Source organism: Azospirillum oryzae (assembly GCF_008364795.1).
GTDB classification, from domain to species: Bacteria; Pseudomonadota; Alphaproteobacteria; order Azospirillales; family Azospirillaceae; genus Azospirillum; species Azospirillum oryzae.
Genome location: NZ_VTTM01000002.1, coordinates 642,976 through 700,450 on the forward strand (window position 1 = coordinate 642,976; position 57,475 = coordinate 700,450).

At 68.5% G+C, this 57,475-nt stretch carries 47 protein-coding genes, 1 tRNA gene and 1 other RNA gene (2 of these 49 running past the window's edge); 9 read left to right on the forward strand and 40 right to left on the reverse strand.

Annotation, left to right across the window (positions count from 1 at the left end; all coding sequences use genetic code 11):
- From FZ938_RS09135 to FZ938_RS09170, 8 genes are all read right to left on the reverse strand, one after another.
- On the reverse strand, window positions 1-943 hold the start of the coding sequence (locus FZ938_RS09135; RefSeq protein WP_149198208.1) for a methyl-accepting chemotaxis protein. The gene continues 1,463 nt to the left of window position 1, outside the view; only the first 943 of its 2,406 coding nucleotides appear in the window; its start codon is at window positions 941-943; its stop codon lies off the left edge, out of view.
- A 120-nt stretch (window positions 944-1,063) separates the two neighbouring features.
- Window positions 1,064-2,191, reverse strand: a complete 1,128-nt coding sequence (locus tag FZ938_RS31465) for a GNAT family N-acetyltransferase (RefSeq protein WP_343075093.1) — start codon at window positions 2,189-2,191, stop codon at window positions 1,064-1,066.
- A gap of 64 nt (window positions 2,192-2,255) precedes the next feature.
- Window positions 2,256-2,540: a hypothetical protein gene (locus FZ938_RS09145; protein WP_149198209.1), complete on the reverse strand. Its 285-nt coding sequence runs from the start codon at window positions 2,538-2,540 to the stop codon at window positions 2,256-2,258.
- Window positions 2,541-2,624: 84 nt separating this feature from the next.
- Window positions 2,625-3,713: a tRNA epoxyqueuosine(34) reductase QueG gene (gene queG, locus FZ938_RS09150; RefSeq protein WP_149198210.1), complete on the reverse strand. Its 1,089-nt coding sequence runs from the start codon at window positions 3,711-3,713 to the stop codon at window positions 2,625-2,627.
- Complete coding sequence (queF, locus tag FZ938_RS09155) at window positions 3,700-4,164, reverse strand: preQ(1) synthase (RefSeq protein ID WP_149198211.1); 465 nt, start codon at window positions 4,162-4,164, stop codon at window positions 3,700-3,702. The genes queG and queF overlap by 14 nt, the downstream gene beginning before the upstream one ends.
- Window positions 4,157-5,398 carry a tRNA guanosine(34) transglycosylase Tgt gene (tgt, locus tag FZ938_RS09160; protein WP_149198212.1) on the reverse strand — a complete coding sequence of 414 codons (1,242 nt, stop codon included), beginning with the start codon at window positions 5,396-5,398 and terminating at the stop codon, window positions 4,157-4,159. The genes queF and tgt overlap by 8 nt, the downstream gene beginning before the upstream one ends.
- Window positions 5,395-6,423 carry a tRNA preQ1(34) S-adenosylmethionine ribosyltransferase-isomerase QueA gene (gene queA, locus FZ938_RS09165; protein ID WP_149198213.1) on the reverse strand — a complete coding sequence of 343 codons (1,029 nt, stop codon included), beginning with the start codon at window positions 6,421-6,423 and terminating at the stop codon, window positions 5,395-5,397. The genes tgt and queA overlap by 4 nt, the downstream gene beginning before the upstream one ends.
- Window positions 6,424-6,517: 94 nt before the next feature.
- Complete coding sequence (locus FZ938_RS09170; RefSeq protein ID WP_149198214.1) at window positions 6,518-7,864, reverse strand: ABC1 kinase family protein; 1,347 nt, start codon at window positions 7,862-7,864, stop codon at window positions 6,518-6,520.
- Between the two features lie 566 nt (window positions 7,865-8,430).
- Between FZ938_RS09170 and FZ938_RS09175 the strand changes: the two genes are divergently transcribed.
- From FZ938_RS09175 to guaB, 4 genes are all read left to right on the forward strand, one after another.
- Window positions 8,431-9,669, forward strand: a complete 1,239-nt coding sequence (locus FZ938_RS09175) for an ABC transporter substrate-binding protein (RefSeq protein WP_149198215.1) — start codon at window positions 8,431-8,433, stop codon at window positions 9,667-9,669.
- Between the two features lie 133 nt (window positions 9,670-9,802).
- Entirely contained in the window at window positions 9,803-10,825 is a 1,023-nt protein-coding gene (locus FZ938_RS09180) for a Ppx/GppA phosphatase family protein (RefSeq protein ID WP_149198216.1), read from the forward strand.
- 85 nt (window positions 10,826-10,910) lie between these two features.
- A complete protein-coding gene (locus tag FZ938_RS09185; protein ID WP_149198217.1) occupies window positions 10,911-11,618 on the forward strand; it encodes an RlmE family RNA methyltransferase in 708 nt (235 codons plus the stop codon).
- 107 nt (window positions 11,619-11,725) lie between these two features.
- The gene (guaB, locus tag FZ938_RS09190; RefSeq protein ID WP_149198218.1) at window positions 11,726-13,204 is read left to right on the forward strand and encodes an IMP dehydrogenase; all 1,479 of its coding nucleotides are present in this window, start codon (window positions 11,726-11,728) and stop codon (window positions 13,202-13,204) included.
- A gap of 30 nt (window positions 13,205-13,234) precedes the next feature.
- On the opposite strand, the gene FZ938_RS09195 is transcribed toward guaB, so the two are convergent.
- A complete protein-coding gene (locus tag FZ938_RS09195) occupies window positions 13,235-13,771 on the reverse strand; it encodes a hypothetical protein (RefSeq protein ID WP_149198219.1) in 537 nt (178 codons plus the stop codon).
- A 161-nt stretch (window positions 13,772-13,932) separates the two neighbouring features.
- On the opposite strand from FZ938_RS09195, the gene ligA reads away from it, so the two are divergent.
- Together ligA and FZ938_RS09205 are read left to right on the forward strand one after the other, a co-directional pair.
- Complete coding sequence (gene ligA / locus FZ938_RS09200) at window positions 13,933-16,299, forward strand: NAD-dependent DNA ligase LigA (RefSeq protein WP_149198220.1); 2,367 nt, start codon at window positions 13,933-13,935, stop codon at window positions 16,297-16,299.
- 217 nt (window positions 16,300-16,516) lie between these two features.
- Window positions 16,517-16,936: a bacteriohemerythrin gene (locus FZ938_RS09205; RefSeq protein WP_149198221.1), complete on the forward strand. Its 420-nt coding sequence runs from the start codon at window positions 16,517-16,519 to the stop codon at window positions 16,934-16,936.
- A gap of 256 nt (window positions 16,937-17,192) precedes the next feature.
- Here FZ938_RS09205 and lpxC read toward each other — a convergent pair whose 3' ends face one another.
- The 24 genes from lpxC to FZ938_RS09325 all read right to left on the reverse strand — a co-directional run bounded on the left by lpxC (window position 17,193) and on the right by FZ938_RS09325 (window position 45,230).
- Window positions 17,193-18,128 carry a UDP-3-O-acyl-N-acetylglucosamine deacetylase gene (lpxC, locus tag FZ938_RS09210; protein ID WP_149198222.1) on the reverse strand — a complete coding sequence of 312 codons (936 nt, stop codon included), beginning with the start codon at window positions 18,126-18,128 and terminating at the stop codon, window positions 17,193-17,195.
- Window positions 18,129-18,535: 407 nt separating this feature from the next.
- The gene (gene ftsZ, locus FZ938_RS09215; RefSeq protein WP_149198223.1) at window positions 18,536-20,467 is read right to left on the reverse strand and encodes a cell division protein FtsZ; all 1,932 of its coding nucleotides are present in this window, start codon (window positions 20,465-20,467) and stop codon (window positions 18,536-18,538) included.
- 125 nt (window positions 20,468-20,592) lie between these two features.
- Window positions 20,593-21,867, reverse strand: a complete 1,275-nt coding sequence (ftsA, locus tag FZ938_RS09220; RefSeq protein WP_109151242.1) for a cell division protein FtsA — start codon at window positions 21,865-21,867, stop codon at window positions 20,593-20,595.
- 85 nt (window positions 21,868-21,952) lie between these two features.
- A complete protein-coding gene (locus FZ938_RS09225) occupies window positions 21,953-22,915 on the reverse strand; it encodes a cell division protein FtsQ/DivIB (RefSeq protein ID WP_149198224.1) in 963 nt (320 codons plus the stop codon).
- Window positions 22,900-23,847: a D-alanine--D-alanine ligase gene (locus FZ938_RS09230; RefSeq protein WP_149198225.1), complete on the reverse strand. Its 948-nt coding sequence runs from the start codon at window positions 23,845-23,847 to the stop codon at window positions 22,900-22,902. The genes FZ938_RS09225 and FZ938_RS09230 overlap by 16 nt, the downstream gene beginning before the upstream one ends.
- Window positions 23,844-24,800, reverse strand: coding sequence for a UDP-N-acetylmuramate dehydrogenase (murB, locus tag FZ938_RS09235; RefSeq protein ID WP_246457778.1), 957 nt, complete (start codon window positions 24,798-24,800; stop codon window positions 23,844-23,846). Before murB ends, FZ938_RS09230 begins: the two co-directional genes overlap by 4 nt.
- A 14-nt stretch (window positions 24,801-24,814) precedes the next feature.
- Complete coding sequence (gene murC / locus FZ938_RS09240) at window positions 24,815-26,233, reverse strand: UDP-N-acetylmuramate--L-alanine ligase (protein WP_149198227.1); 1,419 nt, start codon at window positions 26,231-26,233, stop codon at window positions 24,815-24,817.
- Between the two features lie 7 nt (window positions 26,234-26,240).
- Entirely contained in the window at window positions 26,241-26,426 is a 186-nt protein-coding gene (locus FZ938_RS09245; RefSeq protein WP_246457781.1) for a hypothetical protein, read from the reverse strand.
- 59 nt (window positions 26,427-26,485) lie between these two features.
- Window positions 26,486-27,739 (reverse strand): undecaprenyldiphospho-muramoylpentapeptide beta-N-acetylglucosaminyltransferase, encoded by a 1,254-nt coding sequence (murG, locus tag FZ938_RS09250; protein ID WP_149198229.1) that lies wholly within the window; start codon window positions 27,737-27,739, stop codon window positions 26,486-26,488.
- Window positions 27,736-28,857 carry an FtsW/RodA/SpoVE family cell cycle protein gene (locus FZ938_RS09255; RefSeq protein ID WP_149198230.1) on the reverse strand — a complete coding sequence of 374 codons (1,122 nt, stop codon included), beginning with the start codon at window positions 28,855-28,857 and terminating at the stop codon, window positions 27,736-27,738. The genes murG and FZ938_RS09255 overlap by 4 nt, the downstream gene beginning before the upstream one ends.
- Window positions 28,854-30,275 carry a UDP-N-acetylmuramoyl-L-alanine--D-glutamate ligase gene (gene murD, locus FZ938_RS09260; RefSeq protein ID WP_149198231.1) on the reverse strand — a complete coding sequence of 474 codons (1,422 nt, stop codon included), beginning with the start codon at window positions 30,273-30,275 and terminating at the stop codon, window positions 28,854-28,856. Before murD ends, FZ938_RS09255 begins: the two co-directional genes overlap by 4 nt.
- Window positions 30,276-30,288: 13 nt before the next feature.
- Window positions 30,289-31,374 (reverse strand): phospho-N-acetylmuramoyl-pentapeptide-transferase, encoded by a 1,086-nt coding sequence (mraY, locus tag FZ938_RS09265; RefSeq protein WP_149198232.1) that lies wholly within the window; start codon window positions 31,372-31,374, stop codon window positions 30,289-30,291.
- A gap of 9 nt (window positions 31,375-31,383) precedes the next feature.
- Entirely contained in the window at window positions 31,384-32,880 is a 1,497-nt protein-coding gene (locus tag FZ938_RS09270) for a UDP-N-acetylmuramoylalanyl-D-glutamyl-2,6-diaminopimelate--D-alanyl-D-alanine ligase (RefSeq protein ID WP_149198613.1), read from the reverse strand.
- An 8-nt stretch (window positions 32,881-32,888) separates the two neighbouring features.
- Window positions 32,889-34,364 carry a UDP-N-acetylmuramoyl-L-alanyl-D-glutamate--2,6-diaminopimelate ligase gene (locus tag FZ938_RS09275; protein ID WP_149198233.1) on the reverse strand — a complete coding sequence of 492 codons (1,476 nt, stop codon included), beginning with the start codon at window positions 34,362-34,364 and terminating at the stop codon, window positions 32,889-32,891.
- Entirely contained in the window at window positions 34,330-36,201 is a 1,872-nt protein-coding gene (locus FZ938_RS09280; protein WP_149198234.1) for a peptidoglycan D,D-transpeptidase FtsI family protein, read from the reverse strand. Before FZ938_RS09280 ends, FZ938_RS09275 begins: the two co-directional genes overlap by 35 nt.
- Window positions 36,198-36,995, reverse strand: a complete 798-nt coding sequence (gene ftsL / locus FZ938_RS09285; RefSeq protein ID WP_149198235.1) for a cell division protein FtsL — start codon at window positions 36,993-36,995, stop codon at window positions 36,198-36,200. The genes FZ938_RS09280 and ftsL overlap by 4 nt, the downstream gene beginning before the upstream one ends.
- Window positions 36,992-37,966, reverse strand: coding sequence for a 16S rRNA (cytosine(1402)-N(4))-methyltransferase RsmH (gene rsmH, locus FZ938_RS09290; protein WP_149198614.1), 975 nt, complete (start codon window positions 37,964-37,966; stop codon window positions 36,992-36,994). The genes ftsL and rsmH overlap by 4 nt, the downstream gene beginning before the upstream one ends.
- On the reverse strand, window positions 37,966-38,412 hold the full coding sequence (locus FZ938_RS09295) for a division/cell wall cluster transcriptional repressor MraZ (protein ID WP_014248340.1): 447 nt from the start codon (window positions 38,410-38,412) through the stop codon (window positions 37,966-37,968). The genes rsmH and FZ938_RS09295 overlap by 1 nt, the downstream gene beginning before the upstream one ends.
- Window positions 38,413-39,193: 781 nt before the next feature.
- Window positions 39,194-39,595: RNase P RNA component class A (gene rnpB, locus FZ938_RS09300), an RNA gene on the reverse strand.
- Between the two features lie 86 nt (window positions 39,596-39,681).
- Window positions 39,682-40,374: an N-acetylmuramoyl-L-alanine amidase gene (locus FZ938_RS09305; protein ID WP_149198236.1), complete on the reverse strand. Its 693-nt coding sequence runs from the start codon at window positions 40,372-40,374 to the stop codon at window positions 39,682-39,684.
- On the reverse strand, window positions 40,371-41,249 hold the full coding sequence (locus tag FZ938_RS09310) for a DMT family transporter (RefSeq protein WP_149198237.1): 879 nt from the start codon (window positions 41,247-41,249) through the stop codon (window positions 40,371-40,373). The genes FZ938_RS09305 and FZ938_RS09310 overlap by 4 nt, the downstream gene beginning before the upstream one ends.
- Window positions 41,246-43,075, reverse strand: a complete 1,830-nt coding sequence (locus tag FZ938_RS09315; protein WP_149198238.1) for an ABC-F family ATP-binding cassette domain-containing protein — start codon at window positions 43,073-43,075, stop codon at window positions 41,246-41,248. Before FZ938_RS09315 ends, FZ938_RS09310 begins: the two co-directional genes overlap by 4 nt.
- A 117-nt stretch (window positions 43,076-43,192) precedes the next feature.
- Entirely contained in the window at window positions 43,193-44,317 is a 1,125-nt protein-coding gene (locus FZ938_RS09320) for a hypothetical protein (protein ID WP_246457786.1), read from the reverse strand.
- A 130-nt stretch (window positions 44,318-44,447) separates the two neighbouring features.
- Window positions 44,448-45,230, reverse strand: coding sequence for a TerB family tellurite resistance protein (locus FZ938_RS09325; RefSeq protein ID WP_149198240.1), 783 nt, complete (start codon window positions 45,228-45,230; stop codon window positions 44,448-44,450).
- 285 nt (window positions 45,231-45,515) lie between these two features.
- On the opposite strand from FZ938_RS09325, the gene FZ938_RS09330 reads away from it, so the two are divergent.
- Together FZ938_RS09330 and FZ938_RS09335 are read left to right on the forward strand one after the other, a co-directional pair.
- Window positions 45,516-46,097 (forward strand): GNAT family N-acetyltransferase, encoded by a 582-nt coding sequence (locus FZ938_RS09330; RefSeq protein ID WP_149198241.1) that lies wholly within the window; start codon window positions 45,516-45,518, stop codon window positions 46,095-46,097.
- A gap of 159 nt (window positions 46,098-46,256) precedes the next feature.
- On the forward strand, window positions 46,257-49,940 hold the full coding sequence (locus FZ938_RS09335) for a hydantoinase B/oxoprolinase family protein (RefSeq protein ID WP_149198242.1): 3,684 nt from the start codon (window positions 46,257-46,259) through the stop codon (window positions 49,938-49,940).
- A gap of 35 nt (window positions 49,941-49,975) precedes the next feature.
- Here the strand turns inward: FZ938_RS09335 and FZ938_RS09340 are convergent, their stop codons facing one another.
- Window positions 49,976-51,925: a sigma-54-dependent Fis family transcriptional regulator gene (locus tag FZ938_RS09340; protein ID WP_149198243.1), complete on the reverse strand. Its 1,950-nt coding sequence runs from the start codon at window positions 51,923-51,925 to the stop codon at window positions 49,976-49,978.
- 256 nt (window positions 51,926-52,181) lie between these two features.
- On the opposite strand from FZ938_RS09340, the gene FZ938_RS09345 reads away from it, so the two are divergent.
- Window positions 52,182-53,096, forward strand: a complete 915-nt coding sequence (locus FZ938_RS09345) for a GGDEF domain-containing protein (RefSeq protein ID WP_149198244.1) — start codon at window positions 52,182-52,184, stop codon at window positions 53,094-53,096.
- Between the two features lie 112 nt (window positions 53,097-53,208).
- On the opposite strand, the gene FZ938_RS09350 is transcribed toward FZ938_RS09345, so the two are convergent.
- The 6 genes from FZ938_RS09350 to FZ938_RS09375 all read right to left on the reverse strand — a co-directional run.
- Window positions 53,209-53,283 (reverse strand) — tRNA-Met (locus tag FZ938_RS09350).
- 169 nt (window positions 53,284-53,452) lie between these two features.
- Complete coding sequence (mnmA, locus tag FZ938_RS09355; RefSeq protein WP_149198245.1) at window positions 53,453-54,616, reverse strand: tRNA 2-thiouridine(34) synthase MnmA; 1,164 nt, start codon at window positions 54,614-54,616, stop codon at window positions 53,453-53,455.
- Window positions 54,617-54,758: 142 nt separating this feature from the next.
- Complete coding sequence (locus FZ938_RS09360) at window positions 54,759-55,088, reverse strand: ferredoxin family 2Fe-2S iron-sulfur cluster binding protein (protein WP_149198246.1); 330 nt, start codon at window positions 55,086-55,088, stop codon at window positions 54,759-54,761.
- A gap of 63 nt (window positions 55,089-55,151) precedes the next feature.
- On the reverse strand, window positions 55,152-55,841 hold the full coding sequence (locus FZ938_RS09365; RefSeq protein WP_149198247.1) for a molecular chaperone DnaJ: 690 nt from the start codon (window positions 55,839-55,841) through the stop codon (window positions 55,152-55,154).
- A 200-nt stretch (window positions 55,842-56,041) separates the two neighbouring features.
- Entirely contained in the window at window positions 56,042-57,181 is a 1,140-nt protein-coding gene (locus tag FZ938_RS09370; protein ID WP_149198248.1) for a cysteine desulfurase family protein, read from the reverse strand.
- 45 nt (window positions 57,182-57,226) lie between these two features.
- On the reverse strand, window positions 57,227-57,475 hold the 3' portion of the coding sequence (locus FZ938_RS09375) for an Rrf2 family transcriptional regulator (RefSeq protein WP_085089868.1). Its footprint extends 237 nt past the window's final position; only the last 249 of its 486 coding nucleotides appear in the window; the start codon falls outside the window, past its right edge — the gene reads right to left on this strand; the stop codon is at window positions 57,227-57,229.

The following is a 57,475-nucleotide window of genomic DNA, read 5'->3' on the forward strand; positions in this document are numbered from 1 at the left end:
CCAGCCGCATCGCCAGACCGCGCAGCATCACCGCCTCGTTCACCTCGCTCTGGGCGTATTTGGAAGCCTCGCTCAGGGCCTCGGTCACCATCGCCTGATTCTGCTGCAACTCCACCGCGCGCTCCTGCACGCCGCGCGCGGCCTCGTCGAGTCCGGCGGCCACCCCCGCCTCCGTGAGCGCCGCGACGCCCTTGCCGCGCAGGGACTTGACGGTATCGTGATAGGCGCGGGCATCGCCGGCGATCCGGGCGGCGAGTTCCTCGTCATTTGTGCCGACGAGGTCCTTGGCGACGGTGTCGGTGGTCTGTACCAATTCGTCCAGCGCCGCCACGATGCGGTCGGCCAGCGCTTCGTCCGTGTTGCGGCGGAGTTCGCTCTGCTGGCGTCGAACTTCCAGAACCCGTTCGATCACACGGTTCGCGCGCTCCGCCGTGTCCATGCTGTGGCGCAGCTCGGTATCGGCGTCGCGCTTGCTGGTCATGTTCAGGTCATAGCGCTCGGACTGCTGCTTGCCGATCTTCTCGGCGATCTCGCGCAGCGCGCGGGCGCGCGTTTCCATGCTGGCGGTGCGGGCGTGCGCCTCGCCGTCCTGTGCGACGAAATTGGCGAAGGCGGCGCGGTAGCCGTCGATGCCCGACAGAACCTCGTCCAGCAGACGCCGGCCCTCACCCTCGGTCAGGGCGGCGCGGGTTTCCTGCGCTTCGGTCTGCAGGGCATCCAGCATTCCCGGAACATTGGCCGCGGCCTTGGCGTCGCGTTCGGTGACGAAGCGCGCCTCCTCCAGCCGGACCGACTTCAGCCGGGTGTCGAGGTCGGCGGTGTGGGACGCCAAATCGACCCGTTCGGCGTAGGTGCTCAGGCTGTTCCAGCCGACGAACGCCACGCCCACGGTCAGCAGCAGCACGGCGGCGAAGCCAAGCGCGATCCGGGTTCCGATCGTCATGGATTTTGGACTCCCCGATGGCATCGCCTGTACGGCGACCCTTTTCTCCCAATCATTGGGACGATTGAACCACAGCTCGGTTAACGTCCGGTTTGATTCAGGTCAGGAAACCCACTTATTTCAGAAGCGGTCGGGCATCCACGAGGGTGCGCCGCAAAATATGCGGTGCAAACGGTCGATCATCTTTTCTTCACCATGAAGCAAACCGGCTCTCCACAATGAACGAGCGCTTGCATGCCCTGTGAACAGACTGGCGAAGGCGGAGACGCCCAGGCGGATCGGGGGTTCGATGACTTGCCCCAATTCGGAGATATTGCCCCTGGATTGAGCAACCTCAAGGTGATAGTTCCCAGAGTTACCGTGGATTAAGCGATCTTTTATCTCAAAAGTGACAGACTCCAGCAGGCCGGCCGGATAGCCGCGTGCCTCCAGCGACAGTGCTATATTGAGCGGGCGGATCAGCCACTCCTCGCGCAGATCCAGCGTCACGCCGTCTCCACCCATCAGCGCCAGCGTGTCGTCCGGGCCGCCGCGCCACGTCACCCGGTCGACCTGAGCGCGGAAGCCGGCCAGCAGGGCCATGGCGGGATTCAGCGCCCGCGGCGAGGGCAGACAGGCATCCGCGACGGCAAGACGCCGCTCTTGCGGCGGTGTCACCGCAATATAGCCGTCGTCGTTGCGGAAGAGGTCGGCCGGTTCGCCATCGGGGCAGAGGGCGAGCGTCCATAGCGCCTCCGTCCGTTCCGGCAGGCCGTTCTGTTCCGCCAGCACCGGCCGCCGGAGCATCGCCAGCGGCGTGGCATCGAGCGGATCGGCGGGCAAAAGGGAGGCTGCGGTCGCCCCGGTTCGCGCGAAGGCCATCGGCGGAGCGCTCCAGCGGCAGGTGACGCCGCCGCGGCCGAAGCCGAGTCGCTGGTAAAAGGGCAGGGTGGCCGGGCAGAGGACCGAAAGCGCCGCCCCGGCATTCCGCCCCTCCATCATCAGGGCCCGCATCAGCGCACTGCCATGGCCGGCGCCGCGCAGGGCCGGGTCGACCGCCACCATGGCGATGGCCTGCACCGGAACCGGGCGTCCGCCGAACCACTGGTCCATCATCCAGTGCGCGGCGCAGGCAGCCAATACGGTGCCCGTGGCCCGTGGAACTCTCAGGACGCGGATGCTGTCGATGCCGAACAGCCCGGCATAGCGGTCGAACAGATCGCGGGACAGCCCGAATCCGAGCCGCGCAAGACGTGCGACGTCGCTCAGTTCGTCCGGAAGGGCCGGGCCGTACCCGTGATGTGGAGCGGGGAGGGAGACGGCTGGCCTCCGCTCATTCGGCGGCGGGTGGGACCGCGGCGACGCGGGTCGTGATCATCGCGGCAAGGATGCGCGACTGCTCGTCCAGGCGGCCTTCCATCCGGCTGATGCGTTCGCCCTGATTGTGGACGGTGACCTGCAGGTCTTTGAGGCGGTGGTCTATGCCGTCCAGGCGCTGGTCGCCACCATCGCCCGGTCGCGCCAGACGGTCGAGCCGCTGCTCCAACCGTTCGAATCTGCCGTCGAAGTGGGTCTTCAGATCCAGAATCGCGTTCAGAATCTCGGCATTGTTCGACATGCACGCCTCCGCAGGAATGATAACGCAACAGCGCGGGTGCCGACAAGTTGGGCGGGGAGTGCCGTCAGGTTGAAGAAGCGCCGCTCAGGCGTGTTCATTTGTCGCGCCACTCAGCTGTGCCACGGCCCAGCCGGCCGCCTCGCGCACCGCGTCGCTTGCATCCAGGCACAGAGCCTCCGCCACAGGTTTCAGCGCCGGATCGCCGCTGTTGCCGATGGCGACCAGCACGTTGCGGACGAAGCGGTCGCGGCCGATGCGCTTGATGGGAGAACCGCTGAACACCTGCCGGAAGCCGGCATCGTCCAGCTGCGCCAGATCGGCCAGCCGCGGCGCCGTCAGTTCGGCGCGCGGCAGGAAGGCTGGTTCGCTGGTCGCGCGGGCGAACTTGTTCCAGGGGCAGGCGGCCAGACAATCGTCGCAGCCATAGATGCGGTTGCCCATCAGCGGCTTGAGCTCGTCGGGGATCGGCCCCTTGTGCTCGATGGTCAGATAGCTGATGCAGCGCCGGGCGTCGATCTGGTAGGGCGCCGGAAAGGCGGCGGTCGGACAGGCCACCTGACAGCGGTCGCAGCAGCCGCAGCGGTCGCGCGCCGGCGGGTCGGGCGGCAATTCCAGCGTCGTGTAGATCTCGCCGAGGAACAGCCAGGAGCCATGGTCGCGCGACACCAGATTGGTGTGCTTGCCCTGCCAGCCCAGCCCGGCCTGCGCCGCCAGCGGCTTTTCCATCACCGGAGCGGTGTCGACAAACACCTTCACCCCGGCCTTGGTCTGGTGGGCCAGCCATTGGGCCAGCGTCTTCAGCCGCCCCTTGATCAGGTCGTGATAGTCGCGGTTGCGGGCATAGATGGAGACGATTCCGCGGTCGGGATGCTCCGCCAGCCGGCGCGGATCGTCGTGGGGGGCGTAGCTGGTGCCCAGCGCGATGACGGTGCGCGCCTCGTCCCACAGGGATTGCGGATGGCTGCGCTGGTCGCTGCGCTCGGCCATCCAGCCCATGTCGCCGTGCCGCCCCTCGGCGACGAAGCGGGCGAGACGCTCTCGCGCCTCCGGTCCCAGCGCGGCAGGGGCGAAGCCCACCGCGTCGAATCCCACCGCCAGCGCGCGGTCGCGGATGGCGTCCCGCAGCCGCGCCGGGTCGGCGGAGGCCAGTGGAGCGGGCTTAGCCGCGGCCACGGTAGGTCGGAACGTCCTGCGACGGGATCCAGACGCCCTTCGGCGGCTCTCCGGTCTGGAAGAAGACGTCGATGGGGATGCCGCCGCGCGGATACCAATAGCCGCCGATGCGCAGCCAAACCGGCGAAAGCTCGTCCACCAGCCGCTTGCCGATGCCGACCGTGCAGGCTTCGTGGAAGGCGCCGTGGTTGCGGAAGCTGGTCAGGTATAGCTTCAGCGACTTCGATTCCACCAGCCAGTCGCCGGGCACATAGTCGATGACCAGATGGGCGAAATCGGGCTGGCCGGTGATCGGGCAGAGCGAGGTGAACTCCGGCGCGGTGAAGCGCACACAATAGGGATCGCCGGGGTTCGGGTTCGGCACCCGCTCCAGCACCGCCTCTTCCGGGGTCTTGGGTTGGACGGTGGAACCGCCGAGCTGGGTCAGGCCGGCATAAATGTTCTCAGTCATCGGTCTTTTCCTCCGCCACCCGCTCTGCCTTCGGCGGATCGCTGTCTTTGCCCGCCTTCGGCGGGCGGCCTTGCTTCGGCGGCTTGCCGGGCTTGGCGATGGGGTCTACGGTCGCCTCGATGTCGCCCTCGTTCATGCGGGCTTCCATCGCGCTGGCGATCTCCTCGAAATTGCCGTCCTCGATGGCCTGCCGCATCGTCCGCATCACGTCCTGGTAGTAATGCAGGTTGTGCCAGGTCAGCAGCATCGGCCCCAGTATCTCGTCCGCCTTGAACAGATGATGCAGATAGCCCCGGCTGTAGCTGCGGCAAGTCGGGCAGTTGCAGTCCGCGTCGAGCGGACGCTCGTCATGGGCGTGGCGGGCGTTGCGGATGTTGATGGTGCCGCGGCGGACGAAGGCCTGTCCGGTGCGCCCCGAGCGGGTCGGCATCACGCAGTCGAACATGTCGACGCCGCGCCGCACCGCGCCGATCAGGTCGCTCGGCCGGCCGACGCCCATCAGGTAGCGCGGGCGGTCCTTGACCATCAGGGGTTCGGTGAAATCGAGCACCCGGAACATCGTCTCCTGCCCCTCGCCGACCGCCAGCCCGCCGATGGCGTAGCCGTCGAAGCCGATATCGCTCAGGGCTGCAACGCTTTCCGCCCGCAGTTCCGGATAGACGCTGCCCTGGACGATGCCGAACAGGCCGTAACCGGGTCGCTCGACGAAGGCGTCCTTGCTGCGGCGCGCCCAGCGCATCGACAGGCGCATGGAGGATTCCGCCTGCGCCTCGGTCGCCGGGAAGGGCGTGCACTCGTCCAGGCACATGGTGATGTTGCTGTCCAGCATGTGCTGGATCTGGATGGAGCGTTCAGGCGTCAGGTGGTGGCGGCTGCCGTCCAGGTGGGATTTGAAGGTGACGCCTTCCTCCGACATGGTGCGCAGGTCGGACAGGCTCATCACCTGGAAGCCGCCGCTGTCGGTCAGGATCGGCTTGTCCCAGTTCATGAAGCGGTGCAGGCCGCCCAGCTGCGCCACCCGTTCCGCCGTCGGACGCAGCATCAGGTGGTAGGTGTTGCCCAGCAGGATTTCCGCGCCCGTGGAGGCCACCGCGTCGGTGGTCATCGCCTTCACCGTCGCCGCGGTGCCGACCGGCATGAAGGCCGGCGTCTCGATGGTGCCGTGGGCGGTGGTGACGCGGCCGCGCCGCGCCCGCCCGTCGGTCGCCAGAAGGTCAAAGCCGATGCCGGTCATGATGGGTCCGTCCTGTGCAGCAGCGAGGCGTCGCCGTAGCTGAAGAAGCGATAGTTGCGGTCGATGGCATGCTGATAGGCCGCCCGCATGCGGTCATAGCCGGCGAAGGCGCAGACCAGCATGAACAAGGTGGATTTCGGCAAATGGAAGTTGGTCCACAGCAGATCGACGATGCGGAAACGGTAGCCGGGGGTAATGAAGATGTCGGTGTCGCCGCTGAAGGGGATCAGCGTCCCGTCCGGCCGGCCCGCCGTCTCCAGGATGCGCAGCGCCGTGGTGCCGACCGAGACGATTCGGCCACCGGCTTTGCGTGTCTCGTTCACCGCGGCGGCGGTGTCGGCTGAGATCTCGCCCCACTCGCTGTGCATCTTGTGGTCGGCGATTTCGTCGACCTTCACCGGCAGGAAGGTGCCGGCGCCGACATGCAACGTCACCGGCACCCGCCGCACCCCGCCTTCGTCCAGCGCCGCCAGCAGCTCGGGCGTGAAGTGCAGACCGGCGGTGGGGGCGGCGACGGCGCCCTCGCGCGCGGCGAAGACGGTCTGGTAATCGGCGTTGTCGCCCTCGTCCGCCTTGCGGCGGATGTAGGGGGGCAGCGGCATCCGGCCATGGCGATGCAGCGCCTCCATGAGATTCGCCCCGCCGGCGGAGAAGCGCAGCCGCACCTCCATGCCGTCCTTGGCGATCACCTCGGCGCTGAAATCCTCGGCAATGACGATGGTGTCGCCGGGTTTCAGCCGCTTGCCGGGCTTGGAGAAAGTCGCCCATTCCTGCTCGCCCAGCCGCTTGTGCAGCGTGATTTCCACCGCCACTTCGCCGCGCCGACCGTCGAGCCGGGCCGGGATGACGCGGGTGTCGTTGACGACCATCAGGTCGCCCGGCTGCAGCAGCGAGGGCAGGTCCCGCACGATGAAGTCGCGCAAGGTCGGGCCCACCTCCAGCAGGCGGGCGGCGTCACGCGGCCGGACGGGATGCTCGGCGATCCGGTCGGGCGGCAGGTCGAAGTCGAAATCGGCGGTCTTCATGGGAGGGGCAAGCTATAGACTGAACGGTGGGCGGATGGGAAGGGTCTGGGGGCAAGTCATTTGTTGGATCGCAGGCTTTTTGCCCCCACTCCCCTCACTCCGCCTGCGGCAACCCCTGCGCCGCCAGCGCCGCGCTCTGCCGCGCCGCCAGTTCGTTCACGTCGAAGTCGCGGATCAGCCCCTGGAACATCTGGTACCAGTTCAGCTCCGCCTTCAGATGCAGGAACACCGAGCCCAGCCCCACCGCGGCACGATCCATGAAGACGAACTCGCGCGGGATCTCGACGCCGCCGACGCGGCGTAGTTCGGCGTGAACCTTGCCGGCGGTCTCTCGCCCGTAATGGCCGCCGTTGGTCTCCTCGATCTTGCGCTGGCGGTCTTCCATGATCGGGGCATAGACGAAGCGCGCCCAGATGTTCAGCACGTCGACCAGCTCGTTCGACGGGTTGACGAAGCCCCAGGTGCGGTATGCCTCGACCGCCTGTTCGCGGTTCTCCGTGCGCAGCGCGTTGTAGAGGTCGATCACGCCCTTGACGAAGCTGGGCTTGAAGACGCGGATGCAGCCGAAATCAAGCAGGTTGATCGACCGGTCGGGGCGGACCGTGTAGTTGCCCAGATGCGGGTCGCCGTGGATGACCCCGTAATTGTAGAAGGGCACATACCAGGCGCGGAACATGTTCATCGCCAATTCGTCGCGGGCTTCCGGATGCTCGGCGACGAAGTCCAGGATCTTGCGGCCATGCTCCCAGCCCATGGTCAGCAGCCGCTTGCTCGACAGCTCCGGCACCACGTCCGGGACATGGACACCGGGCGTGTCGGCCAGCATCGACTGATACAGGCGGGTGTGCTTGGCCTCGCGTTCGTAATCCAGCTCCTCGCGCAGGCGGGCGCCGATCTCCTTCTGGATCTGGCGGGTGGAGATGGCGCTGTCGGTGCGCTCGAAGATCGCGAAGATCAGACCCAACTGCCGCAGGTCGGCCTCCACCGCCGAGGCCATGTCGGGATATTGCAGCTTGCACGCAAGCTCCCGCCCGTCCAGGCCGATGGCCCTGTGAACCTGCCCCAGCGACGCGGCGGCGGCGGCCGTGTGCTCGAAGTTGCGGAACCGCGACTGCCAGTTGGGACCAAGCTCGCTCGCCATCCGCCGCTTGACGAAGGGCCAGCCCATCGACGGTGCGTCGGCCTGTAGCTGCGCCAACTCCTGGGTGTATTCCTTCGGCAGGGCGTCGGGGATGGTGGACAGGATCTGCGCCACTTTCATCAGCGGCCCTTTCAGCCCGCCGAGCGCCGCCCGCAGTTCGGCCGCGTGGCGTTCCCGCTCCACGCGGATTCCCAGCACGCGCTCGCCCGCCAGCCGCGCGGCCAGCCCGCCAACGGCGGTGCCGACCCGCGCATACCGCGCGACCCGTCCGCCCCATGTGTTCTCATCGTGTTCCGGCATGCCCACAAGGTGGGTTCGCCCCTGGCAAAAGGCCAGCCCTCCCCCAGACGGAGAGTGCCGACGGAAGGCCTCCGTTTGGTGCTGCGTCGCAGCGTGCGATTTTCTTGACAGCTCTGTGAAAGGGGAGCAGGCTTCGTCTTACAGTAATCGACATCGAGGTGAAGTGAGCGAGCATCGGAAACGCCTTACCGTTCAAGCGGATGGCTTGGGCGGAACAGTAGAGACCGATACCAGGGAGGGTGAGTAAGATCATGACTCCACCGGCGCTTACGTGATGATGCCGAACTATTCGGCCGATATAGCTCAGTTTTATTTCGCCTGATTGGCGACATCATTTGGGCCGTTGATGCCCGATGCGAAAGCCCTCGCTCCACTTCGGAGCGAGGGCTTTTGTTTTGATCGGAATCTTCCGATGCAAAGTCCGCAACGCTCCTACCAATACGTTTCAAACGATACTGTTTGCGTATGAAACCAGATCCCGCTATCCACGGACTAGAACGGTGCGGCAGGACGCCGCAGGTCGGCGCACGCACCCGTTACGCAAAAACGGGGATGGGGAGGATCGCATGGGTCGGTTTCCAAGGCCTTTCACGCTGGCGGCCCTGCTCGCCAAAACGGCGCTGTCAGGGTTGGCGTTGTCGGCTGTAGCACTTTCCGCACAGGCGCAGACCACCCAGCCGGTGCGCATCGGCGTGCTGGCGGATGAGGCGGGCTTCGCGTCGGACATCGGCGGCAAGGGCGCGGTGCTCGCCACCCGGATGGCGGTGGAGGATTTCGGCGGCAGCGTGCTCGGCCGGCCGGTGGAGGTGCTGTCCGCCGACATGCAGAACAAGCCGGACGTGGCGTCCAACATCGTCCGCAGCTGGTTCGACGTCGATGGCGTCGACATGGTGACCGACATCCCGGTCTCCTCGGTCGCGCTGGCGGTGCAGGCGGTCGCGCGCGAGAAGAAGAAGGTGCTGATGATCAGCGCCGCGACGACGACCGAGCTGACCAACGCCCAATGCTCGCCCTACAGCATCCATTGGGCCGACGACACCGCGTCGCTGGCGGTCGGCACGACCAAGGCGGTGGTGCAGTCGGGCGGCACCAGCTGGTACTTCATCACCGCCGACTTCGCCTTCGGCACGGCGATGGAGAAGGCAGCGACCGAGGCGATCAAACAGGCCGGCGGCACCGTGGTCGGCGGCGTGCGCCATCCGATGGGCACCAGCGATTTCGGGTCGTATCTGCTCAGCGCCCAGGGCAGCGGCGCCAAGGTGGTGGCGCTCGCCAATGTCGGCGCGGAGACAATCGGCACCATCAAGCAGGCGGGCGAGTTCGGCCTGACCGAATCGGGCCAGCGGCTGGTCGGCTACATCGTCTTCATCACCGACATCCACTCGCTGGGTCTCGATCTTGCCAAGGGGCTGTACGTCACCAGCGGCTTCTATTGGGACAAGAACGACCAGACCCGGGCCTGGGCGAAGCGCTTCTTCGACCGTCACGGCAAGATGCCGACCAAGGAACAGGCCAACACCTACCTCGCCACCCTGCATTGGCTGAAGGGGGTGAAGGCGGCGGGCTCCACCGATGCCGAGGCGGTCACCGCCGCGATGAAGTCGATGCCGACCGATTATTTCGGCACCCCCGGCAGCATCCGCAAGGACGGCCGCGTGCTGTACGACCTCGAACTGTATCAGGTGAAGACCCCGGCGGAGAGCAAGGCGCCGTGGGATTATTACAAGCAGGTCCGCAGCATCCCGGCATCGGAGGCCTTCCTGCCGATCGAGTCGAGCACTTGCCCGTTCGTGAAGGCCAAATGAGGTTTGTGAAAGCCAAGTGATTGGCGCAGATGTGACCTGCGGGTCGCCGCCGGCGGAAACCGAGTCGAGAAGGGTTCCCGCCGGCCAGCGATCCGGGTTACACTCCGCTCTTTAGGCACAGCGGGGACGGTACGTGGATCTACAGGTGCAAAGCGAGCGGCAGAACGACACCGGACGGTTGCGTTCGTCGGCGCTGGTGCGCCCGGTCTTCGCCGCGCTGGACCTCGGCACCAACAATTGCCGTCTGCTGATCGCCAAATCGGCGCCGGGCGGCTTCCGCGTCATCGACGCCTTTTCCCGCATCGTCCGCCTGGGCGAAGGGCTGAGCCGCAACGACCATCTGTCGGAACCCGCGATGGAACGCACCATCGCGGCGCTCCGCGTTTGCGGCTCCAAGATCGAACGCCGAGGCTGCACCGCCGTGCGCGCCGTCGGGACGGAGGCCTGCCGCCGCGCCGCCAACGGCGCCGCCTTCGTCGAGGCGGTGGAGCGCGAGACCGGCATTCCCCTGGAAATCATCTCCAGCCAGGAGGAAGGGCGTCTGGCGCTGGCCGGCTGCGCCGCGCTGCTGGAGCCGACCCATCCCTATGCCATCGTCTTCGACATCGGCGGCGGCTCGACCGAGCTGATGTGGTTGCAGGTGGAGAAGGGCAGGGCGCCGCGCCTGCTCGACCAGACTTCGATCCGCTGCGGCGTCATCGGCCTGACCGAGGAATATGGCGGCCCCAACGTCACCCGAGCCAACTACACCCAGATGGTAGAGGCGGTGGCCGACGCCATCGCCCCGTTCGAGGCGCGAAACCGCATCCAGAGCCGCATCGCCGCCGGCAAGGTGCAGATGCTCGGCACCTCCGGCACGGTGACGACGCTGGCCGGCGTGCATCTGGGGCTGTGCCGCTATGACCGGCGGGCGGTGGACGGCAGCTATCTGCGGGTGGACCATGCCCGCGCCGTGATCGACCATCTGGTCGCCCAGGATTTCGACGGCCGCGCCCGCCATCCCTGCATCGGCCAGGACCGCGCCGATCTGGTGGTCGCCGGCTGCGCCGTGTTGGATGCGCTGTGCGACGTCTGGCCGGTGGAACGGCTGCGCATCGCCGACCGCGGCTTGCGCGAAGGGATTCTGGTGGACCTGATCGGGGCCGCCGGCGAATAAACCGGTCGAAGCGACCGGATAGATGATCGGACAGGGAGGGAACGGCTCCCCGCCTGCGCCGGATGACCGAGGAACTGCAGCGATCATGACCGAAAAGACTCCGTCGACGCGCCCGGGCGGGCGCCGTGCCACGGTCCGTGTGAAGACCGCCGGCAAGCGCACGGAATCCTCCAAGCGCTGGCTGGAGCGCCACCTGAACGACCCCTATGTGGCCGAGGCGACCAAGCGCGGCTACCGATCGCGCGCGGCGTTCAAGCTGTTGCAGTTGGACGAGAAGTTCCGTCTGCTCGGCCCCGGCAAGCGCGTGGTCGATCTGGGCGCCGCCCCCGGCGGCTGGACGCAGATCGCGGTGGAGAAGGTGCAGACCGCCAAGGACGGCTGGAAGGTGGTGGGGCTCGACATCCTGCCGATGGACCCGGTCCCCGGCGCCACCACCATGCAGGCCGACTTCCTTGAGGAAGGCGCCGCAGAGGCGCTGAAGGAAGCACTGGGCGGCCCGGCCGATTTGGTGCTGAGCGACATGGCCGCCCCCACCACCGGCCACCAGCAGACCGACCACCTGCGCATCATGGGTCTGGCCGAGGCCGCCTACGATTTCGCGGAGGAGGTGCTGGCCCCCGGGGGCGCCTTCGTCGCCAAGCTGTTCCAGGGCGGGGCGGAACGCTCGCTGCTCGACCGGCTGCGGCGCGACTTCGCCGTGGTCAAGCACGCCAAGCCGCCGGCCAGCCGTGCGGAGTCGTCGGAGACCTACGTCGTCGCCACCGGCTTCCGCGGCGGCAACGTGAACGGCTGAGCAGGCTTCTTTTCGCACTTGCATGACAGATGCTGTGTGCGCACGGGTTCACAAGCCCATGGTCTTGTGTATAAGTGCGCCACGTTTATCTTCCGGGAGATTCACACATGGCGCGCGACACCAAAATCCGCGAAGCCCTGACCTTCGACGACGTGCTGCTGGTTCCGGCCGAAAGCTCGGTCCTGCCGAACGACGTGGACACCCGGACAAGATTGACGAAGACCATCGAGCTGGGCATCCCGCTGATGTCCTCGGCGATGGATACGGTGACCGAGAGCCGTCTCGCCATCGCCATGGCCCAGGCCGGCGGCATCGGCGTCGTCCACCGCAACCTGACCATCGAGCAGCAGGCCGAAGAGGTCCGCAAGGTCAAGCGGTTCGAATCGGGCATGGTCGTCAACCCGATCACCATCACGCCGAACGCCACGCTGGCCGACGCGCTGCAGCTGATGGCCGACTATCGCATCTCCGGCATCCCGGTGGTGGAGAGCCGCGACCAGCTCGGCAGCGGCAAGCTGGTCGGCATGCTGACCAACCGCGACGTCCGTTTCGCCACCGATCCCAAGCAGCCGGTCAGCGAACTGATGACCAAGGAGCTGGTGACCGTCCGCGAGGGCGTCAGCCAGGAGGAAGGCAAGCGCCTGCTTCACCAGCACCGCATCGAGAAGCTGCTGGTCGTCGACGAGGATTACCGTTGCATCGGCCTCGTCACCGTTAAGGACATCGAGAAGGCGCAGGCCTATCCGAACGCCTGCAAGGACGGCAAGGGCCGCCTGCGCGTCGCCGCCGCCACCGGCACCGGCAATGACGGTCTGGCCCGTGCGGAGGCTCTGTTCGACGCCGGCGTCGATGTGCTGGTGGTCGACACCGCGCACGGTCATTCGCTGAAGGTGCTCGATCAGGTCCGCGCCGCCCGCGCCCTGTCGAGCTACACCCAGGTCATCGCCGGCAACGTCGCCACCGCCGAAGCGGCCAAGGCGCTGATCGACGCTGGTGTGGACGCCGTGAAGGTCGGCATCGGTCCGGGCTCCATCTGCACCACCCGCATCATCGCCGGCGTCGGCGTGCCGCAGCTGACCGCGGTGATGGACGTGGTGGACGAGTGCGAGAAGCACGGCATTCCGGTGATCGCCGACGGCGGCATCAAGTATTCGGGCGATCTTGCCAAGGCCATCGCCGGCGGCGCCAGCGTTGCCATGCTGGGTAGCCTGTTCGCCGGCACCGACGAGAGCCCGGGCGAGGTCATCCTGTTCCAGGGCCGCTCCTACAAGAGCTATCGCGGGATGGGGTCGGTCGGCGCGATGGCGCGCGGCTCGGCGGATCGTTACTTCCAGCAGGAAGTTTCGACCATGAAGCTGGTGCCGGAGGGCGTCGAAGGCCGCGTCCCCTACAAGGGGCCGGTCTCCGCGGTCATCCACCAGCTGGTCGGCGGCCTGCGCGCGGCCATGGGCTACACCGGCAGCGCCTCCATCGCCGAGATGCGCGAGAAGTGCCAGTTCGTCCGCATCACCAACGCCGGCCTGCGCGAAAGCCACGTCCACGACATCACCATCACCAACGAGTCGCCGAATTACAGGCAGGGGTAATGGTGTTTTTGGGGGTGTCGTCGCCGGAAGTCACCCGGCGACGACACCCCCCTCCGCCACCATCTTCCAAGGCTGCCAGCCGCCCAGTCGGACACCGACGGCGAGGCTGGTGAAGGGTATCCGCAGTTCGATATCCCGCGGCTGGAAGAAGGTCAGCCGTTCCGGCTCGCCCTTCTCGTCGAACTCCAGCCGGGCGCCCTTCGGTTCGGGCGCGTATTCGTCGCTCATCACCTGCCAGATTTCCAGGTCGCCGCCGTGGTTGGTGATCTTGTACTGGCCGCAGCGCCAAGTCGCCGATTCGCCGACGCTGCCCTCCACCACCTTCTTGTCGCCCTCCATCCGCACGTCGCCGATCCCGGCGGCCTCCCCCTTCATCGATGGACCCTGCCGCTCGGCGCGGAAGCCCAACCGCAGCCATGCGGAGCGGCTATGCGGGATCAGCCGGCGCACGGTGCGCGCGTCCTCGGCGGCAAAATGGTCGGGGTCGTCGTAGAGGATGCGGTCCAGCGCGGCGGCGACGATCATGCGGTCGTCGATGCGCAGGTCCGGCGGATAGGCTTTGCTCATCAGACCAGCGGACTCCGAAGGGTGTGCCCATAGTATATAGGGACTTGGCCCGGCCGTCGCCGAGATGCGGTCCCACCCCCGACAGACTCCCGAAACCGGTTCCCAGGCGCTATCCTGCGCGGCCCTTCTCCGGAAGCCCCCGATTCGTCACGAGACGCGCCATGCAGGACCTGTTCGACACGCCGCCCGATCCCCGCAGCATCGCCGTCGATGCCCTGACGCCGGACCAGGCCGCGGCGGATCTGGCGGCGCTGGCCGCCGAGATCGCCCATCATGACCGGCTCTACCACCAACAGGACCAGCCGGAAATCTCCGACGCCGACTATGACGCGCTGGTCCGCCGCAACCTTGCCATCGAGGCGCGCTTCCCCGATCTCCGCCGCGCCGATTCGCCAAGCCTGCGCGTCGGCGCCGCGCCGGCCGCCGGCTTCGGCAAGGTCCGTCACGCCATCCCGATGCTGTCGCTCGGCAACGCCTTCGCATCCGAGGACGTGGCGGAGTTCGATGCCCGCGTCCGCCGCTTCCTCGGCCTGTCCGACGACGCCCCGCTGACCTTCGTGGCGGAGCCGAAGATCGACGGGCTGTCGTGCTCCCTGCGCTACGAGCGCGGCGAACTGGTGCTGGCCGCCACCCGCGGCGACGGGGCGGAGGGCGAGAACGTCACCGCCAATGTCCGCACCATCCGCGACGTGCCGCACCGACTGCCTGCTCCCTTCCCCGAGGTGCTGGAGGTCCGTGGCGAGGTCTATATGAGCCGCGACGACTTCCTGGCGATGAACGCCGCCCGCGCCGAGAAGGGCGAGCAGCTGTTCGCCAACCCGCGCAATGCGGCGGCCGGCAGCCTGCGCCAGCTTGATCCCTCCATCACCGCGTCCCGGCCGCTCTGCTTCTTCGGCTATGCGCTGGGTGAGGTGTCGGAGCCCATCGCCGAGACGCAATGGGGCGTCCGCGAGCGGCTGAAGGGCTGGGGCTTCCAGTTGAACCGGCCGGCGGAGCTGTGCGACGGCAAGGACAAGCTGCTGTCCTATTACGAGGGCATCGGCCGGCGGCGCGCCGGCCTGCCTTTCGACATCGACGGCGTCGTCTACAAGGTCGACAGCCTGGAACTGCAGCAGCGGTTGGGCTTCGTCAGCCGGGCGCCGCGCTGGGCCATCGCCCACAAGTTCCCGGCGGAACAGGCGCAGACGCGGCTGAAAGCCATCACCATCCAGGTCGGCCGCACCGGCGCCCTGACCCCGGTTGCGGAGTTGGAGGACATCACCGTCGGCGGTGTCGTCGTCAGCCGCGCCACCCTGCACAATGAGGACGAGATCGCCCGCAAGGACATCCGCGTCGGCGACCTCGTCGTGGTCCAGCGCGCCGGCGACGTCATCCCGCAGGTGGTGGAGGTGGTGCTGTCCCAGCGCCCGGCCGACTCGGTTCCCTATGTCGCGCCGGAGACCTGCCCGGTCTGCGGCAGCCTTGCCATCCGCGAGGCGGGTGAGGTGGTGCGCCGCTGCACCGGCGGGCTGATCTGTGCCGCCCAGGCGAAGGAGCGGCTGCGCCATTTCGTCTCCCGCGACGCCTTCGACATCGAAGGGCTGGGCGAGAAGATCATCGAGGAGTTCTGGGACGAGGGCTTCATCAAGTCGCCGGTCGACATCTTCACCCTGGAGGGCCGCGTCGAGCTGATCGGCCGTCCGGGCTGGAAGGAGAAGTCGGTCCAGAACCTGTTCAAGGCGATCGAGCAGCGCCGCAAGGGCATCGATTTGCACCGGGTGATCTACGCGCTCGGCATCCGCCATGTCGGCGAGGTGACGGCCAAGTCGCTGGCCCGTCAGTACAGGACAATGCAGAGCTGGGTCGACGGCATGCTGGCGGCGGAACGGGCGATGCCCGGCCAGGACTGGCGCGACCTGCACGAGTTGAAGGGCGTCGGTCGGGCGACCGCCGACGCGATCATCGCCTGGTTCACCGATCCGGAGTGCGGGGCGAAGCTCGACTTCTATGCTGGCAACGACGCTGTGCGGTTGGAGACCGTCATCGCTTCGCTGGGCATCAAGGGCGTCAAGAAGCCGGCGGCTCAGGCGCTGGCCGAACGCTACTGCACCTTGGCCGAGTGGCGGGCGGCGATGGAGCGCGCGGCCGGGCAGGCGCCGGGCCAGCCCTGGCTCGATCTGGTCGCCACCCCCGATGTTGGTGAGGTCGCGGCGGAGGAACTGGCAGGATTCTTCGCGGAAGAGCGCAACCTCGCCATCATCCACGGCCTGATGGAGCGGCTGGCCGTACTGGAGGCCGAGGTGCCGAAGGCCAGCAACTCTCCCATCGCCGGCAAGACCGTGGTGTTCACCGGCACGCTGGAGCGGATGACCCGGTCGGAGGCGAAGGCGCGGGCCGAGTCGCTGGGCGCCAAGGTGGCGGGCTCCGTCTCCGGCAAGACCGACTACCTCGTCGCCGGAGCCGACGCCGGCAGCAAGGCGGCCAAGGCCAAGGACCTGGGCGTCGAAATCCTGACGGAGGACGAATGGCTGGCCAGGATCGGCGGCTGACCTGATGCCGAAACCCACGTTCGCCAAAATGTCGCATCCCCGTTCGGTCGGATTGACGGACGGGGATGGGGGGAGTGAAATCAGACAACGCTGATAGGAAAAGCGAAACCATGCCGGGCAGGCGGCCCGCCCATCCAACTGGGGGCGGTGCCGACGGGTGGTCAACGCCTGCACCCGCCCGCCCGGCGCACAGCAAACGGGGGAAGAAGGAAACGCCATGGAGCCAATTCAGTGGTCGCGCTGGATGAGCGTGGGCAATGACGCGTTGGACGAGGATCACCGCGTCCTGATCGCCATCGTCAACAAGCTGTATGACGAGGCCAGCCGCCAGGACCCCGCCCTCATCGAAGCCATCCTCAACGAACTGATCGCCTACACCCGCCATCATTTCGCGGAGGAGGAGGCGCAGATGGAGCGGCTGAACTATCCGACCTTCGCCGCGCACAAGGCGCTACACGACCGGTTGACCCGGCAGGTCGAAAGCTACCGCGATGATTTCCGCGCCAACGGCGGCCGGATCAGTGGCGAGGAGGTGTTCCTGTTCTGCTCCGACTGGCTGGGCAAGCACATCCTGAAGGAAGACACCCGCTTCGGCGAGTATGCCGGCAATGGCGCGGAACTGGCGGTGGCGGAGTAGGGGAGAACGACGTCCCCTCCTTCTTCCTGGAGTCTTGCATAAGGAAAATTACCTAAAATACTGAAATACTTAAGAAAATAGAGAATCACCCCGAATTGCGCTTAGCGCCCGTTCCGAGAGGGGAGGGCGCTTTTCTTTTGCGCGACCCATCGCGACGGCAGGGGAGGGGAGTGCGGGCAAAGAAAAAGCCCTCCCCGGTAGGGGAGGGCAGGGGCAAACCCAATCGAAAACCGGCCCAATCGAAAGGCCATGGCGATCAGGCGACCGCCAACTGCTCCAGGCCGCGACGCGCGACCGGCAGCGACACCGCCGTCTCGTAACGCCAGGCGCTGCGGTCGGCGAACAGAGCGCGCAGCAGCTGGTTGTTCAGCGCATGGCCGGAACGCACGCCGTGGAAATGGCCGACGATCGGCGCGCCGGCCAGATACAGGTCGCCGACGGCGTCCAGGATCTTGTGGCGGACGAACTCATCCTTGAAGCGCAGGCCCTCGGCGTTCATCACCGTGTCGCCGGAGATGACCACCGCGTTGTCCAGCGAGCCGCCGCGGGCGAGGCCCATCTTGCGCAGCCCCTCGACCTCATGCAGGAAGCCGAAGGTGCGGGCGCGGCTGATCTCGTCCTTGAAGCTGTCCGGGTCGATCTCCAGCGCGCGGGCCTGACGGGAGATGGCGGCGCTGTCGAAGTCGATCTCAAAGCTGTAGCTGGTGGCGTCGTCGGGCGTGAAGGACGCGCTCTTGATGCCGTCGCCGATGACGACCGGCTTCAGGATGCGGATGATGCGGCGGGGCGACTTCTGCACGGCGATGCCGGCCTGCTCGATGGCGGCGACGAAGGGAGCGGCGCTGCCGTCCATGATCGGCACCTCGATGCCGTCCAGCGACACGATGGCGTTGTCGATGCCGCAGCCGGCCAGCGCGGACATCAGATGCTCGATCGTGCCGACGGTGGTGCCGTGGTCGTTGCCGATCACGGTGCACAGGCGCGTGTCGACCACCGTGTCCCAGCGCGCCGGAATGACGGCGGCAGCCCCACGGAGGTCGGTGCGCAGAAAGGTGATCCCGGAATTCGCATCGGCTGGCGAAATCGTCAGCGTGACGATGACGCCCGAATGCAGCCCGACGCCGGCGATGGTCACCGCCTTCTTCAGGGTCTGCTGGAACATTCCGTCCGCGTTGCTGCGATTGTTGGCCACGATGTCTTTTCCATCTTGGTCGTGAAGGAGAGGTTCCCAGCAAGGCCGCGCCGCAAGATCTTGGAAGATCATCACGTCGGCGGCGTTCGCTTTCGACCATGCTGATAGGTAACACTCGAGGTCGGAAATCGGCAAATCACTCATTGTTACCGTTTGTTGCAGGGCAAAAGTGGTGCGCAATACAAGCAATCAGCTTGGCCCCGCATGAAAGAGGCAACAAAAAAATCCCCGGAGACGCACGATGGCGCCGCCGGGGTCCGAAAGGTTCGGTCAGGTTGTGGAGCCGCCGGCGCCGCGATTAGGAGGCTGCGGCGACGGCGGTTATCTCCGGCTTTCGCCGGGATCGGCCGGCCGCCGGAAAGGGTCCGGCGGCCAAGATCGGTTCACGTCCGGGCGGGTCCGTCCGCTCAGTTGGCCTGGCGGCGCAGGAAGGCCGGAATGTCCAGTTCCTCCTGCTCACCCGGCTTGGCATCCACCCGCGGGGCCGGAGCCTGCGGCTGCGGAGCGGCCGGATAGCCCGGAGCCTGCTGCGGCGCGCTCTGCTGCGGCGGGTAGGCCGGCTGCGGGGCCGCGGGATACTGGCCCGCCGGGTAGCCCTGGTGGGGAGCCTGCGGCTGCTGCGGATAGGCCGGCTGCTGCTGCGGATAGCTCTGGGGTGCCGGCTGATATGCCTGTGGAGCCTGCTGCGGCTGGTACGCCTGGGGGGCCGGCTGATGCACGGGCTGGGGCGCCGGCGGGTGCGCCGGTTCGGACTTGCGGCCGAGGCCGGTCACCAGACCGAACAGGAAGTTGCCCTTGCGGGCCGGCGCGGGTTCCGGCGCGGGGGCCGGGGCCGGACCGACGGACAGGCCGCCGGGATGCTGCTGATGACCCTGCGGGGCATGGTGGTGCTGCGGAGCGGCCATCGGCGCAGGCTGCTGCGGCTGATGCTGATGCGGCTGCTGGTGACCCTGCATCTGCGGCGCCTGGGGGGCGTGCTGCTGGGGAGCCGGCTGCTGCGGAGTCGACAGCGGCGCGGCGCCGACGGTCATCGGCTGGCGCGGTGCATCGGCCGGCTTGGGCGCGAAGAAGTGGCCGCCCTGGTTCTCGCCATGCAGCGGCCCGGCCGACGGCTTCGGCGCCTCGGCGTGCTGCTGGGCTGCCTGCGGGTGGGCCGGCTGCTGCTGGGCCGGGTCGTGCTGGATGGCGGCGGCACCGGCGGTGACCGGCTGCGGCGTGCGCAGGCCGGCGGCGGCGCTCGGGATCGCCGAGGCCTGGGCGGCGGCCGGAGCCGGCGCGCCGGTCAGGTTGCCGGGAGCGGTCGGCTTCTTGGCGCGGTCGCCGGGGACCAGCGACAGGTTGACCGGATGCAGGGTGCGCGGGTTGCTCATCGCCGCGGCGTCGATGCCGGTGGCGACGACCGACACGCGCATCACGCCGTCCAGCGAGCTGTCGAAGGTCGAGCCGAAGATGATGTTGGCGTCGGGATCGACCTCGTCACGGACGCGGTTGGCGGCCTCGTCGACCTCGAACAGGGTCATGTCGTAGCCGCCGGTGATGTTGATGAGGACGCCGCGGGCGCCCTTCATCGACACGTCGTCCAGCAGCGGGTTGGAGATGGCGGCCTCGGCGGCTTCGATGGCGCGGCGTTCGCCGCCGGCCTCGCCGGTGCCCATCATCGCCTTGCCCATCTCGGTCATGACGGACCGGATGTCGGCGAAATCCAGGTTGATCAGGCCGGGCATCACCATCAGGTCGGTGACGCCGCGCACGCCCGAATGCAGAACGTCGTCGGCCATCTTGAAGGCGTCCGCGAAGGTCGTCTTCTCGTTGGCGATGCGGAACAGGTTCTGGTTCGGGATGATGATCAGGGTGTCGACATACTGCTGCAGTTCGGCGATGCCGCCCTCCGCCAGCCGCATGCGGTGACCGCCCTCGAAATGGAAGGGCTTGGTGACGACGCCGACGGTCAGGATGCCGCGCTCGCGGGCTGCGCGCGCGATGACCGGTGCCGCACCGGTGCCGGTGCCGCCGCCCATGCCGGCGGTGATGAACACCATGTTGGAGCCTTCGAGATACTGGACGATCTCGTCGATCTGCTCCTCGGCCGACGCACGGCCGACATCCGGCTTGGAGCCGGCGCCCAGGCCGCGGGTGGTGCCGGTGCCCAGCTGGATGCGCTTCTCGCACAAGGAACCCTTCAGCGCCTGCGCGTCGGTGTTGCCGACGACGAAGTCCACGCCTTCCAGGTTCGACTTGATCATGTTGTTGACGGCATTGCCGCCGGCGCCGCCGACGCCGAACACGGTGATGCGAGGCTTCAGCTCGGGCTCGATCTGGGGGATGGTCACGTTGATCATTCTATTCAGGCCTCCACAACCTGTTTTCGTTGGGTTTGATGTTTGATATGCCGCGACCGGCGCCCGGTTGTGTCCGGTGTCTGTCCGTTCGGGAATCGGTGAATGGCGGCGGCGGGGAGAGTCATCTACAGATTCTCCCGCAGCCACAGGCCGACGCGGCCGAGGAGCCCCGTTGACGCGACCGCCTCTTGGCCGGTCACCATCAGCTCCGTCGGGTTGCGGACGGCATGTAGGAGAAGGCCCGCCACGGTCGAGAAGGCCGGTCCGCCATGCGCCTCGTTGAGGCCGGCGATCCGGGTGGGGCGGGCGATGCGGACCTGTTTGTCCAGGATGGGGGCGGCCATGTCGCGCGTGTTGGGCAGTTGGCTGGCGCCGCCCGTCAGCACCACGCGCCGGCCGACCAGCTTGGAATGGCCCGACTGCTCGATGGCGCTGCGCACCTCTTCGAAGATCTCTTCCATCCGCGCCTGGATGATGCTGACCAGGAAGGAGCGCGGATGGCTGGCGGTGCCGCTGCCGCTGCGCTCGTCCTCGCCGATCTGCGGCACCTCGATCATCTCGCGCTCGTCGGCCGGGTTCACCCGGGCGCTGCCGTAGAGCACCTTCAGCCGTTCGGCATGGGATAGCGGCGTGGTCAGGCCGTGGGCGATGTCGTTGGTGACGTGGCGTCCGCCGAGCGGCACGAAGCCGGTCCACACCAGATTGCCTTCGGCGAAGATCGAGATGGTGGTGCCGCCGCCGCCGATGTCGACGCAGGCGGCCCCCATCTCCATCTCGTCCTCCACCAGACAGGCGAGACCGGAGGCGAAGGGGCTGACCACGACGGACTCGATGTTCAGGTGGCAGCGGGCGACGCAGGCGCCCAGCGTGAGAATTGCGCCCTTGGCCGCCGTGACCACATGCAGCTGGGTCCCCAGCGTATGGCCGCTCATCCCCTTGGGATCGCGGATGCCGCGGATGCCGTCCAGGGTGAAGCTCAGCGGGATGGTGTGGATCAGCGCCTGATCGGGGCCGGCCTGCAGGGTGCGGGCATGGGCCATGGCGCGGCGGATGTCGCCCTCCGTCACCTCCTGGCCGGAAACGGGGACGGTGGCGGTGAAGGCGTGGGAGCGGGGGTTGCCCATCGACAGGTTGACGACGACATCGTGAACCGTCTCGCCGGCCATCTGTTCGGCGGCATGTACGGCGGCGCCGATCGAGGTCTCCGCCGCCTCCATGTCGATGATGGTCCCGGCGCGGATGCCCGTGGCGATCTGGTGGCCGACGCCGATCACGCGGAGGGAGCCGGGCTCCTCCATCCGCGCGATGACGCAGCACACCTTCGTCGAGCCGACGTCCAGCGCCGTGACGATCCCGCCACGGGCCGGCCGCTTCGGCTTCTTGGCACCGTTGAATCCCATCCCGAACATGCCCCCCAAGACTTCCCTTCAACTCTTGTCTGCCGGCGATAAGCGCTTCCCCACAAGGGCTTGCCGCCGGCCGGCCTTATGATTTCTTGCCGTTCTTCTTCTTCGCATCGTCGTCCCAGCCCGGAAGCTGGGCGGTGGATGAGGTCTGGATCGCGGCGCGGTCCTGCAGGCGCATGTCGATGGCGACGATGTCGCGGTCCAGCACCCGGCTGGCCGTCTGCATCTGCTCCAGCTGGCGCAGGGCGCGGCGCATGTCGGCGGTGCCTTCCGGCAGCTTCACCGTCACGCCGTTGCTGAGCTGCAGGTTCCAGCGGCGGTCGCTGATCCAACTGGCCGAGGACAGCATCGGCGCGATGGTCGGCGCGCTGTCCAGCGCCGACAGCAGGGTGTGGACCTGCTGCGGGGCGTTGGCGCCGATGACCTGCGGCAGCGTCTCGATCCGCTGGTTGCCGCGGCGGGCCAGTTCCGCCGCGTCGGCCAGCGGGCGGCCGGCGCGGTCGATGACGGTGAACTGGCGGTCATGCTGCCAGATCGCCATCGGCTGGCGTTCGGACAGCTGGACATAGAGGAAGCCGGGCAGCCGCCGCTCGATCGAGGCCGACGACACCCAGGGCAACTCCTCCAGCCGCTGCTTGGCATCGGCCAGATCGATCGACAGGATCGGCTCGCCCCGGCGCACGCCCAGCGCGTCGAGCACGGCGTCGCGCTCCGTCTCGCTGCGGCCGACCACCAGGATCTCCGACAGGCGGAAGCCCATGTTGCCGGTCAGCCGGACGACGCTGTCCTGCGCCGCCTCCAGCGTGTCGGCCAGGGTGCCGCGCTTCCAGGCGGAGCCGGCGGCGGCGGTCAGGCCCAGCACCGGCACCAGCAGCAGCGCCGCCTTGACGGCGGAGCGGGTCCAGCGCGGCCAGGCGCGGCGCCGCTTGCCTTTCTGCGCCGACGCGGCCATGGCGCGCGGCGGGGTTGGCATCTCGTCCCGGGCGCGCGCACCGGCTGCGGCGGCGCGGAAATCCGGGTTGGCCATCAGGCGAGCTGACATGCGGCGTTCTCCACGAGCCAGCCGACCAGCGCGCCGTAGGTGATCCCCACATGCGCGGCCTGTTCGGGCACCAGCGAGAGGGGCGTCATGCCCGGCTGGTTGTTGATCTCCAGGAAATACAGACCGTCCGTTCCCGGCCGGCTGTCATCCCAGCGGAAGTCGCTGCGCGACACGCCCCGGCAGCCCAGGGTGTGGTGCGCAAGCACCGCCAGCCGCTTCGCCTCCTCCGCCACCGCCTCGGGGACCGCGGCGGGGATGGTGTGGACGGCGTGGCCGGCGCTGTATTTCGCGGTGTAGTCGTAGACCTGAGCCTGAAAGACGATCTCGGTCACCGCCAAAGCGCGGTCACCCATGACGCCCACGGTCAGTTCGCGACCGGGGATGAACTCCTCGATCAGCGCGCGTTCGCCAAAGGTCCACGCATCGCCGACCGGGCTGTTCTGCCCCTCGCGGACCAGGGTTACGCCAACGGTCGAGCCTTCGTCCACAGGCTTGACGATATAGGGCGCCGGCATGGGGTGGGTACCGCCGGTGATCTCCCCGCGGGACAGGACCATGCCTTTGGGGGAGCGGATGCCGACGGTGTCCAGCACCCGCTTGGTCATCGCCTTGTCCATGGCGATGGCGGCGGCCTGGACGCCCGAATGGGTGTAGGGCAGGCCCAGGAACTCCAGCACGCCCTGGATCGTCCCGTCCTCGCCGCCGCGGCCGTGCAGGGCGTTGAACACCACGTCGGGCCGCGGGTTGGTCAGGGCATGCATCAGCCCGGCCAGGTCGCGCTGAACGTCGACGGCGGTGACGCGGTAGCCTTCCTCCTCCAGCGCTTTGGCGACACCGGCGCCGCTGACCAGCGACACCTCGCGCTCGGCCGACCAGCCGCCCATCAGGACGGCGACATGCTTCTTGTGGGCGTGGAGCAGGGCTTCGGTCATTGGGCGGCTCCTTCGGCGGCGGGAACGCCGATGCGCTTGATTTCCCAGTCCAGCATGACGCCGCTGGTCTCGAACACGCGGCGGCGGACCTCCTCGCCCAGCGCTTCCAGCTGGGCGGCGGTGGCCGTGCCGTTGTTGATCAGGAAGTTGCAGTGCTTTTCCGACACCTGCGCGTCGCCGATGGACAGGCCGCGGCAGCCGGCCCGGTCGATCAGCTCCCAGGCCTTGTGACCTTCTGGATTCTTGAAGGTCGAACCGCCGGTGCGGGAGCGGACCGGCTGGCTGTCGGCGCGCTTGTCGGAGATCTCGGCCATGCGCCGCGCGATCTCCAGCGGGTTGCCGGGCTCGCCGCGCAGCACCGCGCCGGTGAAGATGCAGTCTTCCGGCGCCGCGCTGTGGCGGTAGGTGAAGCCCATGCCGGCATGGCTGAACTCCAGCCGCCGGCCGTCGCGCGTCACCGCGGTAGCGGAGACCAGCACGTCGGCCAGCTCGCGGCCATAGGCGCCGCCATTCATGCGCAGCGCGCCGCCGATGGTGCCGGGGATGCCGGAGAGGAACTCCAGCCCGGCGATCCCGGCGTCGCGGGCGACCATCGCGACATTCAGGTCGAGCGCCGCCGCACCGGCGGTCAGCGTCATGCCATCTCCGGTTCCGGCCGCCGTGATGTCGGTGAAACCGCGGCCGAGCCGGATAGTGACGCCCGGCACGCCGCCGTCCCGCACCAGCAGGTTGGAGGCGACGCCGATCACCGTCACCGGCACCTCGGCCGGCAGGGCAGCCAGGAAGTCGGCAAGGTCGTCCGCGTCGGCCGGACGGAACATCACCTCGGCCGGGCCGCCGACGCGGAACCACGTCACCGGCGCCAGCGAAGCGTCGGCGGTCAGCCGGCCGCGCACCGCGGGCATGCGTTCGATCAGGTGGCCGTTGGGCAAATGGCCGTCTGCCGGGCTCATGCGGGGGGCCGCCGTCATCGCGTGGCGCCGTAGAGCGACGACAGCTCGCCCGGCAGGGCGTTCGCCCACTGGGTGATGTTGCCGGCGCCGAGGCAGACGACGAAGTCGCCGGGCCGCGCCATCTCGCGCACGACCTGCGCCAGTTCCTGCGGGTTCTGCAGGGCCACGACATGACGGTGGCCGTGCATGCGCAGGCCTTCCACCAGGCTGTCGCGGCTGACGCCCTCGATCGGCGCCTCACCGGCGGCATAGACGTCGGCGACGATCACGGCGTCGGCGTCGTTGAAGCAGGTGCAGAACTCCTCGAACAGGGCGGCGAGGCGGGAATAGCGGTGCGGCTGGACCACGGCGATGGTGCGCCCGGTGCCGGCGGTGCGCGCGGCCTTCAGCACCGCGGCGATCTCCACCGGGTGGTGGCCGTAATCGTCGATGACGGTGATGCCGTTGGCCTCGCCGGTCTTGGTGAAGCGGCGCTTCACGCCCTGGAACTTGGCCATGCTGTCGCGCATCACCACGTCGGGCAGCCCCATCTCGTTGCCGACCGCGAAGCAGGCCAGCGAGTTCTGGACGTTGTGCGGCCCGTACATCGGCAGGCGCACGCCGGCGATGGCGCGGCTCTCGCCGGTGTGGCGGTCGTAGATCAGCACGTCGTACTTGGCGCCGTCCGGACCCAGCTCCACGTTGACCGCGCGGATGTCGGCCTGCGGCGAGAAGCCGTAGGTGACGATGCGGCGGTCCGACACGCGGGGGATCATCGCCTGCACCTCGGGATGGTCGATGCAGAGCGCGGCGAAGCCGTAGAAGGGGATGTTCTGGACGAAGCTGTCGAAGGCGGCGCGCGCGTTGTCGAAGGTGCCGTAGAAGTCCAGATGCTCCGGATCCATGTTGGTGACGACGGCGATGCAGGCCGGCAGCTTCACGAAGGTGCCGTCGCTCTCGTCCGCCTCCACCACCATCCAGTCGCCGGTGCCGAGCCGGGTGTTGGAGCCGTAGGCGTTGATGATGCCGCCGTTGATGACGGTGGGATCGAGGTTGGCATGCTCCAGCATATGGCCGACCATCGAGGTGGTCGTGGTCTTGCCATGGGTGCCGCCGATGGCGATGGCCCATTTCAGCCGCATCAGCTCGCCCAGCATCTCGGCGCGGCGGACCACCGGCACCAAGGCGGCGCGGGCGGCCACCACCTCCGGATTGTCGCGCTTGACGGCGGAGGAGACGACGACCACGGCGGCCCCGGCGATGTTCTCGCCGCGATGGCCGACGAACACCTTGATGCCCAATTCGCGCAGGCGCTTGACGTTGGCGTTCTCGGCAAGGTCGGAGCCCTGGACGGTATAGCCCAGGTTCCGCAGCACCTCGGCGATGCCGCTCATGCCGATGCCGCCGATGCCGACGAAGTGGATGGTGCCGATCGAGAGGGGGAGGGCGCGCATGTCAGGCTTACTTTCCGCGGCGAAGCATCAGGCGAAGGGTGGCGTCGACCGCCGCATCGGACAGGTCGTCGGGGAGGGGTTGCGATCCGTGGATCATCGACAGGCGGTCACGCAGGAAGCCGCCTTCGGCAAGGAAGCGCGGCACCAGCGGACAGCCCGGACGGTTGTACCAGCCGCCCTCGGTCCGCGTCATGTCCGCCGGCCAATCCTGCAGCGGACGGGGAGTCGGTCGGGTCAGAGCCCTGGCTTTGATCATTCCGCGGCCCCCTTGGCGCTGGCGCCGGCGGCGGACCGCCGGGCGTTGTGGGATTGGTCGTGGTCAGTCAGGTTTGGGTCGGCGTTGTAGGAATTGGTGCGGCCGGCCGGGCCGCCGTCCAGCATCGCCAGCACGGCGTCTGCCAGTGAGGTGGCGGCGTCGGCGGTGCCCCAGTCGTGGGCGGCCCGCGCCGATGCTACGAGCGCCTGCGGGTCGGCCAGCAGGGAGGACAGCCGCCCGGCCAGCGCCTGGGCGGTGAAGGAGGGCTGCGGCACCAGCCAGGCGGCGCCGGCCTCGGCCAGATGGCGGGCGTTGGCGGTCTGGTGGTCGTCGGTGGCGTGCGGGTAGGGCACCAGGATCGCCGGACGGCCGACGCAGGTCAGTTCGGCGATGGTGGAGGCGCCGGCGCGGGTGACGGCAAGGTGGCAGGCGGCCAGCCGCTCCGGCACGTCGCGGAAGAAGGTCTGCAACTCCAGCCGGGCGAGGCCCAGCGGCTCCAGTGCGTCGCGGGCGGCTTCCAGGTCTTCCGGGCGGCATTGCTGCGCCAGATGGATGCGGGCGCGCATCTCCTCCGGCAGCAGGGCGAGTGCCGCCGGGATCACCTCGGAAAAGACGCGGGCGCCCTGGCTGCCGCCCATCACCAGCAGGCGGATCGGGCCGGTGGCGCCGGGCGCCTCGTAGGGGGAGAGCCGACGGGCGGCGACCGCCGGACGGACGGGGTTGCCGGTGCGGACGATCTTGGCGCGCTGCGCCTCGCCCAGCTTCTCGATGTCGGAAAAGGCGACGGCGATGCGGCTGGCCCCGGCGACCAGCATCCGGTTGGCACGGCCCAGCACGGCGTTCTGTTCGTGCAGCAGGGCCGGCAGCTTCGACTGGATGGCGGCATAGACGGTGGGCACGGACGGGTAGCCGCCGAAGCCGACGACCGCGGCGGGATCGAGCCGGCGCATCAGCGCACGCGCCTCCAGCAGGCCCAGCCCCATCTGCAGGGCGGCCTTCAGCTTGCCAACGATGCCGGCGCCGGGCGAGGCGGCGCGGATGCGGTGGACCGGCACCTCCGGCAGGTTCTCGCCGAAGGCGTGGCCGCGCTTGTCGGTGACCAGAGTCACGGCGCGGCCACGCGACAGCAGCTCGCGCGCCAGGGCTTCGGCCGGGAACATGTGTCCGCCGGTGCCGCCCGCCGCCAGCACGATCACCTTGTTGGCGCTCGCGTCGTAGGTCGTCGCGCCCAAGTCGGTCGGCCTCCTCATTCCAGGGGGCCGAAGCGTTTGCGTGTCAAAGCCAGTACCATGCCCATGCCGAACCCGAGAGCGAGCAGCGAGGAGCCGCCGTATGAGATGAACGGCAGGGTCATGCCCTTGGTCGGCATAAGATGCAAGGACGAACCCATGTTGATCGCCGCCTGAAGCCCGAACTGGATCAGAAGACCGGCGGCGGCGAGCAGGACGAAGTAGTTGTTGTCGTTGAAGATGCGGGCGAATCCGCGCAGAACGACAAAGGCGAACAGCGTCACCAGGCCTAAGCAGAAAATCAGCCCCAGTTCTTCCCCGGCGACCGCGAAGATGAAGTCGGCGTGGCTGTCGGGCAGATAGAACTTCACCGTGCCCTGGCCGGGGCCGGTTCCCATCAGGCCGCCGTTGGCGAAGGCCTCCAGCGAGCGGTTGACCTGATAATTGTCGCCGGCATGCGGGTCAAGGAAGCGGTCGATGCGGCTGGTGACGTGCGGCAGCGTGTAATAGGCACCGACCAGCCCGACGACACCCAGCCCGCCGAGCCCCATCACCAGCACGAGGTTCAGCCCGGCCAGGAAGAACTGGGTGAACCAGACGGCGGAGACGACGAAGGTCATGCCGAGGTCGGGCTGCAGGATCAGCCCAACCATGGTGACGCCGTACAGCACCATCGAGACCAACGCGCCGGGGAAGCCCGGATTGGTGCGCGACAGCGAGAACAACCAGGCCGCGACCACGGCGAAGGCCGGCTTGATGAACTCGGACGGCTGGATCGACAGGCCGGGAACATGGATCCAGCGGCGGGCGCCCTTGATCTCCACGCCGACCACCAGCGTGGCGTAGACCAGCGCCACCGAAATCAGGAACACCCCCAGCGCCACCCGCCGCACGCCGCGCGGGCTGAGCAGAGAGACGCCGATCATGATGATGATCGCCGGGATCAGCATCATCACGTGACGTTCGACGAAATAGAAGGTGTCCTGGATGCCGATCCGCTCGGCCACCGGCGGGCTGGCCGCGGTGATCAGGACGGTGCCGAGGAACATCAGCAGGGCGACGGCGCCCAACTGCCAACGGTCGACGGTCCACCACCAGCGGCCGAAGATCGATTGATCGGTGCGGTCGAAGGTGATCATGCAACGCCTCCGCTGGTGCCGTCCCCGGTGTTCCCATGCGCGTCGATGATGCCCGCGACATAGGCCGCGAAGGCGTCGCCGCGCTTCTCGAAATTGGCGAACTGGTCCCATGAGGCGCAGGCCGGCGACAGCAGAACGCAAGAGCCCTCCAGCCGCTCCGCCAGCGCCATCCCGGCCGCCTTCGCGGTCGCGACATCCAGCGTTCCGCAGCGGGTATAACCAACGCCCTGCGCATCGAGCCATGCGGCGAATTGTTCTTGCGCCTCGCCGATCAGGAAGGCGTGGCGCACGCGGCCCATATAGCCCTCCAGCCCGTTCAGCCCGGTGTCCTTGGCCTGTCCGCCGAGGATCCAGTAGATCGGGTCGAAGGTCGCCAGCGCCTTTTCCGTGGCGTCGGCATTGGTCGCCTTGCTGTCGTTGACGAAGCGCACGCCGTCGAGCGTGCCGACCAGCTGCTGACGGTGGGCGAGGCCGGGGAAGGTCGCCATCGCCGCGACGATGGCCGGCACCGGCAGGCCGGCGGCCTTGCAGGTGGCGAAGGCGGCGGCGGCATTCTGCCAGTTGTGGGCGCCCAGCAGGGTCGGCAGCGCCGACAGCTCAACCACCCGCGCCGCCTCGCCGTCGGTATCGTCGACCAGCCAGCCGTCGGCGGCATAGACGCCGCCCGCCACCGGCCCCCGGGCGGAGATCGGCCAGATGCGCTGGTCGCCGGCGGCGACGAGGTCGGCGTGGATCGTCCGGCAATGCTCGTCGTCCACCCCGATCACCGCGGTGCGCGGCCAGGTCTGGCGGTGGAAGATCAGCTTTTTCGCGGCGATGTAGCCATCCATCCCGCCATGGCGGGCGAGATGGTCGGGGGTGATGTTCAGCAGGACCGCGATGTCGAAGGTGATGGAGTGTGTCAGTTCCAGCTGGTAGCTCGACATCTCCAGGACGCAGGTGTTGCCCGATCCGATGGGGTCGAAGGTCAGCACCGGCGTGCCGAGGTTTCCGCCCACGGCGGCCTTGCGCCCGGCGGCGGCCAGGATGTGGCCGACCAGCGTGGTGGTTGTCGATTTGCCGTTGGTGCCGGTGATGCCGATGAAGGCGCAGTCGCGCTCCGCCCGGCCCAGCAGTTCGATGTCGCAGATCAGTTCGATCCCCAGCGCGCGGGCACGCTGGGCCACCGGATGCGGCTTGGGGAAGGTGTGGGGGATGCCGGGCGACCAGACGATGGTGGTCAGGTCCGACAGGTCGGCGGTGGCGAGATCGACGACGGCGAAACCCTCCGCCTCCGCCGCGGCACGGGAGGCGGGGTTGTCGTCCCACACCCGCACCTCGGCGCCGCTGTCGCGCAGCGCGCGGGCGGTGGCGAGGCCGGACTTGCCCAGCCCCATCACCGCGACGGGAAGTTCCTGCATATAGAACAGGTCGATCATCGCCGGTCCCCCCTCAGCGCAGCTTCAGCGTGGACAGGCCGACCAGCGCCAGGATCGAGGCGATGATCCAGAAGCGGATCACCACCGTCGGTTCGGCCCAGCCTTTTTTCTCGAAGTGATGGTGCAGCGGGGCCATGCGGAACACCCGCTTGCCGGTCAGCTTGAAGGAGGCGACCTGCACGATCACCGACACCGTTTCCAGCACGAACAGGCCGCCGATGATGGCGAGCACGATCTCGTGCTTGGTCACCACGCTGACCGCACCCAGCGCACCGCCCAGCGACAGCGACCCGGTGTCGCCCATGAAGACCATCGCCGGCGGGGCGTTGTACCAGAGGAAGCCGATGCCGGCGCCGATCAGCGCGCCGCAGAAGATCGTCAGCTCGCCGGACCCCGGCACATGATGGATCTGCAGGTAGTTGGCGAAGATCGCGTTGCCGGAGAGGTAGGAGATCAGGGCGAAGCAGCCGGCCGCGATCATCGTCGGCACGATCGCCAGCCCGTCCAAGCCGTCCGTCAGGTTCACCGAGTTCGATGCGCCGACCATGATGAAGGCGCCGAAGGGCACGAAGAACCAGGACAGCTGGATCAGGAAATCCTTGACGAAGGGAACCGCGACGCCGCCCGACAGCGGCGGGGCCGACACCCACATGATGAGCGCCGAGGCGACCAGCCCGATGGCGATCTCCCAACCCAGGCGAAAACGGCCGGACAGGCCCTTGGTGTTGCGCTTGGTCAGCTTCAGATAATCGTCGCCGAAGCCGATCAGGCCGTAGCCGATGGTCACCAGCAGGACGATCCAGATATAGGCGTTGGTCAGGTCGGCCCACAGCAGGGTGCTGACCGTCATCGCGATCAGGATCATCAGGCCGCCCATGGTGGGCGTGCCCTTCTTCTTGAAATGGGTCTCCGGGCCGTCGGCGCGGATGGGCTGGCCTTCGCCCTGCTTGCGCTTCAGCCAGGCGATCAGGCGCGGAAAGAAGACGAAGCTTATGACCAGCGACGTCAGCACGGCGCCGCCGGTCCGGAAGGTCAGGTACCGGAACAGGTTGAACGGCGTGAAGACGTCGGCCAGACCGAAGAGGAGGTTGTAGAGCATTTGGGTCCGTCAGCCTCGCGGCGCCTGCGCGGACTGCGCCGCCGCCAGTGGCTGGTTGGTGGTTCGGGAGGCGGCTTTGTCCTCGCTTTCGCGTCCGCTGTCGAGTGCCGCGAGCGCATCGACGATCAGACCTGTACGACTGCCCAAGGACCCCTTGACCATGATAACGTCGCCGCCTTTTACGGTCCCGGTCACGATGGGGGCCAACTCCACGCTGGTCTCCGTCCAGGCGCCGCGCATCGTCGCCGGCAGGCGGTCGAACAGCGCCTTCATGTGCGGGCCGCAGGCATAGACGGTGTCCACCTGCGCGGCGCGCAGCGGCTCGGCCAGCGCGATGTGCAGCGCGTCGGCGCGGTCGCCCAGTTCGCGCATGTCGCCCAGCACGGCGATGCGCCGGCCGCCGGCGCCGGGGTCGATCTTGCCCAGCACCTCCAGCGTCGCCGTCATCGCGGCCGGACTGGCGTTGTAGCTCTCGTCGATCAGGGTGAAGGCGCCCTGCGGCAGCTGGATGCGCTTGCGGGTGCCGCGGCCCTTGACCGGCTGCAGGCTGGACAGGGAACGGGCGGCGGCGGCAACGTCGGCGCCCAGCGCCTTCACCGCCAGCAGCACCGCCAGGCTGTTCATCACCCAGTGCTTGCCCGGCAGCGACAGGCAATATTGCAGCCGCTCGCCGCGGATGACCGCGGTCACTGCGCTGCAGGTGGCATGCAGCGAGCAGTCGACCAGCCGGGCGTCGGCCTCCTCATGGGCGCCGAAGCTCCAGATGTCGGTCAGGCCGTGGCGGCGCGCGGCGGCGGCCAGCCGGGCATATTGCCCGTTGTCGCGGTTCAGCACGGCGACGCCGTCCGCGTCCAGTCCTTCGAAGATCTCGGCCTTGGCGTCGGCGATGGCCTCGACGCCGGAGAAGAATTCCAGATGCGCCGCCTCGACCGTGGTGATGATGGCGACATGCGGCTTGACCTGCCGGGACAGGGGGCCGAGTTCGCCGGCGTGGTTCATGCCCAGCTCGAACACGCCATAGGCGCAGTCTGCGGGCAGGCGGGCGAGCGACAGCGGCACGCCCCAATGGTTGTTCAGGCTGCCTTCGGTGGCGTAGGTCGACCCTTGCGCCGACAGGACGTGGCGCAGGGTCTCCTTGGTGCCGGTCTTGCCGACCGAGCCGGTGACGCCGACGAAGCGCGCGCCGCAGCGCGCCCGCGCGACCTTGCCCAGCGCCGCCATCGCCTCCAGCGTGTCGACCGGAACGATCAGCAGCGGCGCGTCCGCCGGCAAGCCGTCGGGCAGATGATCGACCAGAGCCGCGGCGGCCCCGGCGGCGAGTGCGGCGCCGACGAAGGCGTGCCCGTCGAAATTCGGTCCGCGGATGGCGACGAACAGGTCGCCCGGTGCCACCTTGCGGCTGTCGATGGTGACGCCGGTGGCGGTCCAGGCGGACGGGCCGGCCAGACGCCCGCCGGTGGCGGCCGCCGCGTCCTCCGCAGTCCAGAGGACCGTCTTGTCCGTCATCTCCCCGCTCATGCTCCAATCTCCGCTACGGCTTTCCGGGCCTCGTCCGCATCGTCGAACGGACGCACCTCGGTGCCGATCGTTTGTCCCTGTTCATGGCCCTTGCCGGCGATGACCAGCACGTCGCCGGGTTGAAGCTGCCGCACCGCGGTGCGAATCGCCTCGGCCCGGTCGCCGATCTCCTCCAGCCGGCCGGCCAGTTCGCCGGTGGCGCCGGCCAGCACCTGGCTCCGCACGAAGGCGGGATCCTCGGTGCGCGGGTTGTCGTCGGTGACGATGGCGCGGTCGGCCAGTCTGGCCGCCAGCGCCCCCATCACCGGCCGCTTGCTGCGGTCGCGGTCGCCGCCGCAGCCGAACACCGTCACCAGATGGCGCGCGGCATGCGGCTTCAGCGCCCGCAGCACCGTTTCCAGCGCGTCGGGCGTATGGGCGTAATCGACGTAGACCGTCGCCCCGTTGGGGTGGGTGGCGACATGCTGCAGCCGGCCCGGCACACCTTCCAGCGAGGGAAGGGCGGCGAGCGCCCGCTCGGCGTCGCCGCCGGAGCCGATGACCAGACCCAGCGCGCAGAGCACGTTCCAGGCCTGGAAGCGACCCGCCAGCGGCAGGTCCACCGTCACGTCGCGGCCGAGCACGGACAGGGCGAGGCGCTGGCCATGGGCCAGCGGCTCCACCCCGGTCACCCGAAGCTCGACGCCGGCCAGACCATAGGACAGGACGCGGTGACCACGGTGGTTACAAATGGTGGCAAAATGTTGAAATTCCGGAGAGTCGGCGTTCAGCACCGCGACGGCGCCCGGCGGCAGGACCCGGTCGAACAGCATCGCCTTGGCGTCGCGATACGCCTCCATCGTGCCGTGATAGTCCAGATGATCCAGCGTCAGGTTGGTGAAACCGGCGGCCTTGATCGCCACGCCGTCCAGCCGGAACTGCTCCAGCCCGTGGCTCGACGCCTCCATCGCCAGATGGTCGATGCCGGCATCCTTGGCGGCGGCGAGGTCGCGGTGCAGCGACACCGGGTCCGGCGTCGTCATCCCGCCATAACCGTGCAGGCCGGGGCCGAGCAGACCCAGCGTGCCCAGGCTGCCGGCGGGCAGGCCGAGCCGGGTCCAGATCTGGGCGGCGAACTGGACGGTGGAGGTCTTGCCGTTGGTGCCGGTCACCGCCACCACCGTCTCCGGCTGGCGCCCGCCATGGAAGGCGGCGGCCATGCGCGCGAAGGCGAGGCGTGGTTGCGGGTCGGTCAGCAGGACGGCGGCGGAGGCGGCGGGCAGTTCGGTGCCCTCGGGCGCCAGCACGGCGACGGCGCCCTTGGCGATCGCATCAGCGATGAAGGCGCGCCCGTCGGCCTTCACGCCGGGCAGGGCGGCAAAGACAAAGCCGGGCCTGACCGCGCGACTGTCGGCGGTCAGCCCGGCGATGTCGGGATCGGCGGCGCCGACGGTGGCGTCAGCGCGGTTTGGTCTGAGTTGGGAAAGACGCAACGGTGCTTCCCTTCGACGGGGGTGGGGCGGTGACGGAGGGCATGGTCTGCTGCCAGTTGGTGGAACCGGCGGCGTTCAGGAAGGTGGAGTTGAGGATTTCCGGCGCGTTCTCGTCCACCATCGGCACGTTCAGCAGCGGGCCGATCTGCTTGACGATGCGGCCCACCGCCGGGGCGGCGACCCAGCCGCCGGTGGCGTAGCCGTAGGTCTTGGCCGTGGCCTTGGGCTCGTCCACCAGCACATAGACGATGTAGCGCGGATCGTTCATCGGGAAGGCGCCCAGGAACGACGACATGCGCGAGTTCTTCTGGTAATGCCGCCCCTTCTGCTTGTCGGCGGTGCCGGTTTTTCCACCGACGACATAGCCCTTGACTTCCGCCGACTTGCCGGTGCCTTCGGTGACCACGAAGCGGAACATGCGCCGCATCATGTCGGAGGTAGAGCGCGACACCACCTGATCGGTCGGGATCTCGTCGCCCGCCTTGCGCTTCAGCAGCGTCGGCTTGTGGAAGAGGCCGCCGTTGATGACGGACGCCGCGGCGGCCACCGTGTGCATCGGGCTGACCGAGATGCCATGGCCGAAGGAGATGGTGTAGCTGTTGACCTCGCGCCACGGATTCGGCACCAGCGGCCAGCCGCTTTCCGGCAACTCCAGACCGGTGGGCTTGGTGAATCCCATCTTGGTCATGAAGGCCTTCTGCGCCGCCACGCCTACCTGCTGCACCATCCGCACGGAACCGAGGTTGGAGGAGTGCTGGAACACTTCCGCTACCGTCAGGGCGCGGTGCAGGTTGTGGTAGTCGTTGATGGTGAAGCGGCCGATCTTGATCGGGTGGGCCGCGTCGAACATGTCCGACACCCGGATCTTGCCGCTGTCGAAGGCCAACGCGGAGTTGAAGATCTTGAAGGTCGATCCCATCTCGTAGACGCCGAGGGTCGCCCGGTTGAACAGCGTGTCGGGGTTCAGGCCGGTCGGGTCCTGCGGGTCGAAATCGGGCAGCGAAACCATCGCCAGCACTTCGCCGTTGCGCACGTCGAAGACGATGCCGGCGGCGCCGATGGCGCTGAACTCCTGCACCGTGGCGGCCAGCTCCTTCTTCAGGACATGCTGCAGCCGCAGGTCGATGGAGAGCTGCAGCGGCGTTCCCGGATCCTCGGTCAGCCGCTTGTTGAAGCCCTGCTCCATGCCGGCAAGGCCGTTGTTGTCGATGCCGGTGAAGCCGACGACATGGGAGGTCAGCGGGCCGGCGGGGTAGAAGCGGCGCTCCTCCCGTTCGAAGGCGATGCCGGGAATGCCGAGCCGATGGACGGCGGCCTGCTGCTTCGGCGTCAGGTTGCGCTTCAGCCAGACGAACCGGCGGTCGCCGACCAGCTTGCCCAGGACATCCTTGTAATCAAGCTCCGGCAGGACGCTGACCAGCTTCTGCGCCGCCTCTTCCGGGCGAGACACCAGCTTGGGGTCGGCATAGAGCGACTGGGTGACCAGCGAGGTCGCCAGCAGGTTGCCGTTGCGGTCGAGGATGTCGGCACGGTTGGTGGTGGTGTTGTCCACCTCCAGCGCCACATGCTGGCGCGGCTCGCCGCCGCCCGCGAACATGGTGGCCATCGCCAGCTTGACGCTGATCGCGGTGAAGACGGTCGTGACCACGGCAGCCGTCACCATCAGGCGGTAACGGCTCTGTTCCAGCGCAACCGCCAGCGAGGTCCGCGGCTTGGCGGACTGCTGCTGGGGCGACGGGGGAAAGGGCGAGGGCGCCGGCGGCGGCACATAGGTGCTGCCGGTGCTGGCGCCGGGCTGGCCGTAGCCGGCCGGACCGCCGTGGTCGTGACCGTTCATCGATTGGCCCCCAGGCGCGCAACGAGCAGCCCGAGGCTGTCGGTCGGCTTGGGCTGGTAAGGTTGCTGGGCCGCAGGAGCGGCAGCCTTGGGCGCCGGCGCCGGTGCCGGCGGTGTTGGGCGGGCCGCCAGTTCGGTCGGGCGCGAGGTCGGCGCGTTGGGCGCCAGCTTGCCGGCGGCGCGGTCGGGCGCCTTCTCGGCCGGCGCGCGGGCGGAGCCGGGCACCAGGGCGGAGGGCTTGATCCGGGTGGCGCGCGACGGGTCGGCGAGACTGCCGGAGGAGGGCAGGGAGGCGGGCACGACGACCGGCGCGCGTTCCAGCGCCTTGTCCATCGGCAGCGGCTTCGCCAGGGCCGCACCGGCCGGCATGCTGACCGGAACGATTCCACCGGCGCCGCTGTTGTTGGGAGCGGCGGGAATGCGGGCGGCGGCGACCTGCGGGGCGCCGGTGCCGGGCGCGCGCACCATCGGCGGCAGCGGGGCGGGATTGGTCTGGGCAGGCGGCTGGACGGCGTCGCCCGGACGCATGGGAATCATGTCCATCGCCATGTACTGACGCGGTTCGCTGGGCTGCAGCGCCAGATAGGCCTGCGCCATCTGTTCCAGCTTGGTGGGGTCGTTCAGGTAGCTCCACTCGGCCTTCAGGATCTGGATGGACTCCTGTTCCTGAATGATCTTGCGGTTCAGCCCGGCGAGCTTCTCCTCAAGATCCTGGACGTCGTAGCTGGTCTGGAACAGCACGCCACCGGCGGCCGCGATCAGGCCGCCCCAGAACAGCCAGGTCTTGCCTTTCATGCTGCCTCCTTGCCGGGCGCCGGGAACGCGGGCGCCTCGGTACGTTCAGCCGCGCGCAGCCGGGCGGACCGGGCGCGGGGGTTGTTGCGGGCTTCGGCCTCGCTCGGGTCCACGGGTTTCCGGGAGAGCAGGCGGAAGGATGGGTGATGCGCCGCGACCGCGGTCACGGGCGTATGGCGGGACGGGGAGGGCGGCGGCGACGACCGTTCCCGCAGGAACGCCTTGACCTCGCGGTCCTCCAGCGAATGGAAGGAAACGACGGCCAGACGCCCGCCGGGCGCCAGCAGCGACTCGGCGGCGGACAGGCCGCGCCGCAACTCGCCCAATTCGTCGTTCACATGGATGCGCAGCGCCTGGAAGGTCCGGGTGGCCGGGTCGATCCCGTCGCCCTTCCCCTTCGGCACCACCGAGCGGATGATGTCTGCCAGCCGACCCGTGCGCTCGATCGGCGCATCGCGGCGGGCGGCGACGATGGCGCGGGCGACGCGGCGCGCCATCCGTTCCTCGCCCAGGTGGTAGATGATGTCGGCCAGTTCCGCCTCGTCGGCGCTGTTGACCACGTCGGTGGCGGTCGGCCCATCCCGCCCCATCCGCATGTCGAGCGGGCCGTCGAAGCGGAAGGAGAACCCGCGCTCCGGCTCGTCGATCTGGGGAGAGGAGACGCCGACGTCGAGCGCCACGCCGTCGACCTTGTCGACGCCATGGTCCGCCAGCAGCCTGTCCATATCGCCGAAGCGGCCCTCGATCACCTCGAGCCGGCCGGGGAATTCCTGTGCCAGGACGCGACCGCGCTCGATCGCCGCGGGGTCGCGGTCGATGCCGATCACGCGGCAGGAAGCCGACCGCAGCAGGGCGCGGCTGTAGCCGCCGGCGCCGAAGGTGCCGTCGACATAGAGACCGCCGTCGCGCGGGGACAGCGCGGCGATCACCTCGTCCAGCAGGACGGGAATGTGGATGCGGGTGTCGGTCATCATGCGCCCTCCCCGCTCCGGCTGGCGGCGCCGCGGGAGGCCTTGGCGACGATCTGGCTGAGGGAGATGTCCTTGCGCACGACCTGCTCGCGAAGCGCGGCCTCATGGGCCTTCAGCGCGTCGGGTTCCCAGATCTGGAAGGTCTTGCGGCGGCCGATGAAGGCGGCCTCCTCGGTGATGCCGGCGAACTCCGCCAGCTCCTTGGGCAGGACGATGCGGCCTTCGGCGTCGGAGGAGACGGGGATCAGCTTTCCGAAGATGAAGGTCTCGATCATGTCGCGCTCGTCGGCATCGAGGTCAGGGGATTCGAGGCTCTCGGAGAGGACGTCGAGATAGTCCTGGTCGGCGCCTTCCAGCGCCTGGTGGTTCAGCGAAGGCCAGAGGTAAACGGTGCTGGGAGCCGACGTCTTGGCAAGCGACTGCCTGAACTGTGCCGGGATGGACACACGCCCTTTCCTGTCAACTTTGTTGACGTATGTGGACAGGAAAACGGCCATAGGCCCGGTGGTCCCCCCTGCTATCCCCCATGCGCGGTCGGGTGCCCCGCGCTAGCCCCGCTTGGCCCATTCAGCCCCCGCCCCCCGGTGTTAACCAAAATGGGTAGGAGCCCCCCTTAAATGGGCATTCTTGGGATAGCATGGGACGGCATGGGCGTCAACGGCCCCCCGAGTATTCAGACGGGGGTGTCAAGACTTTTGGGTCAGCCTGTGGCATCCGCGCAAGTTGGTGTACGAATTTTCAGAATCTTCGCAGTATTTCGCTGGACTCCCACGATGTGGATAAAGTTATCCACACGCGTTCGTTGAACGTTCCAAAGTTTTAAGAAAATGTGATCCATCCATGGTTTGTCATGCGGCCGAATCGACCCCCTCGGACGGCATAGAACCTTGGGTGGGATAGCCGGGTCCGGCATGGGACGGCATGGGAATTCGCCCCACAGTTATCCACCGGCTGTGGATTAGTCTGGGGAAAATGTGGATGGGACCGTGCACATCCTGGGGATGGCCGCGGAAAAGCGCGGAGAGCTGCGGGGGGAGCGTGGGGAGAAGGGGCGTCCGCCCTGTGGATGACGCGGACAGCTGCCCATGCCGTCGCCCATGCCGTCCCAGGCCGGACCATCCGATCGGGCGGGGCGGGGGCAAACGGGTGCCACCATGGGGCGCCATGGGATCATGCGCCCAACCGGGGACTCCGGATTGGGATGATCTGGGCAAAGGGTAGGGGGAAAGCGCCAGATGGCCTGTAAGCCGGGTTCTGTGTCCCGCCCCGAGGGGCAGGCGATGGCCATTCGTCTGGGACGCCGGTTGCCCGGACGCCTCGCGCGACCAACCCGAGCGGCGGCGCGGAAACGCGCTTGACCCACGCCCGTCCCATTGCGGGGACGGTGGTCGGGCCGCTCCTATTCGGTCTTGCTCCCGGTGGGGTTTACCGTGCCGTCCCCGTTGCCGGGTCCGCGGTGCGCTCTTACCGCACCCTTTCACCCTTACCTGCGTCGAAACGCCGGCGGTTTGCTTTCTGTGGCACTTTCCCTAGGGTCGCCCCCGCCGGCCGTTAGCCGGCACCGTGTTTCCGTGGAGCCCGGACTTTCCTCCCCCGGCCGAAACCGAAGGCGGCCATCCGGCCATCTGGCGCGGTCGTTCATATAGGGAAGCGGCCGTGGGGGCAAATCCCAAATATGGAAGCGCCTCGATCGGACCGACGGCTCATGTGAGACATCACCGTCCGGTCAGCCGCAGCAGCGCGCGCAGACGCCGCACCGTTTCGGGATCGGGGATGCCGGTGAGGCATTCGGGGTGAAAATGCCGCTGGAAGGCCAGCAGAGCCCGCGGTTCGGCCGGGTCGTACCCATAGCGTCCCAACAGGGCGGCGACCTCCGCATCGTTGAAGGGTCCGTCATCGTCCTGGGACGGCGTGGGCCAAATCCCGATTCCCTGCGCGGCGAGGCCCGGCCAGTCGAACAGCTCGCCCGGATCCTCCTTGCGGTCGGGCGCCACGTCGCTGTGGCCCAGCACGTCGCCGGCGGGGATCCCGTGGCGCTTCACGATGCCCTGGCATAGCTCGGCGACCGCCGCCATCTGCGCGGGCGGGAAGGGGCGATAGCCGAACTCGTGGCCCGGGTTGACGATCTCGACGCCGATGGAGCGGCTGTTGACGTCGCCGGTCCCGCGCCAGCCAGACCGGCCGGCATGCCAGGCACGCCGGTCTTCCGGCACATGGGCGAAGATGGTGCCGTCCTCGTCCACCGTGTAATGGGCGCTGACCTGGGCTGCCGGGTCGCACAGCCGGTCCAGCGCATCGGCGGCGGTGGGCATGCCGGTATAGTGCAGAATCAACAGCTCCACCCGCGAACCATCGGCCCGCGGGCCGTGGTTGGGGGAGGGGCGGTCGATCCGGCGGAAGGCGCTCATGTCGGATTCGTGACCGTCTGGTTGACCGCCTTCGGCCCACGCCGGACGATCACCGCGACTCCGCCGATGGTCAGCAAACCGCCGATGGCGAGGTTGATCGTCAGCGGATCACCCATCAGCAGTGCACCGCTGGCGACGCCGAAGACCGGTACAGTCAGCAGGTAGGGCATGGTCTGGTTGACGGAATAGCGCCCCAGCAGTGGATACCACAGCCCATAGGCGATGATGGTGACCGCGACGGCCATGTAGACGATCGATGCCCAGCCGACCCAGGTGGAGTTAGCGAGCGCCTCCATCTGTCCATGCTCCAGCAGCAGCGACAGGCCCAGCAGCTGCGGCATGGCGAACAGCGCCATCCAGCCGTTGACGGCGAAGCCGTTCACCGACCCGATCAGCTTCATCTGCACGCTCGCCACCGCGAAGGCGAAGCTTGCCGCCAGGATCAGCAGCAGCGAATAGAGCGATTCGCCCAGCCGCGGCTCGCCGGCGATCACGGCCACGCCGGCGAATGCGGCGGCCATGCCGATACCCCGGCGCCAGCCCAGCTTGTCCTTGAACACCAGCGCGGCCAGCAGGGAGGAGAAGGGCACCTGCGCCTGCGCCGCCAGCGACGCGGTGGCGGCGTCGATCCCCTGCAGCCCGGTGAACATCATCGGGAAATGGATGCTGCCGAGCGTCACCGACAACAGTGCGATCTTCCACAGCTTGTCGCGCGGCACGCGGAAGAAGGGGATGATCAGCACCGCCACCAGGGCGAAGCGCAGGAACATCACGAACAGCGGCGGGAATTCGGCCAGCGCCCATTTCGCCACGACGAAGTTCAGCCCCCACAGCGCCATCACCACCAGCGCCTGGAGGGTGTGGGCGAAACTCATGCCCTGCCGCCTTCCAGCTCTTCACGCATCGCTTCCAGCTCCAGCCAGCGCTCCTCCGCCGCGGCGAGCGCCGCCTGCCGGGCGTGCAGCTGCTCGCTGGTCTTCTGGAACTTGGCGGGATCGCGGGTGAACAGGTCGGGGTCGGCCAGCGCCTTTTCCAGCTTGGCGATCTCGGTGCCCAGCCCGTCCATGCGGGCCGGAAGCTCGTCCAATTCGCGCTGATCCTTGTAACTCAGCTTGCCGCGCGGCTTGGCTGCTGCGGCCGGCGCGGCGGCGGCCGGCTTCTGTTTTGCGGCAGCGGCGGGCGCCGCCTTGGCCGGGCGCTGCACCAGATAGTCGGAATAGCCGCCGGCATATTCGGTGGCGGTGCCGTCGCCCTCCAGCGCGATGGTGGCGGTCACCAGCCGGTCGAGGAAGTCGCGGTCGTGGCTGACCAGCAGCAGCGTGCCCTGATAGTCGCCCAGCACGTCCTCCAGCAGGTCCAGCGTGTCCATGTCGAGGTCGTTGGTCGGCTCGTCGAGGATCATCATGTTGCTGGGCTTGGCGAACAGCCGGGCCAGCAGCAGCCGGTTGCGCTCGCCGCCCGACAGCGCCTTCACCGGGCTGTCCAGCTGCCGGGTGTCGAACAGGAAGTCCTTGATATAGCCGGCGACATGGCGCGACACGCCGTTGACCATCACCGCGTCGCCGCCGAAGGGGCACAGCACCTTGCGGATGGTGTCCTCCGGGTCCAGCCCCTCGCGCCGCTGATCGAAATAGGCGGTGTCGAGGCTGGTGCCCAGCTTCACCGCGCCCTCGTCGGGCTCGAGCTGGCCGGTCAGCATCTTCAGCAGGGTGGATTTGCCGGCGCCGTTCGGCCCGATCAGACCCACCCGGTCGCCGCGCAGGATGCGGGTGGAGAAGTTCTTGACGATGGTCTTGCGGCCGTCGGGCGTGTCGAAGCCCTTGGAGATGCCGGTCGCCTCGATCACCAGCCGGCCGCCGCGCTCGGCCTCGGCAATGGCGAGCTTCGCCTGCTGGCCGCCCTTGATCTGCTCGGCGCGCCCGGCGCGCAGGTCCAGCAGGTTGCGGACGCGCCCCATGTTGCGGGTGCGCCGGGCGGAGATGCCCTCGCGCAGCCACTTCATCTCGCTTTCGATCTTGCGGTCCAGCTTGTGGGCCGCGGCCTCCTCCGCCTCGAACACCTCGGCCTGCCAGGTTTCGAAATCGGCAAAGCCGCGGTCGGTGGCGCGCACCGTGCCGCGGTCGAGCCACAGCGTGCGCTTGGCCAGCCGGTTCAGGAAGGCACGGTCGTGGCTGATCAGCAGCAGTCCACCGCGGAAGGACAGCAACTCCTCCTCCAGCCACTCGATGGTGGGGAGGTCGAGGTGGTTGGTCGGCTCGTCCAGCAGCATGACGTCGGGATTGCCAACCAGCGTGCGGGCCAGCGCCGTCCGGCGCGATTCGCCGCCCGACAGGGTGCGGGGGTCGCGATTGCCGTCCACCTGCAAGCGGTCGAGCACCGCATCGACGCGGTGCGCCTCGTCCTGCTCGTCGGCGGGCAGGCCCTGCACGACATAGTCGTGGACCGTGGCGCAGCCGGTGAAGTCCGGCTCCTGCGGCAGATAGGCGAGGCGGGCGCCCGGCTGCACGAAGACGGTGCCGGCGTCGGGGTGGATCATCCCGGCCAGCACCTTCATCAGTGTCGACTTGCCCGACCCGTTGCGCCCGACCAGACAGGCGCGGTCACCGCGGCCGATGGACAGGTCGATGCCGTCGAACAGCGGACGGCCGCCGAAGGTGACGGTGACGCCCTGGAGCGCCGTGATGGGTGCGGGAGGAGCCATGGACCGTTCGTACGCCGGAAAATCGAGGGGAGGGGATGGGTTATAGCGTGCCATCCCCCTCCGCCGCGACCCGGAAAAACGGTTGGGCGGGTTGCGTCCCCCGCGATTGCCGGCCGGTTACGCGGTTCCGGTCGGCGTCGGCACCTGCTGTTCCTGCATCTTGAAGCCGAAATAGGTGCCGTTGCTGATGCCGGTCAGCGCCAGCAGGTTGGCCGACAGCTCCGGCATGCCCAGCGTGCGGGTGACCTCGTAGAGGAAGGTGATGCCCAGCACGCCGGTCCAGGCCAGCAGTTGCAGGCGGTGGATGTTGTAGCCGGCGGCGTCGCTCAGCAGATCGGGCAGCAATCCTTGGGACGGTGGATAGACCTCGGCCAGGCTGGCGGCCATCGCCGTCTGGTCGGGCGGGGTGGCCGCGGCGGCGGCGAGGTAGGCGGCGGCATGCTGGTGGCGCCGGGTGTCGTCGTCGCTCGGCCGGCGGTCCTGGAAGGCGGCCAGGACGGAGGTGCCGCCGACGATCCCCATCAGCGCCATGGTGCCGGTGGTGATGGTGTCCATCGACCCGGTGATGGTCAGGATGGCGACGTAGGAGGCGGTGACGATCCCGCTCCACCACAAGAGCTGGAAGCGGGCGAGGCTGTAGGGCGCCCGGTAGTTGGCCGGCATCGGCACGCCGGCGATCGGCGTGATGGCGTCGGTGCGGCCGAAGTGGCGGAAGAAAGCGAACAGGAACAGCGCCGCCACCAGCGCGAACCAGATCGCGGCTAGCCTCAGGTCGCGGTCGCTGGCGCCCTGGATGGAAACCATCTTCGGTGCGGTCGTCATGCCGCCGGTGGCCGGGCCGAAGGCGACCGGCAGGGACTTGGCGCCGGCAAGGCTGAAGAAGCCGCTGAAGGCGGTCTGCCACGCCGCCCGCCGCTGGGCCGCGTCATCGCCGTTGCCGGCGATGGAGGTGGAAGCGGTACCCACCAGTTCGCCCTTGGCCGAGCAGCCGAAGCTGGCGCGGGCGCCGGGAATGGTCTGGCCGTTGGCGACCAGCACCAGGGCCTGCGCGTTCAGCGTCGCGGCCTGCGTGGCGCAGTCGGTGCCGGCCGGCGGCACCCCCAGGTTCAGTGTCAGCGGCTGTCCCAGCACCACTGTCGTGTCGGCGGCTGCCATCGGCATCTGCGCCTGCGCGGCGCCGCCAGCCGCAATCGTCGTTCCCAAAACCGCGGCGAAGATCGTCCGGATGATCGTGCGTCGCATCGTCATGTCGTCCCCAAAGCGTGCGGGCAACCGATCGCCCGCCCCGCTGAGGACGATATGTCAGGAAACGGGATAAAGCCTATGGCAAAGCAATTTCAAATTATCAAAAGCTGTGACGAGGCGCGACAAGTCACGACAGCGCAGCGGCTCCCTCCCGTTGGCGGCGAATACGGTCGTAGGCTGCATTGATCAGCGCGAGCTTGTGGGTGGCGAGGTCGATGAATTCCTGCGGCATGCCCTGGGCGATCAGCCGATCCGGGTGGTGTTCGCGCACCAGCGCCCGGTGAGCGGTCTTCACCGCATCGTCATCGGCGTGACGCGACACGCCCAGCACCGCGTATGGGTCCGATTCGGCCGGGCCGCCGGCCAGATGGTGGCCGGCGACGATGCGGCGGAAGTCGGCGTCGTCGAAGCCGAAGATCGTGGCGACGGTATGCAGATACTCCACCTCCGTCTCGTGCAGCTCGTCGTCGGCTTCGGCGATCATCAGCAGGCTGTCGAGCAGTTCCTCCAGCACCGCGTGCTTGTCCTCGAACAGCTTGGCGATCTGGCGGGCATACTCATCGAACCCGCGGGTGTCGCGGCGGGCAAGGTCGAAGACGCGACCGACATTGTCCAGTTCCTCCGGCGGGACGCGGAACAGCCGCTTGAAGGTGTCGACCTCCACCCGCTTCACCACGCCGTCGGCCCGCGCCATCTTGGCGGCCAGCGCGATCACGCCGATGGTGAAGGCGACGGTCTGCTTGGCCGCTTCGGCATCGGCGTCGCTCATGCCCCGGCGCGGCTGGTCGTCGGGGCCGCAGGGCGACCACAGGTCGACCGCATGCCCGGCCAGACCGCCCAGCAGGGCGCCGATCGGCCCGCCGGTGAACAGGCCGGCCGCGCCGCCCAGGATCTTGCCCCATATGCTCATACTACGCCCTTATGTCCGCAGGCTCCCCAACCAGGGGCAGCATAGCGGCCGAGCGAGGGCGGGCCAACTGTGGCGTACCGGCAACAGGCCAGCATTGTTCGCATTGCGAAGTTCTAATAAACGCTTGCGATTCCCGTCGCCCACGCCATGTTGCAATGCAACAAAGAGTGCCGGTGAGAGCGCCGGCCACGACAATGACGGTGCCCGCCGGTGGCGGCGCCGGAGCCTGGGGAAAAACGTTCTGCGCGAATGCGTTTTCGGATTTCGAGAACCGTGAGCAGAGCCATGCCTGTCATCCGCAAGATCCTGCCGACCGAACTGCCCCAGTACCGGGCGCATCTTCTCCGCCTCGACCGGGCGGACCGCTATGCCCGCTTCACCGGCACCCTGTCGGACGAGGCGGTGGAGCGGCATTGCGCGGCCATCGACTGGGGCCGGACGGTCATTCTCGGCGCATTCGAGAACGGCGTGCTGCGCGGCGCGGTGGAACTCTGCGGCGACCGTATCCTCTGGCCGCAACAGGCGGAGTTCGGCATCAGCGTCGAATCGACCCTGCAGGGCAAGGGGGTCGGCAGCACGCTGGTCCGCCGCATCCTGACCGTCGCCCGCAACCGCGGCATCCGCCATGTCCACATGATGTGCCTGTCGGAGAATGTCCGCATGCGTGCGCTGGCCCGCCGTTTCGGCGGCTGGCTGGCGCTGGACAGCGGCGAGATCACCTCGCGCTTCGAGCTGCCGCCGCCCAACCAGTTCTCCCTCGCCCTGGAAGCGCTGGAGGATGGGACCGGCGCCTTCAACAGCATCCTGTCCGGCAACGCCATTCTCGGCCGCCTGCCCACCCCGTCGCCGCAGCGGCTTGCCGCCTGAGCAGCGGGGCTCTTCATCGGTGATCCTGTGTTCTTTCCGCCGCTTCCCAACCTCCTGATGGGGACGGGCCACTCAAGCGGTTGAAATTCGCTGCCGGATCGCGAAACTCCGGCCCACGCGCGGTGCGGTTGCCGCGCATGGAATTCGGCGGGTGCGACGATGGGTGAGACGGATAACGCGGCGGTGGCCGGAGGGACGGTGGCCGGAGCGGCGGAGACCAGGCCGGCCCGGTGGCAGTTCTGGGTGGATCGCGGCGGCACCTTCACCGACATCGTCGGCCGCCGGCCCGACGGGTTGGTCGTGACGCACAAGCTGCTGTCGGAAAATCCGGAACGCTATGCCGACGCCGCCGTCCAGGGCATCCGCGACCTGCTGGGCCTGAAGCCGGGCCAGCCGATTCCGCCGGACACGGTGGAGGTGGTGAAGATGGGCACCACCGTCGCCACCAACGCCCTGCTGGAACGCAAGGGCGAGCCGACCGTCCTGCTCATCACCGAAGGGCTGGGCGACCAGCTGCGCATCGGCCATCAGGCCCGCCCGAAGATCTTCGCCCGCCACATCCATCTGCCCGACCAGCTCTATTCCCATGTGGTGGAGGTGCCGGAGCGGGTGATGGCCGACGGCCGGGTGCTGAAGCCGGTCGACCTGCACGCCGTCCGCCGCGGGCTGGAGGAGGCCTACCGCCAGGGCTTCCGCGCCGCCGCGATCGCGCTGATGCACGGCTACCGCTATCCGGAGCATGAACGGCAGGTCGCCTCGCTGGCCCGCGCGGTCGGCTTCACCCAGGTCTCCGTCAGCCATCTCGTCAGCCCGCTGATGAAGCTGGTCGGCCGCGGCGACACCACGGTGGCCGACGCCTACCTCTCGCCGGTGCTGCGCCGCTATGTCGACCGGGTCGCCAACGACCTCAGCGTCGACGGCACGCCGGTGCCGCTGATGTTCATGCAGTCCAACGGCGGCCTGACCGACGCCCGCCGCTTCCAGGGCAAGGACGCCATCCTGTCCGGTCCGGCCGGCGGCGTGGTGGGGGCTGTGCGCACCGCCGGGATGGCCGGCTTCGACCGGGTCATCGGCTTCGACATGGGCGGGACCTCCACCGACGTGTCGCACTATGCCGGCGAGTATGAGCGCGCCTTCGACGCGGTGGTGGCCGGCGTGCGGGTGCGGGCGCCGATGATGCACATCCACACGGTGGCGGCCGGCGGCGGCTCGCTCTGCGTCTTCGACGGCACCCGCTTCCGCGTCGGGCCGGACAGTGCCGGAGCCAATCCGGGTCCTGCCTGCTACCGCCGCGGCGGGCCGCTGACCGTCACCGACTGCAACGTCATGGTCGGCAAGATCCAGCCGCGCTTCTTCCCGCATGTCTTCGGGCCCAACGGCGACCAGCCGCTGGATGCCGAGGTGGTGAAGGCCCGCTTCACCGAACTGGCCGCCACCGTCAACGCCAAGCTCGGCACGACGATGACCCCGCAGGAGGTCGCCGAAGGCTTCCTGCGCATCGCCGTCGACAACATGGCGAACGCCATCAAGAAGATTTCCGTCGAGCGCGGCTATGACGTCACCGGCTACACGCTGAACGGCTTCGGCGGGGCGGCGGGCCAGCATGTCTGCGCCGTCGCCGACGCGCTGGGCATGACGCGGGTCTTCCTGCACCCGCAGGCCGGCGTTCTGTCGGCCTACGGCATCGGGCTGGCCGACACCGTCGCCATCCGCGAGCGCGCGGTGGAAGGTCCGCTGAGCGATGCCGTGGTCGACCGGCTGACGATGCTGTTCACCGACCTGGAGACCGAAGGGCGGACGGAACTGACCCGCCAGGGCGTCGCCGCCGACCGGCAGGCGATCAACCGCCGCGTCCACCTGAAGGCCGCCGGTTCCGACACCACGCTGACCGTCGCCTTCGGCTCGAAGGTGGCGATGACCAAGTCCTTCGAGGAGGCGCACCGCCGCCGCTATGGCTTCCTCACCCCCGGCACCGCGCTGGAGGTGGAGTCGGTGACCCTGGAGGCCGTCGGCCTGACGGACGTTCTGGAGGATCCGGAGCTTCCCGCCAGCACCGCGGTGCTGCCGCGCCGGCTCGCCACCGTTGCCGTCCACAGCGCAGGCCAGCGCCGCGAGGCGCCGCTCTACGACCGCCGCCAGCTTCAGCCCGGCAACCGCGTCGTCGGCCCTGCGATCCTGGCCGAAGCCGTCTCCACCACCGTGGTCGAGCCGGGCTGGATGGCGGAGGTCACCCGCAAGAACCATCTGGTGCTGACCCGGCTGGAGCCGGCGACCCAGCGTCAGGCCGCCGGCATCAAGGGCGGGGCGAAGGTCGATCCGGTGATGCTGGAGGTCTTCAACAACCTGTTCATGTCCATCGCCGAGCGGATGGGCGTGACGCTGGAGAAGACCGCCCGGTCGGTGAACATCAAGGAGCGGCTGGACTTCTCCTGCGCCCTGTTCGACCGCGAGGGCGGGCTGATCGCCAACGCCCCGCACATGCCGGTCCATCTGGGCTCGATGGGCGAGAGCGTGCGTGCCGTCATCGAACGGCGTGGCGGGAGCTTCACCGCGGGCGAGTGCTTTGCGCTGAACGATCCCTACCATGGCGGCACCCATCTGCCGGACATCACCGTCGTCTCCCCGGTTTTCGACGAGGCGGGCAAGGACCTGCTGTTCTTCGTCGCCTCGCGCGGCCATCACGCCGACGTCGGCGGCATCACCCCCGGCTCCATGCCGCCGGACAGCAAGACCATCGCCGACGAGGGCGTGCTGCTGGACTGTGTGCAACTGGTGGAGGACGGCCAGTTCCGCGAGGAGGCCATGCTGGAGCTTCTGCGCTCCGGCCCGCATCCGGCGCGCAACCCGGCGCAGAACATCGGTGACCTGAAGGCGCAGGTGGCGGCCAACGAGCAGGGCACCCGCGAACTGCACCGCGTCGTCCGCCTGCACGGCCTGTCCACCGTCATCGCCTATATGCGCCACGTTCAGGACAATGCCGAGGAGCAGGTCCGCCGCGCCATCGGCGTGCTGAGCGACGGCGACTTCGCGGTGACGCTGGACAATGGCGCGGTCATCAAGCTGCGGGTGTCGATCGACCATGCCGCCCGCTCGGCGATCGTCGATTTCTCCGGGACGAGCACCCAGCTGACCAACAACTTCAACGCCCCCTCGGCGGTCTGCCGGGCGGCGGTGCTCTATGTCTTCCGCTGTCTGGTGGACGACGAGATCCCGATGAACGAGGGCTGCCTGCGCCCCATCGAGATCGTCATCCCGCCCGGCTCCATGCTGTCGCCCAACCCGCCCGCCGCCGTGGTGGCCGGCAACGTGGAGACCAGCCAGTGCATCGTCGACGCGCTGTTCGGCGCGCTGGGGGTGATGGCATCGGCTCAGGGGACGATGAACAACACCACCTTCGGCAACGAGTGGCACCAGTATTACGAGACGGTCTGCGGTGGCTCCGGCGCCGGCAACGGCTTCGACGGCACCGACGCAGTGCAGACCCACATGACCAACTCGCGCCTGACCGATCCGGAGGTGCTGGAATGGCGCTTCCCGGTGCTGGTGGAGAGCTTCCGTATCCGCCGCGGTTCCGGCGGGGCAGGGCGCTGGCGCGGCGGCGACGGCGTGATCCGCCGCCTGCGCTTCCTGGAGCCGATGACGGCGGCCATCCTCGCCAACCATCGCAAGATTGCCCCGTTCGGCCTGAAGGGCGGTGCCGATGGTGCCGTCGGCCGGACCTGGGTCCAGCGCACCGACGGCAGCGTTCAGGAGCTTGCCTCCCAGGACAGCACCGCCATGCGTCCGGGCGACGCCCTGGTGGTGGAGACGCCGGGCGGCGGCGGCTTCGGGGCGGTGGGTTAAGGGGGCTTTTCGGCGGGGTGGTTCCACCCCGCCGCTCACTCCGCCCGATGCGGCGCCACGATGCCGAACCGGTGCATCTGCCGATGGACGGTGGAGCGGTCGACCCCCAGCGCCCGCGCCGTCGCCGACACGTTCCAATGGTGCCGCCGCAGCGTCTCGCGCAGCCGCGCCGCCGGATCCTCGTCCGCCGGCGCCGCCGTCTGGGGCGCCTCCACCGGCCAGGCCTGGAACAGGCCGCTGTGCTGCACCGGCTCCGGAATGTCGTCGAGGTCGATCAGCCCGCCGTCGCTGACCGCGCAGGCATAGTCCAGCGCATTCACCAGTTCCCGCACGTTCCCCGGCCAGCCGTGGCCCCGCAGAGCCGCCAGCGCCGCCGGGGTCAGCCGGTAGCCGACGCCGTCGCGCTCCGTCCGCTCGGCCAGCAGCCGTTCGATCAGCCATTCCAGGTCACCGCGCTGGCGGAGCGGCGGTACGGTGAAGACCGCGCCATTGAGACGAAAGTACAAGTCGTCGCGGAACTTGCCGGCCTTGACCAGTTCCACCAGATCGCGGTGGGTGGCGCCGATGACGCGGACATCCACCGAAACCGCCTTGGTCCGGCCGATCGGCGTCACCTCGCGCTCGGCCAGCACGCGCAGCAGGCGGGTCTGCGACGACAGCGGCATGTCGCCGATCTCGTCCAGGAACAGGGTGCCGCCGTCGGCTTCCAGGATCAGCCCCTTCTTGCCGCGCGCCGTCGCTCCGGTGAAGGACCCGGGCTCGTAACCGAACAGCTCGCTCTCGATCAGGTTTTCCGGCAGCGCGGCGCAGTTGATGGCGACGAAGGGCTTGTTGCGGCGGATACTGGCCTTGTGCAGGGCCTTGGCCAGATGCTCCTTGCCGGTGCCGGTCTCGCCATGGATCAGCAGGCTCATGCGGGTGTTGACCAGCTTCGCCGCCCGCGTCAGCACCGCCTTCAAGGCCGGGTCGCCGCCGGACACCACGCGCAACGGCTCCGGCAGCGTATCGCCGCCATGGTCCGGCACGTGGCTGCGCGGCAATGACACGGCGGGCGGCGGCATCGCCTGGGCGAACAGCGGCAGGCCGGTGCGGCGCAGGCGCAGCGTGCGTTGCTCGGTCGGCAGCGAGCGGACGAAATGGACCAGATCGTCCACCTCGCAGTCGAACAGTTCGGCGAAGGACCGGCCGAGCGGCGACACCCCATCCTCCACCAACAGGTCGCGGGCCTTGTGGTTGAAGCCGACCACCCGCCCGCCGCCGTCCAGCGCCAGCACGAAATCGGGATCGACCTCCGCGAATTCCTGCGACGCCGACAGCTTCACCACCCAGTCGCGGCGGAAGTTGTTGTAGAGGTTGGCGGTTTCGATCTTGTGGACATAGGCGCGCACCAGCTGCAGCGCCAGATACTGGCTGATCTTCGGCTCCGGCGAATGCAGGGCGGAGATGTCCAGCACGGCGGCCAGTTCGCCGCCGCTGTCGAAGACCGGCGCCGCCGTGCAGGTCAGCGGGATGTGGGTGGAGTCGAAATGGTCGGTCTGGTGCACGGTCAGCGCTTGGGCGGTGGCGATGCAGGTGCCGACCGCGCAGGTGCCGGCATGCCCCTCGTTCCAGTCAGCTCCCAAATACAGCCCGGCCCGGCGCAGATGGTTGTCGAAGGTCGGATCGCCGATGAAGTCCACCGTGACGCCGTTGCTGTCGGTCAGCAGCAGGACATAACCCATGCCGGCGACCTGTCGGTACAGCGCCTCCAGCCCGAAGCGGGCCATGCGCAGAAACTCGTCCATCGCGTCGCGATGCTCGCGCAGCCGTTCCTGCGGCAGGATGTGCGGCTCTCGCCCGACGGTGGGGTCCAGCTTGTGGTCGGCGACGCAGCGGCGCCAGGAGCTTTCGATGATCGGATCGCGGGCGGACCGCACGCCGGCGGAGACACGGCCAGTGGAGACACGGACGAGTTCATCGATGTGGGCCGCGCGCGCGCTGTCCATGGTCGTGGCTCCCGCAGTCATCGTCCGCTTGTCCCGCGAACATATTTATATGGAACAGTACCAACCGGCCGACCCGATAGGCAACATGTGCAAAAGCATCAGACCGCCCCATCGGCGGGGCCACGCCATGCCCGTCGGCATACCTGCGTATGACCCCCCGCCTTTCGTTATCCTTCTGCGACATCACGTTAAGGACATTTGCACAACTCGGGTCTCATGCTCCATAAACGGGCAGGGATCGCCGGGAGCTTTCGATTTGCGGATTCTGATCGTCGACGATTCACCGCGCCACCTGACCATGATGGTGTATGAGCTGAACAAGCTTGGTTACGCCACCAGCGTGGTCCACAGCGGTACCGCCGCTATCGAAGCGGTGGCGAACGAGCGTTTCGACGTGGTGATGGCCGACATCCGTCTGGCCGACATGACCGGCATCGAGTTGTGCTGGCATCTGCGCACCGCCCAGGGGCTCCGCCACCTCTATCTGATCCTGATGATCCCCGGCAGCATGACCGACCAGTTCCACGAACTGGTGGAGGCCGGCGCCGACGAGTTCCTGCGCAAGCCGCTCGACTGGAAATGGACCGCGGCGCGTCTGTTGGCGGCCTCGCGTGTCGTGGCGATGCAGCGCGACCTGGAACGGCTGGCGACCACCGACGCCCTGACCGGCGCAATGAACCGCCGCCGCTTCCTGGAAAGGGGGGCTGAAGAGTTTACCCGCTCGCGACGATACGAGCGTCCGCTGTCGGTGGTGATGCTGGATATCGACCACTTCAAGCGTGTCAACGACACCCACGGCCACGCCACCGGCGACGAGGCGATCCGCAACACGGTGCGCGCCTGCAAGGACACCCTTCGGTCCTGCGACCTCATCGGCCGCCTGGGCGGCGAGGAGTTCGCCGTGGTGATGCCCGAAACCTCGCCGGTGAATGCCTTCGCCGCCGCCCAGCGCCTGCGCCAGGCGATCGCCGCCCGATCGGTAAAGCTGGAGGACGGCGGCGAACTGTATCTGACCGTCAGCCTTGGCCTGAGCTGGCTGACCGGCCCCGACACCGGTATCGAACCGCTTCTGGCCCGCGCCGACGCCGCCCTCTACCGCGCCAAGAACGCCGGCCGCAACCGCGTGGAGGTCGAACCGCAGATCGCGCTGCCGAAGTCGATCACGGGGTAGGGGGGCGATCGACTCCCGCGTTCGCCACACCACAATCGATGCAGCGACAAACTGATGGTGTGCAAAGAAAAACCCCCTGACTTCCTTCCGGAAATCAGGGGGCTTCCTGTGATGGTAGCAGCGGAGGGATTTGAACCCCCGACCAAGGGATTATGATTCCCCTGCTCTACCACTGAGCTACGCTGCCATCGTGAGCGCCTTTGTTGGCGTTTCCGCCGCCGTTGGCTACCATCGTGTCCCGTCGTTGCCGCCGGGAGCCGCTATATAGGATAGGGCGACTTGGCCTGTCAACGCGGAATTTTCCAGGGGTGCGATTTTTTTCGGCCGGTCAGCGGAAAGCTGCCTAACCCCCTGATTCAGGCCACCGTTTCACCCGCCTCCATGGCCTCGGCGACACCCCCGGCCGTGCCGGAAATCCAGCCGCCGCCCAGCACGCGGTCGCCCTGATAGACGACGCAGGCCTGACCGGGAGCGATACCGTGCTGGGGCTCCAGCAACTCGACCCGCGCGGTGCCGTCGGGGCCGGCACGCCACAGGGCGGGGGCGGCCGGTTGGGCGGAGCGCAGCTTCACCGACACCTCGATGCCGGCACCCTCGGCCAAGTCGGGACCCAGCCAGTTCACGTCGCGCACCATCACCAGCGAGCGGGCGAGGTCGCGGCGCGGGCCGACGACGACGCGGCGGCGGGCGGGCTCCAAGCGGACGACGTAGAGCGCCTCCTCCTCCTGGCCGCGGATGCCGCCGATGCCCAGCCCCTTGCGCTGGCCGACCGTGTAGTGGACGACGCCCTTGTGGCGGCCCAGCACCCGGCCGTCGACATGGACGATGTCGCCGGGCTCGACGGAGCCGGGGCGCAGCTTCGCCACCACCTCGGCATAATTGCCGTTGGGGACGAAGCAGATGTCCTGGCTGTCGGGCTTGGCCGCCACCTCCAGCCCGTGGCGCTCGGCCAGCACGCGGGTCTCCGGCTTGGTCAGGCCGCCGAGCGGGAAGCGCAGGAACTCCAACTGTTCGCGCGTGGTGGCGAACAGGAAATAGCTCTGGTCCTTGGCCGGATCGACGGCGCGGTGCAACTCGGCACCCTGCGGGCCGGCGATGCGGCGGACGTAATGGCCGGTGGCGAGCGCGTCGGCGCCCAGGTCGCGGGCGGTGTTCAGCAGGTCGCGGAACTTGACGCGCTGGTTGCAGCGCACGCAGGGGATCGGCGTCTCGCCGCGCAGATAGCTGTCGGCGAAATCGTCCATCACGTCCTGGCTGAAGCGGCCCTCGTAATCCAGGACGTAATGCGGGATGCCGATGCGGTCGGCGACCTGACGGGCGTCGTAGATGTCCTGTCCGGCGCAGCAGGCGCCCGGCTTCTGCAGGGCGAGGCCGTGGTCGTAAAGCTGCAGCGTGATGCCGACGACGTCATAGCCCTCCTCCCGCAGAACGGCTGCGGTGACGGAGGAATCCACCCCGCCGGACATCGCGACGACGACGCGGGTGTCCTGGGGGCGCTTGGAAAGACCGAGGGAGTTCATGGCGCCCTATATAAGGCGGGCAGGCGCCCGGAAAAGGTAGGAAAGCAGGGCAGGGACAGGGGAACAGCAGGAAAAGAGGGCCGCCGGGCATCGCGTCGCGCGACGCGGACCCCGGCGGCCGGAACAGGGTTCCCCTGGACCGTCACTTCATCGCGTTGTTGCTGCCGCCCGGCAGGCGGACGACCAGACCGTCCAACTCTTCGGTCATGATGATCTGGCAGCCCAGGCGCGAGGTCTTGGTCAGGCCGAAGGCGAGGTCCAGCATGTCCTCCTCGTCCTCCTGCGCGTCGGGCAGGACGTCGAACCATTCCGGCTCGATCACGACATGGCAGGTGGAGCAGGCCAGCGAGCCCTCGCAAGCGCCTTCCAGGTCCAGGCTGTTCTTGTGCGCGATCTCCAGCACGGACAGGCCGAGCGGGGCGTCCACCTCGCGGCGGGTGCCATCGGGCTCGATGAAGGTCATCTTGGGCATGGGGTCCTCGTTCCTTTAAGGTTGCCTAGCGGTTGTAAGAGGCGATTGTAAGGGAAAAGCGGATCAGGGCCGCGGCGGTGTCAGGGCGGCGCGGCGGTCGCGGACGTCGGCGGCCAGCGCCTCCAGCCGTTCCAGCCGGGCCAGGATGCGGGCGGCACCGTCGGAGGCCGGCGGGCTTTCCGGGCCGGAGGCCGTCTGCGCCTTGCGGAAGGCGGGGGTGAGATACTTGATGCAGGCCTCGACCCGCTGGCTGAGGTCCGCCCCGATGCGGTCCAACTCCAGCGCGTCCTCGGCGCGGGACAGCCGGGTGGCGAGGTCGGCGATCTCTTCATCCCCATTGCCGTCCGCGTCGTCGACGGCCGGCGTGCCGCCCAGCAGGGTCAGCAGTGCATGGGCGCGGCGGATTGGATCGCGCAGCACGTCATAGGCTTCGCGCAGAGCCTCGACCTGGGCCTTGGCGTTGGCCTGCTGGCGTGGGCCGCGGGCGGCGAAGCGATCCGGATCCATGGCGCGGGTGAAGCCGGCATGCTGCTTCGTCAACTGCTCCAGATCGATGTCGAAGCGGCGTTCCAGCCCCAGCCGGGTGAAGGGGTCGAGCGGTCGCGGCGGCTGGGCCGCACCGCAGGCGTGGCAGAACAGGGCGCGCGGCGCCACCGAACGGCCGCAGGTGCCGCACGGCTCCAGATCGCCGGCGATGGCGCCGGAAATTCCGCCGCTGCTGTTGCCGGGCGGGCCGGATTTGGAACGGGTCATGCGCACAGTCCGTCAAAACGCCGAAAGGATCGGCCGATAGGATCGATACCCCGACATCAGGCCGCCACTGCAAGCCGGCGGGCCTTCCGCGGGGTCATACCCATAAGCCGCAGCCGGCGCAATGCGCGAATGCGGACTTTCCGGGCGGGGGACAGATGGTCGCGCGGGCATGGCGGGCGGCAGGCGGGCGACAGCGGAACTCAGCCATCCGCAGACGCGCTTCGCCGCGCCATCGCGGTCCAGGCCGTCAGGAAGCGGTCGACCGCCTCGTCGTCGCTGGTCCAGCCCAGGCTGACACGGATGGCGCTGGCGGCGGACCGGTCGTCCTCGCCCATCGCCGCCAACACATGGGACGGCTTCACCTTGCCGCTGGAACAGGCCGATCCGGCGCTGACCGCCACCCCGGCGAGGTCCAGCGTCATCACCTGGGTCTCGCCGGGCAGGCCGGGCAGCATCAGGCAGCTGGTGTTGGCGACCCTCGCCGCACCGGCCCCCATCACCTGGGCGCGCGGCACGGCGGCCAGCGCCTCGCGCTCCAGCCGGTCGCGCAGGGCCGCGAGGTCGACGGCCTCCGCCAACCCCTCCCGCGCCAGCCTTGCGGCGGCGCCGAAGCCGACGATGCCCAGCAGGTTCTCGGTGCCGGCCCTCTTCCGCCGTTCCTGTCCGCCGCCGCGGATCAGCGCGTCGGGCTCCAGCCCTTCGGCCAGGACCAGCGCGCCGACGCCGGTCGGGCCGCCCAGCTTGTGGGCCGACAGCGTCATCAGGTCGACACCGAGGTCGGGCAGCGACAGCGGCAGCCGCCCGGCGGCCTGCACCGCGTCGCAATGGACCAGCGCGCCATGGGCATGGGCGATGCGGGCGGCCTCGGCCACCGGCTGGATCACCCCGGTCTCGTTGTTGACCAGCATCAGCGAGACCAGAGCCGGACCGTCCGCAGCGGCGAGCCGGCGCTCCAGCTTATCCAGATCGGCGACGCCGTCGCGGGTCACGCCGAAGCGTTCCGCATGGGGCCAAGCGGCCAGCACCGACTCATGCTCGATGGCGGAGGTCAGCAGCCGGCGGCCGGGGAAGCCGCGCAGGGCGAAGTTGTTCGCCTCCGTCCCGCTGCCGGTGAACAGCACCTGTGCCGGCTTCACGCCCGCCAGTGCCGCGACGGCGGCGCGCGCCTCCTCCACCGCACGGCGGGCGCTGCGGCCGAAGGCGTGAACGGAGGATGGGTTGCCGACCAGATCCATCGCCTGACCCATCGCCGCCTTGACCTCCGGCTTCAGCGGAGCGGTGGCGTTATGGTCGAGATAGACACCGGTCCGCCGGAAGGGGGAAACGAACGGGGCGGTCACTTTTCAGGCACGCTCAGCTGCGAAGGCAAATCTCGTCCGGCGGCGTCACTCTGCGGCGGCGACCGCGGTGCTGTCGGCGGCCGGAGCCGGACGCAGCAGGTTCAGGCCGCTGGTGCCGATGATCCGCCGCTCCACCACGTCGGCGACGGTGACCGAGCTGAGATACATATGGATCTGGTTGCCCAGTTCTTCCCACAGGTCATGGGTCAGGCAGCGCGAGCGGTTGGTGCGGCAGCCCTGCGGCGTGCCGTTGGCGCAACGGGTGGTGCGGATCGGCTCGTCCACCGCCAGGAT

Bases quoted from the DNA above. Each gene is read 5' to 3' on its own strand.
- FZ938_RS09145 (WP_149198209.1), bottom strand. From the start codon at position 2,540: ATGTCGAACAATGCCGAGATTCTGAACGCGATTCTGGATCTGAAGACC.
- queF (WP_149198211.1), bottom strand. From the start codon at position 4,164: ATGACTGAGAACATTTATGCCGGCCTGACCCAGCTCGGCGGTTCCACC.
- tgt (WP_149198212.1), bottom strand. From the start codon at position 5,398: ATGACCGGCATCGGCTTTGACCTTCTGGCGACCGACGGGCGGGCGCGG.
- queA (WP_149198213.1), bottom strand. From the start codon at position 6,423: ATGAAGACCGCCGATTTCGACTTCGACCTGCCGCCCGACCGGATCGCC.
- FZ938_RS09170 (WP_149198214.1), bottom strand. From the start codon at position 7,864: ATGCCGGAACACGATGAGAACACATGGGGCGGACGGGTCGCGCGGTAT.
- FZ938_RS09175 (WP_149198215.1), top strand. From the start codon at position 8,431: ATGGGTCGGTTTCCAAGGCCTTTCACGCTGGCGGCCCTGCTCGCCAAA.
- FZ938_RS09185 (WP_149198217.1), top strand. From the start codon at position 10,911: ATGACCGAAAAGACTCCGTCGACGCGCCCGGGCGGGCGCCGTGCCACG.
- guaB (WP_149198218.1), top strand. From the start codon at position 11,726: ATGGCGCGCGACACCAAAATCCGCGAAGCCCTGACCTTCGACGACGTG.
- FZ938_RS09195 (WP_149198219.1), bottom strand. From the start codon at position 13,771: ATGAGCAAAGCCTATCCGCCGGACCTGCGCATCGACGACCGCATGATC.
- ligA (WP_149198220.1), top strand. From the start codon at position 13,933: ATGCAGGACCTGTTCGACACGCCGCCCGATCCCCGCAGCATCGCCGTC.
- FZ938_RS09205 (WP_149198221.1), top strand. From the start codon at position 16,517: ATGGAGCCAATTCAGTGGTCGCGCTGGATGAGCGTGGGCAATGACGCG.
- ftsZ (WP_149198223.1), bottom strand. From the start codon at position 20,467: ATGATCAACGTGACCATCCCCCAGATCGAGCCCGAGCTGAAGCCTCGC.
- ftsA (WP_109151242.1), bottom strand. From the start codon at position 21,867: ATGGGATTCAACGGTGCCAAGAAGCCGAAGCGGCCGGCCCGTGGCGGG.
- FZ938_RS09225 (WP_149198224.1), bottom strand. From the start codon at position 22,915: ATGTCAGCTCGCCTGATGGCCAACCCGGATTTCCGCGCCGCCGCAGCC.
- FZ938_RS09230 (WP_149198225.1), bottom strand. From the start codon at position 23,847: ATGACCGAAGCCCTGCTCCACGCCCACAAGAAGCATGTCGCCGTCCTG.
- murB (WP_246457778.1), bottom strand. From the start codon at position 24,800: ATGAGCCCGGCAGACGGCCATTTGCCCAACGGCCACCTGATCGAACGC.
- murC (WP_149198227.1), bottom strand. From the start codon at position 26,233: ATGCGCGCCCTCCCCCTCTCGATCGGCACCATCCACTTCGTCGGCATC.
- FZ938_RS09245 (WP_246457781.1), bottom strand. From the start codon at position 26,426: ATGACGCGGACCGAGGGCGGCTGGTACAACCGTCCGGGCTGTCCGCTG.
- murG (WP_149198229.1), bottom strand. From the start codon at position 27,739: ATGAGGAGGCCGACCGACTTGGGCGCGACGACCTACGACGCGAGCGCC.
- FZ938_RS09255 (WP_149198230.1), bottom strand. From the start codon at position 28,857: ATGATCACCTTCGACCGCACCGATCAATCGATCTTCGGCCGCTGGTGG.
- murD (WP_149198231.1), bottom strand. From the start codon at position 30,275: ATGATCGACCTGTTCTATATGCAGGAACTTCCCGTCGCGGTGATGGGG.
- mraY (WP_149198232.1), bottom strand. From the start codon at position 31,374: ATGCTCTACAACCTCCTCTTCGGTCTGGCCGACGTCTTCACGCCGTTC.
- FZ938_RS09270 (WP_149198613.1), bottom strand. From the start codon at position 32,880: ATGACGGACAAGACGGTCCTCTGGACTGCGGAGGACGCGGCGGCCGCC.
- FZ938_RS09280 (WP_149198234.1), bottom strand. From the start codon at position 36,201: ATGAACGGTCACGACCACGGCGGTCCGGCCGGCTACGGCCAGCCCGGC.
- ftsL (WP_149198235.1), bottom strand. From the start codon at position 36,995: ATGAAAGGCAAGACCTGGCTGTTCTGGGGCGGCCTGATCGCGGCCGCC.
- rsmH (WP_149198614.1), bottom strand. From the start codon at position 37,966: ATGACCGACACCCGCATCCACATTCCCGTCCTGCTGGACGAGGTGATC.
- FZ938_RS09305 (WP_149198236.1), bottom strand. From the start codon at position 40,374: ATGAGCGCCTTCCGCCGGATCGACCGCCCCTCCCCCAACCACGGCCCG.
- FZ938_RS09310 (WP_149198237.1), bottom strand. From the start codon at position 41,249: ATGAGTTTCGCCCACACCCTCCAGGCGCTGGTGGTGATGGCGCTGTGG.
- FZ938_RS09315 (WP_149198238.1), bottom strand. From the start codon at position 43,075: ATGGCTCCTCCCGCACCCATCACGGCGCTCCAGGGCGTCACCGTCACC.
- FZ938_RS09320 (WP_246457786.1), bottom strand. From the start codon at position 44,317: ATGCGACGCACGATCATCCGGACGATCTTCGCCGCGGTTTTGGGAACG.
- FZ938_RS09325 (WP_149198240.1), bottom strand. From the start codon at position 45,230: ATGAGCATATGGGGCAAGATCCTGGGCGGCGCGGCCGGCCTGTTCACC.
- FZ938_RS09330 (WP_149198241.1), top strand. From the start codon at position 45,516: ATGCCTGTCATCCGCAAGATCCTGCCGACCGAACTGCCCCAGTACCGG.
- FZ938_RS09335 (WP_149198242.1), top strand. From the start codon at position 46,257: ATGGGTGAGACGGATAACGCGGCGGTGGCCGGAGGGACGGTGGCCGGA.
- FZ938_RS09340 (WP_149198243.1), bottom strand. From the start codon at position 51,925: ATGGACAGCGCGCGCGCGGCCCACATCGATGAACTCGTCCGTGTCTCC.
- mnmA (WP_149198245.1), bottom strand. From the start codon at position 54,616: ATGAACTCCCTCGGTCTTTCCAAGCGCCCCCAGGACACCCGCGTCGTC.
- FZ938_RS09360 (WP_149198246.1), bottom strand. From the start codon at position 55,088: ATGCCCAAGATGACCTTCATCGAGCCCGATGGCACCCGCCGCGAGGTG.
- FZ938_RS09365 (WP_149198247.1), bottom strand. From the start codon at position 55,841: ATGACCCGTTCCAAATCCGGCCCGCCCGGCAACAGCAGCGGCGGAATT.